The 57220-nt window shown below is 71.1% G+C and carries 50 protein-coding genes and 2 riboswitches (1 of these 52 only partly in view); of the genes, 24 read left to right on the top strand and 26 right to left on the bottom strand.

The annotated features are described in order from the left end of the window. From ACH442_RS23020 to ACH442_RS23005, 4 genes are all read right to left on the bottom strand, one after another. Nucleotides 1–1216, bottom strand: the 5' portion of a protein-coding gene (locus tag ACH442_RS23020) for a cellulase family glycosylhydrolase (protein WP_396340139.1). The gene continues 347 nt to the left of window position 1, outside the view; only the first 1216 of its 1563 coding nucleotides appear in the window; the start codon lies at nt 1214–1216; the stop codon falls past the left edge of the window. A gap of 147 nt (nt 1217–1363) precedes the next feature. Beyond that, the gene (locus ACH442_RS23015) at nt 1364–3133 is read right to left on the bottom strand and encodes a precorrin-2 C(20)-methyltransferase (RefSeq protein ID WP_396340138.1); all 1770 of its coding nucleotides are present in this window, start codon (nt 3131–3133) and stop codon (nt 1364–1366) included. Between the two features lie 24 nt (nt 3134–3157). Next, the gene (locus ACH442_RS23010; protein WP_396340137.1) at nt 3158–3781 is read right to left on the bottom strand and encodes a precorrin-8X methylmutase; all 624 of its coding nucleotides are present in this window, start codon (nt 3779–3781) and stop codon (nt 3158–3160) included. Further along, nucleotides 3771–5189, bottom strand: coding sequence for a precorrin-3B synthase (locus tag ACH442_RS23005; RefSeq protein ID WP_396340136.1), 1419 nt, complete (start codon nt 5187–5189; stop codon nt 3771–3773). The genes ACH442_RS23010 and ACH442_RS23005 overlap by 11 nt, the downstream gene beginning before the upstream one ends. Nucleotides 5190–5348: 159 nt before the next feature. Continuing rightward, nucleotides 5349–5482: riboswitch (cobalamin riboswitch) on the top strand. A 31-nt stretch (nt 5483–5513) separates the two neighbouring features. Between ACH442_RS23005 and cobN the strand changes: the two genes are divergently transcribed. Further along, nucleotides 5514–9050, top strand: coding sequence for a cobaltochelatase subunit CobN (cobN, locus tag ACH442_RS23000; protein WP_396340135.1), 3537 nt, complete (start codon nt 5514–5516; stop codon nt 9048–9050). 98 nt (nt 9051–9148) lie between these two features. Here the strand turns inward: cobN and cobF are convergent, their stop codons facing one another. The 3 genes from cobF to dinB all read right to left on the bottom strand — a co-directional run bounded on the left by cobF (nt 9149) and on the right by dinB (nt 11562). After that, a complete protein-coding gene (cobF, locus tag ACH442_RS22995) occupies nt 9149–9901 on the bottom strand; it encodes a precorrin-6A synthase (deacetylating) (RefSeq protein ID WP_396340134.1) in 753 nt (250 codons plus the stop codon). A 170-nt stretch (nt 9902–10071) separates the two neighbouring features. Continuing rightward, the gene (locus ACH442_RS22990) at nt 10072–10317 is read right to left on the bottom strand and encodes an RNA polymerase sigma factor (RefSeq protein ID WP_396340133.1); all 246 of its coding nucleotides are present in this window, start codon (nt 10315–10317) and stop codon (nt 10072–10074) included. A gap of 69 nt (nt 10318–10386) precedes the next feature. Next, complete coding sequence (gene dinB / locus ACH442_RS22985; protein ID WP_396340132.1) at nt 10387–11562, bottom strand: DNA polymerase IV; 1176 nt, start codon at nt 11560–11562, stop codon at nt 10387–10389. A 211-nt stretch (nt 11563–11773) separates the two neighbouring features. Here dinB and ACH442_RS22980 point away from each other — a divergent pair, with 211 nt between their 5' ends. After that, a complete protein-coding gene (locus ACH442_RS22980) occupies nt 11774–12178 on the top strand; it encodes an Hsp20/alpha crystallin family protein (RefSeq protein WP_396340131.1) in 405 nt (134 codons plus the stop codon). Nucleotides 12179–12269: 91 nt separating this feature from the next. Here ACH442_RS22980 and ACH442_RS22975 read toward each other — a convergent pair whose 3' ends face one another. Both ACH442_RS22975 and ACH442_RS22970 read right to left on the bottom strand, forming a co-directional pair. Beyond that, nucleotides 12270–12902 (bottom strand): carbohydrate-binding protein, encoded by a 633-nt coding sequence (locus ACH442_RS22975; protein ID WP_396340130.1) that lies wholly within the window; start codon nt 12900–12902, stop codon nt 12270–12272. A 13-nt stretch (nt 12903–12915) separates the two neighbouring features. Continuing rightward, nucleotides 12916–13797 carry a TIGR03619 family F420-dependent LLM class oxidoreductase gene (locus ACH442_RS22970; protein WP_396340129.1) on the bottom strand — a complete coding sequence of 294 codons (882 nt, stop codon included), beginning with the start codon at nt 13795–13797 and terminating at the stop codon, nt 12916–12918. A gap of 186 nt (nt 13798–13983) precedes the next feature. Here ACH442_RS22970 and ACH442_RS22965 point away from each other — a divergent pair, with 186 nt between their 5' ends. From ACH442_RS22965 to ACH442_RS22945, 5 genes are all read left to right on the top strand, one after another. Beyond that, nucleotides 13984–14418, top strand: coding sequence for a TIGR03618 family F420-dependent PPOX class oxidoreductase (locus tag ACH442_RS22965; protein ID WP_396340128.1), 435 nt, complete (start codon nt 13984–13986; stop codon nt 14416–14418). 244 nt (nt 14419–14662) lie between these two features. Beyond that, nucleotides 14663–15205, top strand: a complete 543-nt coding sequence (locus ACH442_RS22960; RefSeq protein WP_396340127.1) for a DUF2809 domain-containing protein — start codon at nt 14663–14665, stop codon at nt 15203–15205. Nucleotides 15206–15333: 128 nt separating this feature from the next. Continuing rightward, the gene (locus ACH442_RS22955) at nt 15334–16071 is read left to right on the top strand and encodes a TetR/AcrR family transcriptional regulator (protein ID WP_396340126.1); all 738 of its coding nucleotides are present in this window, start codon (nt 15334–15336) and stop codon (nt 16069–16071) included. A 106-nt stretch (nt 16072–16177) separates the two neighbouring features. Next, nucleotides 16178–16606 carry a hypothetical protein gene (locus tag ACH442_RS22950; protein WP_396340125.1) on the top strand — a complete coding sequence of 143 codons (429 nt, stop codon included), beginning with the start codon at nt 16178–16180 and terminating at the stop codon, nt 16604–16606. A 260-nt stretch (nt 16607–16866) separates the two neighbouring features. Beyond that, nucleotides 16867–17829, top strand: coding sequence for a DNA polymerase domain-containing protein (locus ACH442_RS22945; protein WP_396340124.1), 963 nt, complete (start codon nt 16867–16869; stop codon nt 17827–17829). An 11-nt stretch (nt 17830–17840) separates the two neighbouring features. Here ACH442_RS22945 and ACH442_RS22940 read toward each other — a convergent pair whose 3' ends face one another. After that, the gene (locus ACH442_RS22940) at nt 17841–18362 is read right to left on the bottom strand and encodes a hypothetical protein (RefSeq protein ID WP_396340123.1); all 522 of its coding nucleotides are present in this window, start codon (nt 18360–18362) and stop codon (nt 17841–17843) included. Between the two features lie 124 nt (nt 18363–18486). Here ACH442_RS22940 and ACH442_RS22935 point away from each other — a divergent pair, with 124 nt between their 5' ends. From ACH442_RS22935 to ACH442_RS22925, 3 genes are all read left to right on the top strand, one after another. Continuing rightward, nucleotides 18487–19536, top strand: a complete 1050-nt coding sequence (locus ACH442_RS22935) for a sensor histidine kinase (RefSeq protein ID WP_396340122.1) — start codon at nt 18487–18489, stop codon at nt 19534–19536. 59 nt (nt 19537–19595) lie between these two features. Then, on the top strand, nt 19596–20240 hold the full coding sequence (locus tag ACH442_RS22930; protein ID WP_396340121.1) for a response regulator: 645 nt from the start codon (nt 19596–19598) through the stop codon (nt 20238–20240). Nucleotides 20241–20373: 133 nt separating this feature from the next. Continuing rightward, the gene (locus tag ACH442_RS22925) at nt 20374–23103 is read left to right on the top strand and encodes a putative bifunctional diguanylate cyclase/phosphodiesterase (RefSeq protein ID WP_396340120.1); all 2730 of its coding nucleotides are present in this window, start codon (nt 20374–20376) and stop codon (nt 23101–23103) included. A 21-nt stretch (nt 23104–23124) separates the two neighbouring features. On the opposite strand, the gene ACH442_RS22920 is transcribed toward ACH442_RS22925, so the two are convergent. Genes ACH442_RS22920 through ACH442_RS22910 form a run of 3 tightly spaced genes read right to left on the bottom strand, consistent with a single transcriptional unit; the run spans nt 23125 to nt 26163 of the window. Then, nucleotides 23125–24372: an ABC transporter substrate-binding protein gene (locus ACH442_RS22920; protein WP_396340119.1), complete on the bottom strand. Its 1248-nt coding sequence runs from the start codon at nt 24370–24372 to the stop codon at nt 23125–23127. Between the two features lie 13 nt (nt 24373–24385). Next, a complete protein-coding gene (locus tag ACH442_RS22915) occupies nt 24386–25627 on the bottom strand; it encodes an MFS transporter (RefSeq protein WP_396340118.1) in 1242 nt (413 codons plus the stop codon). Continuing rightward, nucleotides 25627–26163 carry an ArsR/SmtB family transcription factor gene (locus ACH442_RS22910; RefSeq protein ID WP_396340117.1) on the bottom strand — a complete coding sequence of 179 codons (537 nt, stop codon included), beginning with the start codon at nt 26161–26163 and terminating at the stop codon, nt 25627–25629. The genes ACH442_RS22915 and ACH442_RS22910 overlap by 1 nt, the downstream gene beginning before the upstream one ends. 181 nt (nt 26164–26344) lie before the next feature. On the opposite strand from ACH442_RS22910, the gene ACH442_RS22905 reads away from it, so the two are divergent. Beyond that, on the top strand, nt 26345–27331 hold the full coding sequence (locus ACH442_RS22905; RefSeq protein ID WP_396340116.1) for an intradiol ring-cleavage dioxygenase: 987 nt from the start codon (nt 26345–26347) through the stop codon (nt 27329–27331). A gap of 94 nt (nt 27332–27425) precedes the next feature. Here the strand turns inward: ACH442_RS22905 and ACH442_RS22900 are convergent, their stop codons facing one another. After that, nucleotides 27426–27674, bottom strand: coding sequence for an SCO4226 family nickel-binding protein (locus ACH442_RS22900; protein WP_396340115.1), 249 nt, complete (start codon nt 27672–27674; stop codon nt 27426–27428). 117 nt (nt 27675–27791) lie between these two features. On the opposite strand from ACH442_RS22900, the gene ACH442_RS22895 reads away from it, so the two are divergent. Together ACH442_RS22895 and ACH442_RS22890 are read left to right on the top strand one after the other, a co-directional pair. Next, on the top strand, nt 27792–30521 hold the full coding sequence (locus ACH442_RS22895; protein WP_396340114.1) for an ATP-binding protein: 2730 nt from the start codon (nt 27792–27794) through the stop codon (nt 30519–30521). Nucleotides 30522–30585: 64 nt separating this feature from the next. Next, complete coding sequence (locus ACH442_RS22890; protein WP_396340113.1) at nt 30586–31383, top strand: hypothetical protein; 798 nt, start codon at nt 30586–30588, stop codon at nt 31381–31383. A gap of 56 nt (nt 31384–31439) precedes the next feature. Here ACH442_RS22890 and ACH442_RS22885 read toward each other — a convergent pair whose 3' ends face one another. Then, nucleotides 31440–32024: a TIGR03086 family metal-binding protein gene (locus tag ACH442_RS22885; protein ID WP_396340112.1), complete on the bottom strand. Its 585-nt coding sequence runs from the start codon at nt 32022–32024 to the stop codon at nt 31440–31442. 60 nt (nt 32025–32084) lie between these two features. On the opposite strand from ACH442_RS22885, the gene ACH442_RS22880 reads away from it, so the two are divergent. After that, nucleotides 32085–32495 carry a MarR family winged helix-turn-helix transcriptional regulator gene (locus ACH442_RS22880; protein WP_396340111.1) on the top strand — a complete coding sequence of 137 codons (411 nt, stop codon included), beginning with the start codon at nt 32085–32087 and terminating at the stop codon, nt 32493–32495. On the opposite strand, the gene rnhA is transcribed toward ACH442_RS22880, so the two are convergent. Then, the gene (gene rnhA / locus ACH442_RS22875; RefSeq protein ID WP_396340110.1) at nt 32475–32945 is read right to left on the bottom strand and encodes a ribonuclease HI; all 471 of its coding nucleotides are present in this window, start codon (nt 32943–32945) and stop codon (nt 32475–32477) included. The genes ACH442_RS22880 and rnhA overlap by 21 nt on opposite strands. A 250-nt stretch (nt 32946–33195) precedes the next feature. Between rnhA and ACH442_RS22870 the strand changes: the two genes are divergently transcribed. From ACH442_RS22870 to ACH442_RS22845, 6 genes are all read left to right on the top strand, one after another. After that, a complete protein-coding gene (locus tag ACH442_RS22870) occupies nt 33196–34116 on the top strand; it encodes an ABC transporter ATP-binding protein (RefSeq protein WP_396340109.1) in 921 nt (306 codons plus the stop codon). Then, nucleotides 34113–34874 carry an ABC transporter permease gene (locus tag ACH442_RS22865; protein WP_396340108.1) on the top strand — a complete coding sequence of 254 codons (762 nt, stop codon included), beginning with the start codon at nt 34113–34115 and terminating at the stop codon, nt 34872–34874. The genes ACH442_RS22870 and ACH442_RS22865 overlap by 4 nt, the downstream gene beginning before the upstream one ends. 253 nt (nt 34875–35127) lie before the next feature. Further along, nucleotides 35128–35964 (top strand): ABC transporter ATP-binding protein, encoded by an 837-nt coding sequence (locus ACH442_RS22860; protein WP_396340107.1) that lies wholly within the window; start codon nt 35128–35130, stop codon nt 35962–35964. Continuing rightward, nucleotides 35961–36755, top strand: coding sequence for an ABC transporter permease (locus ACH442_RS22855; RefSeq protein ID WP_396340106.1), 795 nt, complete (start codon nt 35961–35963; stop codon nt 36753–36755). Before ACH442_RS22860 ends, ACH442_RS22855 begins: the two co-directional genes overlap by 4 nt. Beyond that, nucleotides 36752–37888: a sensor histidine kinase gene (locus tag ACH442_RS22850; protein WP_396340105.1), complete on the top strand. Its 1137-nt coding sequence runs from the start codon at nt 36752–36754 to the stop codon at nt 37886–37888. Before ACH442_RS22855 ends, ACH442_RS22850 begins: the two co-directional genes overlap by 4 nt. Continuing rightward, nucleotides 37885–38502 carry a response regulator gene (locus tag ACH442_RS22845; protein ID WP_396340104.1) on the top strand — a complete coding sequence of 206 codons (618 nt, stop codon included), beginning with the start codon at nt 37885–37887 and terminating at the stop codon, nt 38500–38502. Before ACH442_RS22850 ends, ACH442_RS22845 begins: the two co-directional genes overlap by 4 nt. 229 nt (nt 38503–38731) lie before the next feature. On the opposite strand, the gene phoA is transcribed toward ACH442_RS22845, so the two are convergent. Next, nucleotides 38732–40078, bottom strand: a complete 1347-nt coding sequence (gene phoA, locus ACH442_RS22840; RefSeq protein WP_396340103.1) for an alkaline phosphatase — start codon at nt 40076–40078, stop codon at nt 38732–38734. 558 nt (nt 40079–40636) lie between these two features. Next, nucleotides 40637–40715, top strand: a riboswitch (cyclic di-GMP riboswitch). Nucleotides 40716–40811: 96 nt separating this feature from the next. Here phoA and ACH442_RS22835 point away from each other — a divergent pair. Next, on the top strand, nt 40812–44435 hold the full coding sequence (locus ACH442_RS22835) for a Calx-beta domain-containing protein (protein ID WP_396340102.1): 3624 nt from the start codon (nt 40812–40814) through the stop codon (nt 44433–44435). Between the two features lie 68 nt (nt 44436–44503). Here ACH442_RS22835 and ACH442_RS22830 read toward each other — a convergent pair whose 3' ends face one another. From ACH442_RS22830 to ACH442_RS22820, 3 genes are read right to left on the bottom strand one after another with little or no spacing between them, the layout of a single operon-like run. Continuing rightward, on the bottom strand, nt 44504–46480 hold the full coding sequence (locus tag ACH442_RS22830; protein ID WP_396340101.1) for an ABC transporter ATP-binding protein: 1977 nt from the start codon (nt 46478–46480) through the stop codon (nt 44504–44506). Then, nucleotides 46477–48213, bottom strand: coding sequence for an ABC transporter ATP-binding protein (locus ACH442_RS22825; protein ID WP_396340100.1), 1737 nt, complete (start codon nt 48211–48213; stop codon nt 46477–46479). The genes ACH442_RS22830 and ACH442_RS22825 overlap by 4 nt, the downstream gene beginning before the upstream one ends. Further along, nucleotides 48204–48824 carry a TetR/AcrR family transcriptional regulator gene (locus ACH442_RS22820; protein ID WP_396340099.1) on the bottom strand — a complete coding sequence of 207 codons (621 nt, stop codon included), beginning with the start codon at nt 48822–48824 and terminating at the stop codon, nt 48204–48206. The genes ACH442_RS22825 and ACH442_RS22820 overlap by 10 nt, the downstream gene beginning before the upstream one ends. A 97-nt stretch (nt 48825–48921) precedes the next feature. Between ACH442_RS22820 and ACH442_RS22815 the strand changes: the two genes are divergently transcribed. Further along, entirely contained in the window at nt 48922–50577 is a 1656-nt protein-coding gene (locus ACH442_RS22815) for a sulfatase-like hydrolase/transferase (RefSeq protein ID WP_396340098.1), read from the top strand. Nucleotides 50578–50975: 398 nt separating this feature from the next. Here the strand turns inward: ACH442_RS22815 and ACH442_RS22810 are convergent, their stop codons facing one another. Next, entirely contained in the window at nt 50976–51947 is a 972-nt protein-coding gene (locus ACH442_RS22810; RefSeq protein WP_396340097.1) for an Acg family FMN-binding oxidoreductase, read from the bottom strand. Between the two features lie 155 nt (nt 51948–52102). On the opposite strand from ACH442_RS22810, the gene ACH442_RS22805 reads away from it, so the two are divergent. Next, nucleotides 52103–52804 carry an adenosylcobinamide amidohydrolase gene (locus tag ACH442_RS22805; RefSeq protein WP_396340096.1) on the top strand — a complete coding sequence of 234 codons (702 nt, stop codon included), beginning with the start codon at nt 52103–52105 and terminating at the stop codon, nt 52802–52804. Here ACH442_RS22805 and ACH442_RS22800 read toward each other — a convergent pair. Next, a complete protein-coding gene (locus tag ACH442_RS22800) occupies nt 52764–53348 on the bottom strand; it encodes a DUF1684 domain-containing protein (protein ID WP_396340095.1) in 585 nt (194 codons plus the stop codon). The two genes, ACH442_RS22805 and ACH442_RS22800, sit on opposite strands and share 41 nt — an antisense overlap. A 154-nt stretch (nt 53349–53502) precedes the next feature. Here ACH442_RS22800 and ACH442_RS22795 point away from each other — a divergent pair, with 154 nt between their 5' ends. Continuing rightward, entirely contained in the window at nt 53503–54480 is a 978-nt protein-coding gene (locus ACH442_RS22795; RefSeq protein ID WP_396340094.1) for a class I SAM-dependent methyltransferase, read from the top strand. Nucleotides 54481–54556: 76 nt separating this feature from the next. Here ACH442_RS22795 and ACH442_RS22790 read toward each other — a convergent pair whose 3' ends face one another. The 4 genes from ACH442_RS22790 to ACH442_RS22775 are packed head-to-tail and all read right to left on the bottom strand — an operon-like array spanning nt 54557 to nt 56999. After that, the gene (locus ACH442_RS22790) at nt 54557–55003 is read right to left on the bottom strand and encodes a sensor histidine kinase (protein WP_396340093.1); all 447 of its coding nucleotides are present in this window, start codon (nt 55001–55003) and stop codon (nt 54557–54559) included. Further along, entirely contained in the window at nt 54961–55632 is a 672-nt protein-coding gene (locus tag ACH442_RS22785; protein WP_396340092.1) for a response regulator, read from the bottom strand. Before ACH442_RS22785 ends, ACH442_RS22790 begins: the two co-directional genes overlap by 43 nt. Before the next feature lie 45 nt (nt 55633–55677). Beyond that, nucleotides 55678–56874 (bottom strand): mannosyltransferase family protein, encoded by a 1197-nt coding sequence (locus ACH442_RS22780; RefSeq protein WP_396340091.1) that lies wholly within the window; start codon nt 56872–56874, stop codon nt 55678–55680. Continuing rightward, nucleotides 56871–56999 (bottom strand): hypothetical protein, encoded by a 129-nt coding sequence (locus ACH442_RS22775; protein WP_396340090.1) that lies wholly within the window; start codon nt 56997–56999, stop codon nt 56871–56873. Before ACH442_RS22775 ends, ACH442_RS22780 begins: the two co-directional genes overlap by 4 nt. Between the last annotated feature and the right edge of the window lie 221 nt (nt 57000–57220).

Genomic DNA, 57220 nt, shown 5'->3' with positions numbered 1-57220 from the left:
CGGTGTGCGCCATGCCGGTGACCCGGTCGGCGGCACCCAGCTCGGCCAGGTACGGACGCCACGGCGAGTTCGCCGCGCTCGCCTCGAAGCCCAGGTCCAGCACACTGTTGGTGAGAGCCTGACCGGCCCAGTACGCCCGTACCACGTCGGCCGCGGCCTTGGCCGAACCGTCCGCCCGGTACAGGCCGAACTTGTACTGCGCCGGGATCCTCGAGACCGCCGAGTTGCTCGGGATCGCGCCGCTGGCGAAGTCGGAGAGCGTCCACGGCGCGACCGAGCCGACCCCGGCGACCCGCGCCGCCGCGAACACCCGGGCCAGGTACGCGGCCTGATCGCCCTCGCTGCCGGAGGCGGTGCTCACCCCGGTCTCCCCGATCACGATCGGGAACGAGCCGGCCGCCGCCTGCGCCTTGCGGATCTCGGCGAGCGCCCGCTCCGAATTGCCGTAGAAGTGGAAGTCCAGGTAATCGAGCGGCGTCGCGTCGAGCACGGTGCGGATCCGCGCCAGCCCGTCCGGCCCGGTCGTCCCGGAGACCGACGCCGTCAACGGCATCGCCGGAACCGCCGACCGCAGCGCCGGGATGATCTTCTTGATCCAGGTCACGGCCCGGGAGTCGGTCGGGTCGAACTCGTTCTGCACCTCGACCGAGAGGACACGGGGATCATTCGCGTACGGCGTGAGCACCGCCTTCGCCCACGCCGCGCTGCCCGCCGTGTCGGTGTAGCCGGCCCACCAGTCGAACAGCGTCAGCTTCACGGTCAGGCCCTCGCCGTCCGCGATGCTGACGAACTTGCTCAGCTTGGCCGCGTAGTCGGCCTTCGGCGCCGGATAGCCGAACGCGGTCGGGAAGACGATCACCCGCACGTTGTCGGCGCCCAGCGCCTTCGCCTTGGTCAGATCGGCCTCGATCTTGAGGGGATCGAAGTTCGTCCACATCGCCGACCAGCCGGCGTTCGACGGGTAGTAGTTGATGGTCTTGGCGGCCTTCACCGCGGCCAGCCGGCCGTCGAGCGTCGCCGCGACCGCCTTCGTCGTGGTGGTGGCCGGCTTGGCGGTGGACTTCTCGACCGCCGGCTTCTTGACCGGTGCGGCCGTGACCGCCGGCTTCTTGACCGGTGCGGGCTTGGTCGCGGCCGAGACCGCCCCGGCCGGCGCGAGAACCGAAAAAAGGAGTGAAGAGGCAACGATGGCGGCACGTCGACCGACAGAAGACATTGGGAAGCCCCTCACGGCGTCAGCTTTCTGGTGACCCCTCCCATCGGCGCGACGACACGGTGACCTCAGGCAACCGTCGATGCAATGCGGTTGCCTCTCGGTGCGAAACGGGAGCGGGTGATCGATCTCCCGCTCCCCGGCCGATGGTCAGCCGTCGCTGTGCGCAACCTGTGCCTGCGGGTAATGCCGCGGCGTGTAGACGATGGTCTCGCCGTTGCCCCTGGTCACGGCCCTGGTCTGGGACGAGCCGACGATCAGCAGGCAACGCATGTCGACCGTCGCCGGATCCAGCTCGCCCAGCGTGGTGACCCGCACCGACTCCGCCGGACCGCCGACATCCCGCCCGACGATCACCGGGGTGGTCGCCGCCCGGTGCTCCAGCAGCACCTGCCGCGCCCGGACCAGCTGCTCCTTCCGGGTCTGCGAGGCCGGGTTGTAGATCGCCACGACCAGATCCGCGGCGGCGGCGCCGGCCAGGCGGGTCTCGATGATCGACCACGGCTTCAACCGGTCGGAGAGCGACATGATGCAGAAGTCGTGACCCAGCGGCGCGCCCGCCCGGCTCGCCACCGCCTGGGCCGCGGTCAGGCCCGGGACGATCCGGACCGGGACGTCCTTCCACTGCGGATCCTCGGCGACCTCCAGCACCGCGGCGGCCATCGCGAACACGCCCGGGTCACCGGAGGAGACCACCACCACCCGGTGCCCGCGCTTCGCGAGGTCCAGCGCGAACGCGGCCCGCTCGGCCTCGACCTTGTTGTCCGAGGCGTGCCGCACCTGGCGCGGGTCGACCGGCACCCGGTCCACGTAGGTCTTGTAGCCGACCAGATCATCGGCCTCGGTCAGCGCCTCCCGCGCCTCCGGGGTCAGCCAGCCGGCCGCACCCGGCCCCAGCCCGACCACGGTCACCGCGCCGATCCGTTCCCCGGCAGCTTCGCCGGTGTGGTCCTGCGCTGTCACCCCGGCTTGCCCCGCTTCGCCGGTGCGGTCCTGCGCTGTCACCCCGGCTTGCCCCGCTTCGCCGGTGCGGTCCTGCACTGTCACCCCGGCTTGCCCCGCTTCGCCGGTGCGGTCCTGCGCTGTCACCCGGGCTGCGCGCCTCGCTCCGGTCGCCTCGCCGGCGCGTTGCTCTGCGGCCGGCTCGGGAGTGTGCCCGTTCCCGGCCGGCTCCTCGACGAAAGCGGTCGCGGCCGGGCTCGGCAGCAGGGCCAGCGAGAAATACGGCACCGTCTCCGGGTCGATCTCGGACAACCGGCCGACCCGCTCGGCCACCATCGTGGCCCGCTCCACGTAGAACGCGTCGCCCAGCCGCCCCGACGCCTCCAACGCGTCCCGCACCCCGCCGAACGTCCGGCCCAGCTTCATCACCGCGGCCGAATCGGTGCCCGCCAGCCGGCGTGCCAACTCGTCCGGCGGCAGCGTGCCGGGCAGCACGGTGAGCACCTCGTCGCGCTCCATCAGCGGGCGGCCCAGCACCGCGGAGGCCGCGCTCACACTGGTCACACCCGGGACCACGGTCGTCTCGTAACGGTGCGCGAGCCGCTTGTGCATGTGCATGTAGGACCCGTAGAAGAACGGGTCACCCTCGGCCAGCACCACCACGTCACGTCCCGCGTCCAGGTGCGCGGCGAGCCGGGCCGCGGCCTGCTCGTAGAACTCGTCGATCGCGCCCTGGTAGCCGCCCGGGTGATCGGTGGTCCCGGTGGTCACCGGGTAGATCAGGGCCTCCTCGATCTGCCCCTCCCGCAGGTAGCCGGCGGCGATCGCCCGGGCGTTGCTGCGCCCGTGCCGCGCCGCGTGGTACGCCACCACGTCGGCGCCCTCGATCAGCCGCGCTGCCTTCACCGTGACCAGCTCCGGGTCGCCGGGCCCGAGCCCGACCCCGTAGAGCCGGCCGGCCACCACGTCGTTCGTCATCGTCCTAGATCCGCTTTCCGGGTTTCATTCGGTTTCCGAGGCCAGCGCGTTCACCGCGGCCGCGGTCATCGCGCTGCCGCCGCGCCGGCCGCGCACGATCAGATACTCCAGGCCGGACTCGGCGAGCGCCTCCTTGGACTCCGCCGCCCCGATGAAGCCGACCGGGATGCCGAGCACCGCGGCCGGCCGCGGTGCGCCCGCCTCGATCATCTCCAGCAGCCGGAACAGCGCGGTCGGCGCGTTCCCGATCGCCACGACCGCCCCACCCAGCCGGTCACCCCACAGGTCCATCGCGGCGGCGCTGCGGGTGTTGCCGATCCGCGCGGCGATCCCCGGCGCGCTCGGGTCCCGCAACGTGCAGATCACCTCGTTGTTCGCGGGCAGCCGCTTCCGGGTCACGCCGGACGCCACCATCTCCGCGTCGCAGAGAATCGGCGCGCCGTCGAGCAACGCCTTGCGCGCCGCGGTCACCACCCCTGGGCTGAACCGGACGTCTTGCACGAGGTCGACCATGCCGCAGGCGTGGATCATCCGCACCACCACGCGGGCCACGTCCTCCGGCAGCTCACTCAGGTCCGCCTCGGCCCGGATCGTGGCGAACGACCGCCGGTAGATCTCCGCGCCGTCGTGCTCGTACTCATACGCCATTCGGACCCCTCCTCGCCCCGGCCACCAGCTCCGCCAGCCCAACCGCACTCGCGCCGGCCGCACTCGCGCCGGCCGCACTCGCGCCGGCCGCACTCGCGCCGGCCGCACTCTCGTCGTCCGTGGCCGCGTCGTCCCGGCCCGCGTCGGCCCCGCCCGCACTCGCGTCGGCCCCGCCCGCGCCCACGGCGTCCTCCGGGTCGGCTCCGCAGCCGCTGAGCAGCGTGCCGTCCGCCGAGCGCCTGGTCACCGCATATCCGCCGGTGGTCGCCTCGGCTCGCACGTGCGGCCCGGCCGGGCTCCCGCAGGCCCGCTCGCACCCCACCCAGTGCACCGGCAGACCCGGCGCGAACCGGGTCGCCGCGGCCGCGTCCGCCCGCACGTCCGCCAGCGATCGCGCGCAGCCCGGCCGGCCCGCGCACGCGCTCACGCCGCTCCACCGCGAGGAGGCCGTCACCACCAGCCCGGCCGCGTCCATCCGCCCGATCCAGGCCCGGGCCGCGGTCTCGGCGAGATCGGGCACCACGATCCCACGCCACGGCGTGACGACCAGACGCTCCGCGTCCTCAAGAGCCTTCACCTGTACGCCCTCGAGCCGCCCCAGCGGCACCGACGCCCCCGCCGCGAACTGATCGCTTCCGGTCACGCCGTCGCCCAGAGCGTCGGGTGGGCGCATCGACACGACGCCGACGAGGTCGCCCGGCTCGACGACGTCGAGCACGGCCGTCGCCGGAACGCTCACCGGCACGACGCCGAGCGCCGCCGCGACCCGCCGCGAGACCCGTTCCGGTCCGTCGGGCAGCTCCCGCAGCCGCCAGGCGGACCCGCCGCCCGCCTGCACCCGCGCCGCCCGCTCGGCCAGGAACGCGTGCCCCGTCGCGACCAGCGACTCCACCACCCGCCCGGCGTCCACCCGCAGGCCGGTGTCGTGGCCGCCGAACCGCAGCGCGAACCGGCCCCCACCGGGCACGGCGGCGACATCCGCGGCGAGCGGCACGTGACCGATCGCGAACAGGAACTTGCCCGGCAGCGCGGCCAGCCCGGGGTCGGCGATGATCGCGGCGTCCAGCTCGGTCACCAGCCGGCGCAGGGGAGCGGCGGCCAGCGGCGGGGCGGCAATGTTCCGTACCGAATCGTGGGTTGACGACGGCAGCAGCCCGGCGGCGCGCAAGCGGGCCGCCAAGGTCTCCGTCTGCTCGGCTCTCAATGCTCTGAGCTGCAGGTTGGCCCGGGAGGTCAGCTCCAGCCGGCCGTCGCCGAACTCCTCGGCGAGCTCGCGCAGCGACCGCAGCTGAGCGCCGCTCAGCAGGCCCCCGGGCAGCCGGACCCGCGCCAGCAGCCCGTCGGCCGCGGGGTGGAGCCGCAGCGCGCCGGGGCAGGCGTCGGTGTCCGACTGACGAAGGCGAGTCACGGCCCGGATACTACGGGCGGCCTCCGACATGAACGCATCCTCGGGTCGGCAGCATCACAACTTCGTCAGCGGCGTCACACACCTCGTCAGCGGTGTCACAGGCCCCGCCCGGGCATCGAGACCCGGTCACGTCCGGGCGTCCAGTAGCGTGTGGCGGAACAAGTGAATTCGAGCGGCGACGCCGCGGAGGAAGCCGGTGCGAGTCCGGCGCGGTCCCGCCACTGTCACCGGGCTCAGCCGATTCTGGCGAGGCCCGGGAGCCAGGAACTCCCGTCGCCATGCCGATGACTACCCGGGGCGCGGACCCCGAGGGGGAGCGCACGCGTGTTTCTGCTGCTGTCGACGTCCGACACGGACCTGCTCAGCGCCCGGGCCAGCGGCTCGGCCTGGCGGCTCGGCAACCCGGCCCGCACCGGGGTCGAGGATCTGCCGGCCCTGCTGGACGGGGTCGAGCTGGTCGTGGTCCGCATCCTCGGCGGCCGCCGGGCCTGGGAGGAGGGCCTCGACGAGCTGCTCGGCGGCAGCCTGCCGGTGATCGTGCTGGGCGGCGAGATGCAGCCCGACGCCGACCTGATGAAGCTCTCCTCGGTCCCGGCCGGCATCGCCGCCGACGCGCACGTCTACCTCGCGCAGGGCGGCGGGGAGAATCTGGCCGCGCTGCACGACTTCCTCTCCGACACCGTGCTGCTGACCGGCAACGGTTTCGCGCCGCCGGTCGAGAGCCCGCAGTGGGGCATCCTGCCGCGCGAGCCGGCGCGGGAAACCGCACGGCCGACCGTCGCGGTCCTCTACTACCGGGCCCACCACATGGCCGGGAACACCGCGTTCGTCGAGGCGCTCTGCCAGGCGATCGAGGCGAAGGGCGCCCACCCGCTGCCGATCTTCACGTCCTCGCTGCGCACCGCCGCGCCCGAGCTGCTGGCCGAGCTGCGCAAGGCGGACGCGCTGGTGGTGACGGTTCTCGCGGCCGGCGGCACCCGCCCGGCGACGGTCAGCGCCGGCGGCGACGACGAGGCGTGGGATGTCGGGGTGCTGGCCGATCTGGACGTGCCGATCCTGCAGGGGCTCTGCCTGACCAGCTCGCGCGCGGCCTGGCAGGCGAGCGACGACGGCCTGTCCCCGCTGGACGCGGCGACCCAGGTGGCGATCCCCGAGTTCGACGGCCGGATCATCACGGTCCCGTTCTCGTTCAAGGAGATCGACCCGGACGGCCTCTCGGTCTACGTGGCCGATCCCGAGCGCGCGTCCCGGGTGGCCGGCATCGCGGTCGCGCACGCGCGACTGCGCCACATCCCGCCGGCCGAGCGCAAGATCGCGCTGATGTTGTCGGCCTACCCGACCAAGCACTCGCGGATCGGCAACGCGGTCGGCCTGGACACCCCGGCGTCGACGGTCGCGCTGCTCGCGGCGCTGGCCGACAAGGGCTACAAGATCGGGGACTTCGGTTCCTACGACGGCGACGGCCTGATCCATACGCTGATCGCCGCCGGTGGGCAGGACCCGGACTGGCTGACCGAGGAGCAGCTGTCCGGCAACCCGGTGCGCATTCCGGAATCCCGCTACAAGGCCTGGTTCGACACGCTGCCCGACGACTTCCGGGAGAGCGTCGAGCAGCACTGGGGGCCGCCGCCCGGTGCGCTCTACGTGGACAACGGTGACATCGTGCTCGCCGCCCTCCGCGACGAGAACGTCGTGGTGATGGTCCAGCCCCCGCGCGGTTTCGGCGCCAACCCGGTCGCCATCTACCACGACCCTGACCTGCCGCCGAGCCACCACTACCTGGCCGCTTACCGCTGGGTGGCCGACGAGTTCGGCGCGCACGCGGTGGTGCACGTCGGCAAGCACGGCAACCTCGAGTGGCTGCCCGGCAAGAACGTGGGCATGTCCGCCTCCGACGGCACCGACGCGGCGCTCGGCGACCTGCCGCTGATCTACCCGTTCCTGGTCAACGACCCGGGCGAGGGCACACAGGCCAAGCGCCGGGCGCACGCCACGCTGGTCGACCACCTGATCCCGCCGATGGCCCGGGCCGAGTCCTACGGCGACATCGCCCGTCTGGAGCAGTTGCTCGACGAGCACGCCAACATCGCCACGCTCGACCCGGCGAAGCTGCCGGCGATCCGCGCGCAGATCTGGACGCTGATCCAGGCGGCGAAGATGGACCACGATTTGGGCCTGTCGAACCGGCCCGACGACGAGCAGTTCGACGACTTCATCATGCACATCGACGGATGGCTGTGTGAGGTCAAGGACGTGCAGATCCGTGACGGCCTGCACGTGCTCGGCGCCGCGCCGACCGGTGAGGCCCGGATCAACCTGGTCCTCGCGATGCTGCGGGCCCGGCAGATGTGGGCCGGCCAGGTCGCCGCACTGCCCGGTCTGCGCGAGGCCCTGGGCCTGGCCGAGGACGCGTCGACGGCCGAGACCGACGCGGTCGAGGAGCAGGCCCGGGCGCTGGTCACCGCCATGGAAGAGGCCGGCTGGCCGACGGAGATTCCCCACCTGACAGACAATTCCGACGTACGTCGGGTGCTGGCGTTCGCCGCGAGTGAGATCGTCCCCCGGCTCGCCCGGACCACGGACGAGCTGACCAACGTGCTGCACGCCCTCGACGGCGGCTACGTGCCGGCCGGCCCGAGCGGCTCCCCGCTGCGCGGCCTGATCAACGTGCTCCCCACGGGCCGCAACTTCTACTCCGTCGATCCGAAGGCGATCCCCAGTTCCCTGGCGTGGGAGACCGGCCAGGCGATGGCCGACTCGCTGCTCGCCCGCTACCGCAAGGACTACGGCGACTGGCCGAAATCGGTCGGCCTCTCCGCGTGGGGGACCAGTGCGATGCGCACCGCCGGGGACGACATCGCCGAGGTGCTGGCCCTCATCGGCGTACGGCCGGTCTGGGATCCCGCCTCTCGGCGGGTCACCGGTCTGGAAGTGATCGGGCATGAGGAACTGGGCCGCCCCCGGATCGACGTGACCGTGCGCATCTCCGGCTTCTTCCGCGACGCGTTCCCGCACGTCGTGGCGCTGCTCGACGACGCGTTCCGGATGATCGCCGAGCTCGACGAGCCGGAGAACCACGTCCGCGAGCACGCGCTGCGCGACCAGGGTGAGCACGGCGACTGGCGGCGGGCCACCATGCGGATCTTCGGGTCGCGACCGGGGGCGTACGGGGCGGGGATCCTGCCGCTGATCGACAGCCGGAACTGGCGCGACGACGCCGACCTGGCCGAGGTCTACGCGGTCTGGGGCGGCTTCGCCTACGGCCGGGGCCTGGACGGGGTGCCGGCGCGGGGCGACATGGAGAACGCGTACAAGCGGATCGACATCGCCGCCAAGAACATCGACACCCGCGAGCACGACATCGCCGACTCCGACGACTACTTCCAGTACCACGGCGGCATGATCGCCACGGTGCGTGCGCTGACCGGGAAGGCGCCCGCGGCGTACATCGGTGACTCGACCAACCCGGACGCGACGCGGACCCGCAGCCTGACCGAGGAGACCGCGCGGATCTTCCGGGCCCGGGTGGTGAACCCGCGCTGGATCGCCGCGATGCGCCGGCACGGCTACAAGGGCGCGTTCGAGCTGGCCGCGACCGTCGACTACCTCTTCGGTTACGACGCGACCGCCGGGGTCGTCACCGACTGGATGTACGAGCAGCTCGCCACGACGTACGCGCTCGACGCCGAGAACCAGGAGTTCATGCGACAGTCGAACCCGTGGGCGCTGCACGGCATCACCGAGCGCCTGCTGGAAGCGGCCGAGCGCAAACTCTGGGACTCCCCGTCGCCGGACACCCTCGCCGCGCTCCAGCAGCTCTACCTGGAGACCGAGGGCGACCTCGAGGACGGCCCCGCCTAGGTTCTGTCCCGGGCCCAGCCGCGGCTCGCGCTCCCCGGCTGGTCCTCACCGTGGTCATTCCGCACGAATGACCACGGTGAGGACCAGCCCGGGGTGGGTCACTCGGGGTCGCGGCGCAGCAGATAGGTGTCCATGATCCAGCCGTGGCGCTCGCGGGCCTCGGTGCGCGTGCGGACGATCTCGTCGGCGACCTCCGCCACCCGGCCCGAAGCGAGCAGCTCGTCCTCGGTGCCGACGTAGGCGCCCCAGTAGATGTCGGCCTCCGGGAACTCCGTGAACGCCTGCTGCGCGTCGAGCATCACCACCACGTCGTCGACGCCCTCCGGCCAGCCCTCGGCGAGACGCCGCCCGGTCGTGATCTGGAACGGCCGGCCGACCCGGTTCAGCCCGACCCGGTGCTTCGCGGCGAGCGCGGAGACACTGCTGATGCCGGGGATCACCTCGTACGCGAAAGTGGTCTTTCCTCTGTCGAGGATCTCCTCCAGGATCGCGATCGTGGAGTCGTAGAGCGCCGGATCGCCCCAGACCAGGAAGGAGCCGGTCTCGTCGTCCTTGAGGTGCTCGCTGATCAGGTCCTCGATCACCTGCGAGCGGCGGGTGCGCCAGTCGGCGATCGTCCCGGTGTAGTCCGCCGGGGTGCGGTCACGGTCGGGGTCGCGGCCCTCGACGATCCGCTTGTGCGGATGGGAGTACGCCCGGATGATCCGTTCCCGCAGGTCGATCAGGCTCTGCTTGGTCTCGCCCTTGTCCAGCAGGAAGAACACGTTCGTCCGGCCGATCGCCTTGGCTGCCTGCAGGGTCAGATGGTCCGGGTCGCCAGCACCGATCCCGATCACGTAGATCTTCCGCACGCCCTGAGTCTGCCGCACCGCCTCCGGCCCCGATGGAGCGCCCCGATGGAGCGGCTCGCCCTCCCCCGTGGAAGGACGAACCGCTCGCAACGGGTGATCAGGGAACCTGCGGCCGTTTGACGTAGGTCCACTCGGCGCCGTCGGTGGAGACCCAGGCGCTTGATTCGTTGTTATTGGTCGGGATGACGAAGCCGCCCGGAACGGCGTGACCGTGGGCGCCGAGCGACGGCCCGGCCCGGGTGAACGTCCGGCCCTGGTCGGTGCTGCGGAACGTGCCGTGCGGCCACAGCTCGGGCGAACGCCTCCTGCACGACGTCCTGTGCCTCGGCGAAGTCGCCGGTCATGCCGTAGAGCTGGGCGACGAGACGGCCGGCCGAGGCCGCGTACAGGTCGCGAAGGTCGAGGTCGGGATCCACTGACTCTCCTGCCGGATGGGGGTCACCCGTACGACTCCCGGCGAGCGCGTCAGGTTACACACGGGATTTTCAGTCCGGAAGGATCGGGACGGACGGGTTCATCTCGCGGCCCAGCATGTCGGCGCGGCGCAGGGCGAGCGCGCCGAACCGGTCGCGGACCCGGTCGACGGCCGCGTCGAGCCCGTCCTCCCGCGGCGGGGTGAACGGCAACTCCAGCTGGACCGCGCCGTCGCCGTCGAGGTTGCTGACCGCGACGCCGACCAGGGTCAGGCCGCGCTGGTCGATCAGCGGGCGGGCCTCGCGCAGCAGCTCGACGGCGGTGCGCAGGACCGCGCCGGTCTGCATGGTCGCCTTGAGCAGGCTGCGGGAACGGGTCACCCGCTCGAAGTCGTCGAACCGCAGCCGCACCGTGATCGTCCGGCCGGCCCGGTGTGCCCCGCGCATCCGGTGGGTGACCCGGTCGACGAGCGCCGCCAGCACCGCCTCCACCTCGTCGAACGTGCGTTGCCCGCGACCCAGCGCGCACTGTGCCCCGATCGACCCGCGCCGCGCGCCGGTCGTCACCCGGCGCGGGTCGTGATGGTGCGCGAGCGCGTGCAGATGTCGCCCGGTGTGCGCGCCGAGCATCGCGACGAGCGCGGCCTCACCGACCCGGGCGACGTGACCGACGGTATGGATCTGCCGCTCGCGCAGCCGGGCCGCGGTCTTCGGCCCGACGCCCCACAGTTTCTCCACCGGCAGGGGGTGCAGGAACTCCAGCTCGGCGCCGGGCGGCACGACCAGCAAACCGTCCGGCTTGCCGGCCCCGCTGGCGACCTTGGCCAGGAACTTGGTGCGCGCGACCCCGACCGTGATCGGCAGCCCGACCTCGGCGCGCACCTGGGCTCGCAGCCGGCGGGCGATCTGTTCGGCCGTCCCGCTGATCCGCCGCAGCCCGTCCACCTCCAGGAACGCCTCGTCGATGGAGATCGGCTCGACGATCGGCGTGGTGTCCCGGAACACCGCGAAGACGGCTTTGCTGGCGGCCGAGTAGGCGCTCATCCGCGGCGGCACCACGACGGCGTGCGGGCAGAGTGCCCGGGCCTGGGCGAGGCCCATCGGGGTGCGCACGCCGAAGGCCTTCGCCTCATAGGACGCGGCGAGCACCACACCACCGCCGACCAGGACAGGCCGGCCGCGCAGCGCGGGGTCGTCGCGCTGCTCGACCGACGCGTAGAACGAGTCCAGGTCGGCGTGCAGGATCACGCCGCCGAGCTTAGTACAAATGTTCGAAAAAAGGGGCTACTCGGCGCGACGGTCTGTGGATGACCACCGGGCAGCAGCTGTTCATCCAGCGAAGATACGTCCGCGCGGGGTATCGGTGATCACACTGCGCACTTCTCGGGAATCGCCCCGCGGGCCTCCCGGTTCTCAGACTTGAGTCACCCACGCTCAAGTAAGGAACGAGGAACCACCCATGTTGCTCAGCACCCCGACCGTGCGCGACCTCGAGCGTCTCACCGCCCGGGTCTTCGAGAGCTCCAACCGCACCGCGGGCGCCCGGCTCGACGCCTACCGGGACAACGACACGTTCTTCATCGACATCGACCTGCCCGGCGTCGACACGGCCTCGATCGACATCACCGTCGACGGCAAGGTCCTGACCGTCCGGGCCGAGCGCACCCGCACCGGGCGCGAAGGTGTCCGCTACGTCGTCGCCGAACGTCCGGTCGGCGTGTTCAGCCGCCAGGTCCAGCTCTCCGACAAGCTCGACACCGACCGGCTGGAGGCGCACTACGACCAGGGCGTGCTCACGCTCAGCATCCCCGTCCTGGAGGAGCGCAAGCCCCGCAAGATCGAGATCGCGCCCGCCGCGGTCTAGCCGGTGGTCTCCGGGCCGCCGTGGTCCAGCCGGTGGTCTCCGGGCCGCCGTGGTCCATCCGGTGGGCTCCGGGTCGCGCCGCGGCTCAGACCTAGTGATCGAACTGGATCCAGTTCACGTTCATGAACTCGCTGTCGTCCGGGGCCGTGAACGTGACATAGACCGTGTGCGTACCGGTCACCGGCGTCAACGCCGCCACATCGGTACGCCAGGTCTGCCACCCACCGGTGTTGCTCACCGACAGCTCACCGACCGGATCGGCATCCAGGGTGTCCAGCCGGATCTGCACCCGGCCGGACACCCCGGCAGCCGACGCGACCCGGAACTTCGCCTTCGTCGCCGGCACGTCACCGAAGACGAAATTGTCGAACCGCAGATGGTCACCGCGGTTGATCCAGCCGACGTTCTGCCCGCCGCCCTCATCGCCGGTGTCCTGCGCCTGGATGCCGGCCAACTCGTTCGCCGACTCGGCCTGCAACACCTGATACTTCACCGGGGTCGGGGCAGGCGTGGTCGGCGTCGGCTCGGCCGGCACCGACGACGGCACCGAAGACGGCACAGCCCGCTGCTCGGCGGCCGCCGCGGGAGACTGCGAGGGCGTGTCCTGCCAGCGGCCCAGACCGTAGCCGACCAGCAGCAGGGCGAGACCGCCCGCACCGATCAAGGCCCGGTTACGGTTCGTCCAGCTGCGAGTGCGATAGACGGTCGGAGTTGGCTGATCCACCCGGCAAGGGTAATCAGCCCGGACCGGCCGGAGCCAGGGCCTCGATCATCTCGGTACCCAACCGGGCTGCGACCTGCGGATCCGCATCCTGGCCGCCGATCCGAGGATCCCAGTTCGGCTCGTAGAACAACTCGGTCGCGCCCGCGTCCGCGTACCGCCGGGCATCGGCACGGGCCCGCGCCCAGTCACCGGACTCGACCACGGCGCGGACCACGATCCGTACGTCATCGGGACTCCTCCCCGCCTCGGCCGCCGCCGCCCGGACCACCCGCGCGCCGCGCTCGACGTCGGCCGGACTCGCACGGCTGCTGCTCACCCAACCGGCGGCCAACCGGCCCGCCCGCCGCAACGCCACCTCCGCCGACCCGCCCAACAGGATCGGCGGGCCACCCGCCTGCGCCGGACGCGGCCGCATCCGGCTCGGCGGGACGCGATAGAACGTGCCGTCGAACTCGGCCACCTCGTCGGTGAACAGCGTGCGCAGCACGGCCAGGAACTCCTCCGTGCGACGGCCCCGCGGATGCGGATCGGAGCCGGTCGCCACGAACTCCGGCTCCGACCAGCCAGTGCCCAGACCCAGATCGAAACGGCCGCCGGTCAGCAGATCCAGCGTGCCCGCCTGCTTCGCCAGCAGAGCCGGTGACACATACGGCAGGTTGATCACCGAGACGCCCAGGCGGATCCGCGAGGTGGCCGCCCCGGCCCAGGTCAGGGCGACGATCGGGTCGAGCACACTCTGATAGCTCGGCGCCAGATCCTGATCGGCGCCGACCAGCAGGCGCTGGAACGCCCACAACCCGTGATAGCCGAGCTGCTCGGCGCGCTGCGCGATCGACGTGAGCGTTTCCGGGCGAGCCCACGCGCCCGACACCGGGCAACCGAAACTGATCAGCATGAGGTGCAGGGTAGGCGCTGCCCGGTGGACATGAGCGAGCGTCACCGTCGACGACGGACCCGGCCGTCGCCGTGCTCCGGCAGAGGGTGGCGACTGGTCGGGGCGTGACGGCACCGCTGTGCTTCCGTGGCGACTGGTCGGGGCGTGAACACACCGCTGTGCTTCCGTGACGGGTAGGTTCGGACCGTGACGACACTCGCCGATGCCTGGGAACTGAGCCGCAACGACACCGGCCTGGCCATCGTGTCCACCGCGCGGGCCGACCGAACCGTCCAGTCCAGCCTGGTCAACACCGGTCTGGTCGACGACCCGGAAGGCGCGGGCCAGGTGCTGGCGTTCGTGACCTACGGCCCGGTGAAACTGCGCAACCTGCGGGAACGCCCCGACCTCGCCGTGGCGTTCCGCAGCGGATGGCGCTACGCGACCGTCGAAGGGCGGGCGCAACTGGCCGGGCCGGACGACCCGCAACCGTGGCTCGACCCGGAGCGCCTCCGCCTGCTGCTCCGCGAGATCTTCGCCGCGGCCGGCGGTACGCACGACGACTGGGACGCCTACGACCACACCATGGTCGCCGAGCGCCGAACCGCCGTCCTGATCCGCCCAACCCGCATCTACCCATAACCCCACCCGGGCGGCGCCCACAGTCACCCGCCAATTCCCCAGCTCCACCCGCCGGAGATCCCGTCGCGTCCGCCCGGCCCGATGTGCAGCCGCCCGGCATGGATCCGAACCCGCGTGCGGGCTGCTGCCTTGCGCGCGCGGGCGCTGCTGCCTTGCGCGCGCTGCTGTGGCCGGGCGCGCGCCGCTGCCGGGCGAGGGTTTCCATAGCCCGGGCGTATGACGTGGCCCGGCTACGATGCCGCGCATGCGGTTACGGGGAATCGACATTCGCGCCCGGCTGTTCGCCCTCGCCGCTGCGGTCGGGTGCGTGTTGCTCGCGTTCGGAATCCGCCTCCTTACCGGCACACCGCTGGCCAGCACCGGTCTGGTCGAACAGGCAAGTGGGACCGCCCTTTATGCCACAGCCGTCTTCTGCGGCGTGATCTTCTTATGGCCGCGGCTGCCCGTCGGCCGGGTAGCGCTGATCGCCGCCGGTTATTGCTGGGCCGTCGAGTTCCTGCAGCTCACCTCCATCCCGGCGGACCTCTCGGCCCGCAGTGTCCTGGCCCGACTGGTGCTCGGAGTGAGCTTCGACCCCGCCGACCTGTTCTGGTACCTCGTCGGTGTCGCAGTGCCCACCGCGATCCTGGTGTGGCGCCGCACCCACTCGGCCGGTGCCGTCCCGGCTCACCGGGCTGATGCTGTCCAGGCTCACCGGACTGATGCTGTCCCGGCTCACCGGGCTGCTGCTGTCCCGGCTCACCCGGCTGATGCTGTTTCGCCGCCCGCTGCACCCGAGAGCGCCTGAGCCGGAACCCGCGGTTGACGGCGGGTTTCCGCGCCCGGTTCGAGATCCACACACGCTAATATCGTTGGAACGTGCTTCAAGATACCATCGAATTTCCATTGCTCCGCCAGAGATGATATCGTCGATTCATGGTTGACGTGGAGACCGGGGACGAGCGCGGGGCGATCCGCGCGATGCTCATCGAGGCTGCCAGCCGTCTGCTCCGTGATCAGGGGGCCAAGGCTGTTACTACGCGTGCGGTGGCGCAGGCGGCGGGCGTGCAGCCGCCAATGATCTACCGGCACTTCCACGACAAGGATGGCCTGCTCGACGCGCTGGCCGAGCACGTGATGGTGGAATATGTCCACGGCAAGTCCGGGGCGCCGGTCGGCGATCCGCTGGCCGAGCTCCGCGACGCGTGGGCTAGCCATGTCGAGTTCGGCCTGGCCAATCCAGATCTGTACCTGTTGATCAACACCCCGGGGCGGAAGTCGGCGGCCACCGATGCGGGGCAGGAAGTGCTGCGACGCCGGGTCCACCGCCTGGCCGAGGCGGGATTGCTGCGCGTCGACGAGAGCCGAGCGGTCGACATGATCCACGCCGCGGGCACGGGCGCGATCGTGGCACTGCTGGGGAAATCGGCTGCTGAGCGGGACCTCTCGCTGGCCGCGGTCATGTTCGACGCGGTGACCGCGGCGATCCTTCACGAGCGGCCGGTCACGCCGGCGTCCGATGTGCTCTCGCTTTCCGTCACGTTCGCCACGGTGATCGACAAGCTCGGCGCGCTGAGTGGTGCGGAGCGCGCGCTGATGACGGAGTGGCTCACCCGGGCCATCGGCGAGATGCAGGCTTCGGCGCCGCTGCGAGAGCGGAAGGAGGTGGAGTGACGGGCCATCGCCGGGCCTGGACGTGACCGAAGAGGATCAGGCCCAGGCGGTCCTGCGGCATCGTGACCTCGGCGAGCGGTTCGCGGGGAGACCCTAGGATTCTGGCGTGACATCGATGGCAGAGGCTGCCGAGTGGGGCCGGGGTCCGGTCGTGCGGCGAATGTCGGTGCTGCTCGGCGTGTGGGCGGTCGGGTCGATCGTGCTCTTCCTGCTGGGCATGCGGGACCTGTTCACCTTCGGGGACGCGGCTCCGGCGCATGCGGCGCGCGGTGGTGCGTTCCTGCTGGCTTGCGCGTTTCTGCTGATCGCGGCACCGGTGGCGGCGACGGTGATCGGGGCGCGCGGCGGGCAGAACGTCTACGCGGGGGTGTGCGCGGTGCTCGCGCTCGGGGGTCTGGTTCTCGGCGGCCTGCTCGCGGTGCGCGGGCTGCAGGAGACCGGGGCGATCACAAAACCGGCGGTGGTGGTGCCTACGCCGCGGACTTCACACTGCGTCGAGTTCAGCGGCGGCGACACCCGCTGTCCCGGTGGATGATGGACGGCATGGCCGAGGACCAGGACCGTCACAAGGCGCCGCGGAACCCGAGCGCGGGAAAGCGGGACGCCGCCGAGAAAGCTGCGCGCGATGTCGGCGCGGAGCAGGCCGAAGACATGCATGACGAGAAGGCGTCGCCGGCAGCTGGCGGGCGGAAGGCGTCGCCGGCAGGGAAGGCGTCGTCGGCGGGAAAGGCGTCGCCGGTAGCGGGCGAGCGGAGGGCGTCGCCGGACAGCGCCGGGTCGAAGGCGGCACGGAAAGTGGGTGCTGGGCAGGAAGAGCGGGACGGGGTGGCGCTGACCAATCTGGATCAGGAGCTGTTTCCCGGGGCGGGGGCCACCAAGCGGAACCTCGTCGACTACCTCGACGCCATGTCGGGGCGGCTCGTTCCGGTGCTTCAGGGGCGGCCGCTGTCGGTGATCCGGGTGCTGCGCGGGCAGGACCAGTTCATGCAGAAGAACCTGCCGAAGTACACGCCGGACTGGGTGCCGCGAACCTCGGTCTGGGCGGAGGCCTCACATCGTGAGGTGGTCTACGCGCTCGGGAACGACCGGCGGACGCTGCTGTGGTTCGGGAATCAGCGGGCCGTGGAGTATCACCCGGGGCTGGCGCTCGCCGAGGCGCCGCACCGGCAGACGCACCTGATCATGGATCTGGACCCGCCGGAGGGTGGCGGGTTCGCGCTCGCGGTCCGAGCGGCCCGGCTGGTGCGGGAGGCGCTTGCCGGCGCCGGGATGAGCGGGGCGGTCAAGACCAGCGGCTCCAAGGGGGTGCACGTCTTCGTGCCGCTGGCCGGCGGCCCGGCGCCCGAGGAGGTCGCCGCTGCTCAGCGAGCCGTTGCCGCGCGCGCCGAGCGGATCGATCCGGAGTTGGCGACCACCGCGTTCATTCGGGAGGACCGGCACGGGAAGGTCTTCCTCGACGCGACCCGCGCGGGTGGGGCGACCGTGGCGGCGGCCTACAGTCCGCGGATCCGGCCCGGGGTGCCGGTGTCGTTCCCGGTGGACTGGGACGATCTCGACGACGTGTCCCCGGCCGACTTCACCGTTCACACCGTGCCCGGGCTCGTGAAGGACGGCGACCCGTGGGCGGAGGCGATGCCCGCGGCGCAGGAACTGGATGCCGGGTTGATCGCCGAGGGGCACACCATTCCGGTGGCCCGGGTGCAGGCTATGCACGAGGGTAAGCGGCGGGCGAAGGCACGCCGGGCCGCGGAAAGCTGAACCGGCGGGGCTCAGGAGGCGAGGGCGCTCCAGAACGGGACGGTCGGCCGGACCCGCCGGTTCGCCGGCTCGCCGAGGCCGAACTCCCGGTTCAGCCAGTCCGACAGGTCAGCGCCGTAGCACAGCACATCCGTCTGGTAGATCGACAGCACCGGATGTCCCGGGATGGCGGCCGGCAGGTACCGGTGGGCGTAGAGCGGGATCATCCGCGGCGCGATCATCAGCCCGGCGCGGGCGGTCGACACCCGGTCGCCGAACGGGGCGCCCCACCCCTCGTACCAGAAATCGTTTTCGGCCACGTCGAAGAGAACGCCTTCGACCGGGGCGGTCAGTGCGGCCCGCAGCGCCGTCCGGTCGCGACCGCGCCAGTCGGGCCAGCCGATGCCGGTGGGCAGCCCTGCGGCGAGGAACTCGCGATGGTCAGGGGCGAATGTGAAGCCGAACTCGGCCTCGATGTCGGTGAGTTCGGAATCGGTCAGGCCGGGCGCGATCGGGAAGCGGCCGGAGGCGGCGAGCAGTTCCGCGGCGGTCACTCGATTACCTTAACCAGCGGGACCGTATACATCGAACGGTGCAGCTCGTACGCGGGAGGAGTCCATGCGGGTGACAGCGTACGTACGACGCGCCGGGCACCCTCCGGCTCCTAGCGTCTTGAGCATGAACTTCATCTATCTCGGGGCCGCCGCGACGCTCGTCGGAGTTCCGGCCGGGCTCGCCATGACCGACGCCAACTCACAGAATGTGATGACCGTCTCACTGGCCTTCTTTCTCGCCGGTCTGGTCCTCGCCGCCCGCCGCTGGCCGCGCACCGTGCTCATCATCTCCGTGCTGACCGTGGCCGCATGGCGGTCGGCCGCGCTCGTCGGCGCCGGCTGGGTGTGGCCGGCCACCGCCGCCGCCGTCCTCACCGTCCTCGCCGGTCACGTCCGCACCGCCGTGCTGACCAGTGCTGTCGTGTTGACCTACGGGCTCAGCTGGGACTATGCGACGACGCAGCACTCGACCGACTGGGTCTTCGCGCACCTCGGCGGCGAGACGCTGTGGGTGAGCGCGGCGCTCGCGGTGGCGATCGCCTGGCGGAACAACCAGGGCTGGCAGGAGCTCCAGCTGGGTCGCCGGCGGGCCGAGGAGCGCGTCGAGATCGCCCGTGACCTGCACGACGTCGTGTCCCACACGCTGGCCGTGGTCGGCGTGCACCTGAATGTGGCGCTGGACGCGTTCGACGACGACCCGGACGAGGCCCGCGCCTCGCTGCGGCTCGCCCAGCAGGTCCGCGGGCGGGCCATGAACGACCTGAAGTCCCTGGTCGGTGTGCTGCGTGAGGGCGAGCTGCCGAGCCTGGCCGGTCTGGAGCGGCTCTGCGACCAGGTCCGGGCCGCGGGGCTGCCGGTGACGTTGAACGAGTTCGGGGATGCGGTGGAGGTCCCGGCCCCGGTCGCGACCGCGGTCTTCCGGGTGGTGCAGGAGGCGCTGACCAACACGGTCCGGCATGCCGGGGCGACGCGGGCGACGGTCACTGTCCGGTACGCGCCGGACGGTGTGCTGGTCGACGTCCGGGACGACGGGCGCGGGGCCGATCAGGTCACTGACGGTCACGGGATCGCCGGGATGCGGGAGCGGGTGGCGGCGCTGGGCGGGGCGCTCACGGCGGGCCCGGGTGGGCAGGGTTTCGTCGTGTGCGCCAGCATTCCGCTCACCAACCCGTGAAGAACGATAAATCGGACAAGGCGCGAGGCCGCCGCCCCCCGAGTGCGAGAGGAGCTGACATGCCGATCACCGTCCTGCTGGCCGACGACCAGCAACTGGTCCGCGCCGGCTTCCGTAGCCTGCTCCGCCGCGCCCGCGACATCGAGGTCACCGGCGAGGCCGCCACCGGCGACGAGGCCGTCCGCACCGCCCGCACCCTGCGTCCGGACGTGATCCTGATGGACATCCGGATGCCCGGCACGGACGGCATCACCGCGACCCGGGCGATCCTGGACGAGAACCCGGCCACCCGGGTCGTCATCCTGACGACGTTCGAGACCGACGAGTACGTCTTCGCCGCTCTCGCCGCCGGTGCCAGCGGTTTCCTGACCAAGGAGGTCGACCCGGACGGCCTGCGCACCGCTGTCCGGGTGGTGGCGGCCGGCGACGCCCTGCTCTCGCCGAGCGTGACCCGGCGGGTGGTCGGCCAGTTCACCGGGCGTCCGGTTCGCTCCCCGGGCAACGATCGGCTCGCCGTCCTCACCGAGCGTGAACGGGAGGTGGTGAAACTGGTCGCCGGCGGCCTCTCCAACGACGAGATCGCCGCCCGGCTGGTGATCAGCCCGCTGACCGCGAAGACGCACATCACCCGTGCGATCACCAAGCTGAGCGTCCGCGACCGCGTCCAGCTGGTGATCCTCGCCTACGAGGACGGCCTCGTGTGAGGCCCGCGCGCAGAACAGCCAAGCTGCCGGGGGACGGAGTCGTGTAACCGCTTTGCACCCGCGCACTTCCTAAATCCACTACCCCGCCACCCGATGCTCGCTGGTGATCACAACCGAGGGCGGAGGCGTCGAGATGAGCATCGACAACGCGGAGGGACCGGTGGACATTCGTCCCTGGCTCCGGGTCTGCATCGCCGTCGCTTCGGTCCTCACCGTTCTCGCCGTGCTGATCGGCGGCGAAGTAGGCGGTCCTGACCTGGCCAACGACATCTCCACCTGGGCGTTGACCGTCCTCCCGATCGCGGCGGCCGGTGCCTGTCTGTGGCGCAGCCGGCGTTACTCGGGCCGGCACCGCTGGGGCTGGGCGGTTCTCGGCGCGGGTGTGCTGAGCTGGGGCGCCGGTCAGGCGTACACCTTGGCGCAGTACTACCCGCACGGCGGTGACCTGCCGGTCCCGTCCCCGGCCGACGCCGGGTACCTGGGCATGCTGCTGCTGATCCCGATCGGTCTGCTGATCCTGCCGAGCGCGTCGCAGCCGCTGGCCAACCGTGCGCGCAGCGTTCTCGACGGGCTGCTGCTCGCGACCGCGCTGGTGATCGTCAGCTGGGTGCTGGTGGTCGACCCGCGGATCGACACCAGTCACCAGAACGTGGGCTTCTACATCAAGCTGCTCTACCCGCTCGGCGACATCGTGATCGCCACCATGATCGGCTACATGCTGCCGCAGCGGCGGGCGCGGTTCCGCTGCTCGGCCGACCTGCTCCTCTTCGGGCTCGGGGTGGCGGGCTTCGCGATCTCGGACATCGGGTACTCGTACCTGGGAATGATCGACGACTACCGGCCGGGTTCGGTCGTGGACCTGGGCTGGATCATCGGTTTCGGTCTGGTCATCGTCGGCGCCGCCCGCCCGAAGGACGCCGAGCCGCTGCGGAACGAGTTCAGCTCCCGGGCGCGCATGGGCGGCGTGATGGCCCCGTACGTCGCGGTCGGCGCCGCCCTCGTCGTCAGCGCGATGTTCCACCTGGTGACCGGGCACAGCACGCCGTTCGTGGCGTGGAGCCGGTCGCTGCTGATCGCGCTGCTGATCGGGCGGCAGGTGCTCACGCTGCTGGAGAACCGGGACCTGACCCGTGGCCTGGAGTCCCGCGTCGAGGCCCGGACCGCCGAGCTGCACGCCCGGGAGCAGCAGTTCCACGCGCTGATCCGGCACAGTTCGGACGTCGTCACGGTGATCGACGCGAACGGCTCGGTGATCTTCCAGAGCGAGTCGATGCAGCGTGTCTTCGGCTACCCGGCCGAGGCGTTCCTGGGCCGGCACTACACCGAGCTGCTCGCCCCCGAGGTCGCGGGCCGGCTGGCGCAGGCGATGCGGCAGGTGGCGGTGCGGCCGTTCGCCTCGGCCACGCTCGAGGTCGTGCACACGCACCAGGACGGCCGGCTGCGCCCGTCCGAGATGATCATCACGAACCTGGTCGACGACCCGCACGTGGGCGGCTTCGTGCTGAACACCCGGGACATCAGCGAGCGCAAGGAGCTGCAGGAGCAGCTGATCCACGAGGCGTACCACGACTCGCTGACCCAGCTCGCCAACCGCGCGCTGTTCCGTGACAAGACCGCCGCCGCGCTGGCGCGGACCACCGGCCTGACCGTGCTGCACCTCGACCTGGACGGTTTCAAGCGGGTCAACGACAGCCTCGGTCACCTCGCCGGCGACCAGCTGCTGGTCGAGATCGCGGACCGGATCAAGGGCTGCGTGCGCTCCGAGGACGTGGTCGCCCGCTTCGGCGCCGACGAGTTCGCGGTGCTGATCGAGACCGCCTCGGCCGAGGAGGGCGAGTTCGTGGCCCGCCGCATCCTGGACGACCTGGAGCTGCCGGTCGAGGTCGGCGCGCGCAACATCCACGTGCGGGCGAGCATCGGCCTGGCCCAGGCGTCGCTGCTGGCCGAGGAGGACGAGGACCGCGCCGAGCAGCTGCTGCGCAACGCGGACCTGGCCATGCACCACGCCAAGGCGGCCGGTGGCAGCGCCTTCACCAGCTACCGCGCGCAGATGCGCGACGGCCTGATCGAGCGCCTGGAACTGGAGAACGACCTGCGGGCCGCGCTGGAGAACCAGGAACTGCGCCTGCACTACCAGCCCACCGTCGACCTGGACACCAGCGCGGTGGTCGGCTTCGAGGCGCTGGTCCGCTGGCCGCACCCGACCCGCGGCATGATCAACCCGCTCGATTTCATCCCGATCGCCGAGGCCACCGGCCTGATCGTGCCGCTCGGCCTCTGGGTCCTGCGCGAGGCCTGCCGTCAGGCGGTGGAGTGGAGCGAGGCGGCCGGCGGTCGTCCGCTGAAGATGTCGGTCAACGTCTCGGTCCGCCAGTTCGACCAGCCCGACTTCGCCGAGACGGTGGCGGCGGTGCTGGCCGAGACCGGCATGCCGGCCGACCGGCTCTGCCTGGAGATGACCGAGTCGGTGCTGATGACCGACACCGAGGCGAACCTGGAGCAGCTCGTCCGCCTCAAGGCGCTCGGTCTCACGCTCGCCATCGACGACTTCGGCACCGGTTACTCGTCGCTCGCCTACCTGCGCCGTTTCCCGGTCGACACGCTGAAGATCGACCGTTCGTTCGTCGAGCGCCTCGGCATGCTCGCCGGCGACACCGCCCTCACCGACACGATCGTGCGCCTCGGCAAGAGCCTGGGCATGTCCACGGTCGCCGAGGGCATCGAGGAGTTCGGCCAGCTCGCCGCCCTGCGGGAGATGGGCTGCGGCTTCGCCCAGGGCTACTACTTCTCCCGCCCGGTCCCGGCCGCCGAAGCCGGCCGCCTGTTCCTGGAGGGCGCCGAGCCGGTCGAGACCTCCGCCTGACCGTCGGACAACGCCCGGTGTTCAGGAGCGGATGAACCGGGTGGCGGCCTGGGCCAGCGCACCCTGCAACGTCTTCGGGTCGGGCGCGGTCGAGTACGCCCGCAGCGCCGCGTTGACCGCGCTCTGCCAGGCCTGCGAGCAGCCCGACCCGTGCGCGCACGACGGCACCTGCACGGCCGACTTCCAGTCGGTCATCGCGGACTGCTGGTACGGCGAGAAGCCGGTCGCGGGCACGTCGGTGCGGGCCGGGATCGACCCCTTGGCCTGGTTGAACACCTGCTGCCCGGCCGCCGAACCGACCGTTTTCAGCCAGCACTCGGTCCCACCGAGGTTGGCGGCTCCGGTCGACAGGGTGAACGAGTCGGCGAGCCACTGGAAGGTGTTGCCGTTGCCCGGGAACGTGAACCACCCGTACCCGGGGAAGCCCTTGGCCGTGAGGTCCGCGGCGGCCCAGTCGCCCATCAGCTGGTAGCCGGCCTTGCCGTCGATCAGGAGCCGTTCCGCCTGCGGCCAGTCGAGGGCGTCGCGGTCCAGGTTGCCGTAGCCGAGCAGGGTCACGAAGTCGCCGATCGCCTCGGCGACCGGCGCACTGGTCCAGTCGGTCGCGCCGGTGAAGAGGCCGGCGAACCGGTCCGCGCCCAGGTCGGTGATGAGCACCGCCTCCAGCAGCATCAGCTGCGTCCAGTCGCGGCCGAGCGCGAGCGGCGCCTCCACCCCGGCGGCCTTGAGCCGGGCCAGGTCCTCGATGAAGGCGTGCAGGTCCTCGGGCGGCGCGGTGATCCCGGCCGCGGCCAGCACCGCCGGGTTGGTCCAGACGACGTTGGCGCGGTGGATGTTGGCCGGCACCGAGTAGATCTTGCCGCGCACGGTGAGGTCGTCGATCAGCCCGGCCGGCAGCACGTCGCGCAGTCCCCAGTCGGCGTAGTACCCCGTGAGGTCCGCGACCTGACCGGCGTCGATGTAGTCGAGCAGCTCGGCGCCGGCGTGCGCCTGGAACGTGTCCGGCGGGTCGTGGCGGATCATCCGCTCGGTCAGCGCCTGTTTCGCGTTGACCCCGGCGCCGCCGGCCACCGCGCCGTTCTCGAAGCGCTGACCGCGACAGTCCGTCCCGAACTGGGTGATCAGCGCGTCCAGCCCGGCTTTCTCGCCGCCCTCGGCCCACCAGGTGAAGACCTCGACGGTGGCCGGTGGCGGCGTGTCGTCGTGGTCGGCGCCGCAGCCGGAGGCGGCCAGCAGCGCCACTGCGGCGAGAACGGCCACCATACGCATGCCGCCCAGAGTATTACCGAACGGTGGAAAGCGCCTTACCCGAAGGGAGATCCCGGCGCCCGCGGAACGGCCCGAGGACGATGATCAGACCGGCGAGCGCATAGGTCACGGTCATCACGACCATCGAGACCCGACTGCCGTACGCCGTGGCCAGCACCCCACCCAGCACCGCCCCCACGGGGATCGTGCCGTAGTTGACGAACTGCATCGCGGTCAGCACCCGCCCGAGCAACTCGGACGGCACGTACGCCTGCCGGAACCCGCCCGTGATCACGTTCCCGGCGACGATGAACGCCGCGACCAGGGCGCTCCCGGCCGCGAACACGATCAGTCCCGCGCCCGGCCCGGTGAACGGCAGCAGCAGCGACGCACACCCGGCCGCCGCCTTGACCGTCACCAGCACCCGGGCCGCTCCGAGACGACGTACCAGAAAAGGCACCGCGCTCGCAGCGGCGACCCCGCCCAGACCCGAGGCGGAGAGCAGCAGCCCGACCGTGCCGGTGCTGACGCCCACCTCGCGCACCAGGAACACCACGGTGATCGCGCCGTATCCGTTGAGCGCGAGGTTGCTGACCGCGCCGTGCACCATGATCGAGCGCAGGTAGCGGTCCCGTGCGAGCCAGCCCATGCCGGCCCGGATCTCGCGGGCGATGCCCTGCCGCGGCACGCGGGCGACCGTCCGCTCGGGGCGCCGGATCGCCAGCAGCCCGGCGAACGACACCGCGAAACTGGCCGCGTCGATGATCAGGCCGGTGACCGCGCCGGCCGCCGCGGCCAGGGCGCCGCCCAGCGCCGGGCCGGCGATCCGCGCGGCCGAGTCACTGCCGTTGGCCAGCGCGTTCGCCTGGATCAGCCGGTCCGCGTCGAACATCGCCGGCAGGTAGCCGGTGTACGCGATCTCGGAGAAGACCTCCGCGACGCCGGTCAGCAGCGCGACGACCAGCAGGTGGATGACGGTGAGGTGCCCGAGCCAGGCGGTCAGCGGGATGCTCGCGACCAGCAGCGCGCCGGCCGCGTCGCAGGCCAGCAGCACCGGCCGTTTCGGGACCCGGTCGACCCAGGCGCCGGCCGGCAGCCCGATCAGCAGCCAGGGCAGCCAGGCGGCGGCGGTGAGCAGGCTGACCGTGAGCGCGTCGGCGTCCAGTTCCTGTACGGCGATCAGCGGGGTGACCACGGTGGCGACCGCGCTGCCCAGCCGGCTGACGGTCAGGCCGCCCCAGAGTTTGGCGAAGTCGTGATCCCGCAGCAGGGACATCAGGGCCTCGCCGGGAATCCGCGGCCCAGCACGAACACCGGCTCGCGATCGTCGCGCTCGGGCCGCCCCCGGTACTTCGCGAGCAGCGCGTTGATCTCCGCGCCGAGCTCGGCCAGTTCGGCCGGGGAGAGTCGCATCCACGCGTCGGTGGCGAACGCGCTGGTGCCCCACGGCTCGCTGCGTGCGGCGGGACTGCCCACCCAGGAGTGGATCAGGTCGAGCTGCCGTTGCAGGCCGATCGCGTCGGCGGCGTCGGCGGCTTCGGGGGTGAAGTCGGCCGGGTTCCACGAGATGCGCGGGTCGGCCATCCGCCACCAGTGTTCCTTGCGGTTGCGGGCCAGGTCGGGCGCCTCCTCGATGAGCCCGGCCTCGGCGAGCACGCGCAGGTGATGGCTCACGTTGGCGACCGCCTGCCCGGTGGCGCGGGCCAGCGCGCTGGGCATCGACGGGCCGTCGACCCGCAGCGCGTCGAGCAGGCGGCGGCGCAGCGGATGGGCGACCGCCTTGAGCGCGGCCTCGTCCCTGATCTCGGTCATGCCCCCAGCATGGATGGTAAAGAGTTGTTGCGCAAGAACTCTTTACCAATGTCGGGAATTGTTGACGGAGTTGTCCACCGCGGGCTTATCCGGGGCATAGGCACATGACAGTGCCCGCACAAACATCGATGTTTCGCTGTTCAGCAACATCTCAGGCGTAACCGGAGGAAGGCGGCACACTGTGACGGAGCAGGAGCGGGACAACGCGGCCTACGTCCGCGAGGTCCACGACAAGGGCCTCGCATTCGACCTCGGCACGATGAACCGGCGGCGGATGCTGACCCTGATCGGCGGCGCCGGCGCGGCCGTCATGGTCACCGGCGCGCTGGTGGGCACATCCGGGCCGGCGGCGGCCGCCACGGTGGACGAGATCGAGTCGGAGACGGCCGGACCGTACCCGGCCGACGGCTCCAACGGCGTCGACGTGCGCACCGAGTCCGGCATCGTGCGCAGTGACATCCGGTCGTCGTTCGGCACCTCGACGACCGTGGCCGAGGGCGTCCCGCTGGAGTTCTCGATCACCGTGGTCGACCTGGACGGCGCGCCGATCAGCGGCGCGGCGGTCTACGCCTGGCACTGCGACCGGGACGGGAACTACTCGCTCTACTCCACCGGGATCACCGGCGAGAACTACCTGCGGGGCATCCAGGAGACCGACACGACCGGCACGGTCACCTTCACCAGCATCTTCCCGGCCTGTTACTCCGGTCGCTGGCCGCACATCCACTTCGAGGTCTACTCGTCACTGGCCAACGCGACCAGCGGGGACGGGCCGATCATCAAGACGTCGCAGATCGCGATCCCCGAGGAGATCGCCGACCTGGTGTACGCGACCGACGGCTACAGCAAGAGCGTCACCAACCTGAGCCAGATCAGCCTGGCCACGGACAACGTGTTCGGGGACGACTCGGCGGCCCGGGAACTGGCGACCGTCACCGGCAGTGTCACCGCCGGGTTCACCGCGTCGCTGACCGCGGCCGTCGATCCGAGCGGCACCGAGGAGAGCGGTGGCACCCCGCCGTCCGGAGCGCCGTCGGGTGCCCCGCCGTCGGGCGTGCCGTCCGCGTCCGCGACGGCAACCGCGAGCGCGACGACGACGGCCGCTTCCACGCCGCGCCAGCAGCAGCAGAAGAAGACCCGGCACTGGTGGAACCCGTTCAGCTGGTGACCCGGGCCGGGGTGCTCACGACGTACCGGATGATGGTCTTGACGATCGGGACGCGGGCCGGCCCCCAAGCGAACCCGCGCCCCGATCAACCCACTCAGACCTCGGTCGTCAGCTCGAAGACCTGGGTGGTGGGGTGGCCGGCGCGCTCGTGCACGCGCATCACGGCCTCCTTGCTCGGACCGGTGCTGAGGCAGAACACCTTGCCGGCCTCCGGGTCGAGCCAGGCGTGCTCGAAGTGCACGCCCTCCTCGCCCTCGATCTTGAGGTCGGCGTCGTGCGCCGCGTTCAGCTGCTCGGCGGTGACGCCGAAGAATCCGTCGTGGACGTCCATGAACTTCGCCATCGCATTTCCCCTCGCGGTACTGCCTGGTGCCTGACCAGTACAGCTTGCGGCCGGTGGCGCCGTCGGACATCGGTCATAACACCTAGGAAGCCGGAGTGCGGCTCCTAAAGTTCCGCTGTGACGCTCAGCAGTCCGGTCCTGATCGGACGCACCGACCTGCTCACCCTCGCCGACCGGCGGCTGACCGAAGCCGCCCAGGGGCGCGGCGAGTTGCTGCTGCTCGCCGGGGAGGCCGGCATCGGCAAGACCCGCCTGCTCCGGGAGATCGCCCGGCGAGCCACAGGCTTCACGGTGGTCGGCGCGGCCGCCGCCCCGGGCGACGCCGAAGTGGCCGCGGGCCTGCTCACCGACCTCGGCGCCGGGCTGCGGCGGGACCCGGTGACCGCGACGACCGGCGACCGGATCCTGGCCCGGCTGCGCGAGGGGGCGGACGGCGACCCGGACCGGCACCGGCGGCTGCTGGTCGCCGACCTGACCGAGATGATCGAGCGGGTCGCCGTGAGCCCGCGTCCGATCCTGATCACGTGTGAAGACCTGCACTGGGCCGACGACCTGACCTTGGACGTGCTCGCGCGCCTCGCGCTGCGAGCCCGCACGCTGCCGATCCTGCTGATCGGGACATACCGCAGCGACGAGCTGTACCCGCGGGTCCCGATGCGGATGTGGCGGACCCGCCTGCTCACCCAGCGTCACGCCGAGGAGATCCGGCTGCCGCGGCTCGGGCGCGACGACACCGCCGCGCTGGCCGCCGCGATCACCGGGGCGGTCCCGGCGCGGATCGCCGCGGTGTTCGACCGCAGCGACGGCATTCCGCTGCACGTCGAGGAGTTCCTGGCCGCGCCCGACGGGGTGCCGGACACCCTGGCCGACGCGGTGCTGCTGCGCGCCGAGCAACTCGGCCCGCAGGCCCGCGAACTGGCCGGGGCCGCCTCGGTTCTCGGGCGATCGTTCGACCTGGACCTGCTGGTGGCGATCACCGGACTCACACCGGCCCGCATCGACGCGGCGTTGCGGGAACTCGGCGAGCGGTTCTTCCTGCAGCCGCGCGGGGACGGGCTCGCCTACGACTTCCGGCACGCGCTGATCCGGGACGCGCTCTACACCGACCTCGATCCGCTGCGTCGCCGTGAGCTGCACGCGAAGGCGGCCGAGGCCGCCGCGGCGGCGGGCTTCGCGGCCGCGTTCATCAGCGACCAGTTCGAGCGGGCCCAAAGATCGAAAGAGGCTTTCCCGTACGCCGTGAGCGCGGCCACCGAAGCCGTCGCGCTCTCCGCGCACCAGGAGGCGGCCGACCTCTACCGGCGGGCGCTGCGCACCGCGGATCCCGGGTCCGACCGGGCGTCCCTGCTGGCCGCACTCGCCGCCGCACTCGCCGCGATCGACGACAACCTCGGGGCCGACCGGGCGTACTCGCAGGCCTACCACCTGCTGCTGGCGGCGGACCCGGACGCGGCGGCGGCCCTGCTGCCGGGGTGGGTCGCGGTGCGGCACCAGCTCGGGGACGGCCTCGACCAGCGGGTCGCCCAGCTGCGCGCCGGGATCCCCCTCGCCCGTGGGGTCACGCTCGCGCGGCTGCACGCGGCGCTGGCGGCGGCGTACATGCTGGACCGGCGGCTGACCGACGCGCTGACCCACGGCTTCGAGGCCCGGCGGCTCCACGGCGATACCCCCGACCTCGACCTGGACGCCACGGTCGGATCCGTGCTGCTCTTCCTCGGACGCCTGGACGAAGGCGGTGACCTGCTGGAGAACGTGATCGCGCGAGCCACGGCGGCGAACCTGGAACGGGAGGCCGCCCGGGCGTACCGGATGCTCGGCTCGTCGATGTCCGTCCTCGTCGAATACGAGCGGGCGCACCGCTGGCTGACCGACGGCATCGCCTACGCCGAACGGGTCGAACGGTTCAACGACCGGCACTACATGGCCGCGCACCTGGCCCACGTCCGATGGGCGACCGGCGACGTCGCCGGAGCGGCGGCCCAGGCGCGGACCGCACTCGCCGACGGGCGGGGCGGGATCACGACGCGGATCACGGCATTGCACGTACTGGGATATTCCGCTCTGGTCAGTGACCCGGAAGCGGCCAGAGCCGCCCTGACCGAGGCCGCTGAGCTCGGCGGGGCCATGCGTGAACTGCAGCGCGTTTCGCCGGCCTGGTGGGGGCTGGCCGAGCTGGCACTGCTCGCCGGGGACGCCGACGCGGCGATCACCCGGTGCGAACAGGGCTGGGCGGCGTCGGCCGAGGTCAAAGACGCTTCCTATCTTTTCCCGTACGTCGTGACAGGCGCCCGTGCCTACCTCACCGGTCGAGGACCGACCCCGGCGCGGGAATGGGTCACCCGCGTCTCCGAGTTGCTGCGCGAGCGGGCCATCCCCGGCACCCTGGGCGCCCTCGACCATGCCTGGGGGCTGATCCACCTCGCCGAAGGGCAGACCGGGAAAGCGCGCCCGCTGCTGGCCGCGGCAGCGTCCTTCTGGACCGCCCGGCGGCGCTTCTGGGAAGGCACCGCGGTCCGGCTCGACCAGGCCCGATGCGCCCACCGGTCGCGGCGGCCGGGCGAAGCGGCGGCGTTCGTGGCGGCGGCCCGGGACGCCTTCGGAGCGCTGCCCGCGGCCTGGCTCGCCGGGACACCCGCCGGCGCGGCCGTGTCCTCACCGCTCACCTCGCGGGAGATGGAGGTGGCCCGGCTCGTCGCCGCCGGGCGGACCGACCGGGAGATCGCGGGGGAGCTGGTCATCTCGCCGCGGACGGTCGCGGCGCACGTCGAACACATCCGTACGAAGCTGGGCGTGGGGCGGCGGACGCAGATCGCCGGGTGGCTCGCAACGGTTGAGCCTTCGAGCTAATTCCATCGGGGTAATTCAAACGGGCCATAGCTCACGGTCTATCCACCTCGGCACAATCTGCGGCATGAGCGCACCGGGTAACTCCGTCATCCTGCTCGCCCTGCTCAGCCTCTTCCTGGGCTGCGCCGGGTACGCGCTGGGCCGGCTGCACGAGCGGCGGATGAGCGGGGAGGAGCGGGAAGAGGCGTACCGCGACGGGTACGACCATGCCGCGCGCAGCGTGTTCAGCCTCGCCGCGCGGGTCGCCGGGCCACGGCGGCGCGGGGCCGTGCGGGCCTCGGCGATGGTCGGCGACACCGGGGAGGCCCCGCCTCGGACGGGTGAACCGGACCCGTCCGAGGAACCCCCGATCGTGGACGCCTCCGAGCCGGAGCCGCCGGCTGTTGCCCCGGTACCGCCGGCTGTCGGCCCTGCGCCGCCGGCTGTTGCCCCGGTACCGCCGGCTGTCGGCCCGGCGCTGCCGGCTGTCGGCCCGGTACCGCCGGTCGTCGCCCCGGCACCGCCGGCCGTGGGGTTCCCGGCGCCGCCGCCGCACGCGGTTCCCGGGATTCCGGTGCCGGCCGCGCAGGGCGGGGTGCACTACTCGTCGCTGCGGGACCCGCACTGGTCCGGGCAGACCGCACCGATCCCGCCGGCCCCGCCGGCCCCGCCGGCCCCGCCGGTGGCGCCCACCCAACCGGTTGTGCCGGTGCCGCGGGCGCGGCACGCGGCGGAACCCGAGCGGGTGGGGCGGCACACCGTCCCCGACGAATTGGTGCAGGCCGCGACCTACAAGCTGGCCGCGGATCGGGTGGCGCGGGCCAAGGTGCGGCCGCCCGAGGACCCGGCCGACCCTCCGGTGCCGCGCCCGCGGGGGCACTGAGGCCGGCTCAGGGCTGACGGCCCAGCAGCGGGAGGATCTCCCGGCAGCGGGGCGGCTCAGGGCTGACGGCCCAGCAGCAGGAGGATCTCCCGCAGTGGGCCGGTGCCGGGCGGGACCGGACGGGCCGGGGCGAAGGCCGCGCCCGGGATCAGCCGCGACTCGCCGCCGGGAACGGCGCGGGCGATCGGGAGGGCGGTGGCCACCACCTCGTCGGGCAGCTCGAACGGGAGCGACAGCGCCGCGGCGACGTCCCAGCCGTGCACCACGTAGTCGACCAGGTGGAACAAGAGCGCCAGCCGCGCCGGGAAGGTCCGCTCGGTGCTCAGCTCCGGCAGGTCCACCTCACGATCCAGGGCGCCCGGAGCGGCGAACGCCTCGACGACGACGGCGGCGGCTTCGGCGTACCTCTCCCGGAAGTCCTTCCCGGGTCTGGCCGGCTCCCAGACGGCCGGGTCACGGCCGTGGCCCCGGACGGCGGCGGCGAAGCCCCGGTGCTGGGCGGTCAGGTGCGCGAGCAGGTCCGCGAGGTCCCAGCCGGCGCACGGGGTCGGGCGGTTCAGGTCGGCGGCGGTGACTCGATCGACGAGCGCGACCGTGGCCCGGACCGCGGTCCGGTGGACATCCCCGGTAATCGTATGCATGTGCTTATCATCTGCTCCTGCATATGATTGGTCAAGGGGGCGCCATGGCAGGCTGCTCGGATGACCAGGGATGATCTCGGCGCGCTGGCGGCCCGGTTCGGACGGCGGCTGATCGCCATGGAGCAGCCGATTCTGGCCCGGCACGGGGTGTCGATGTGGGCCTACGTCGTGCTGAACGGGCTCGCCCGCGGCGAGGTGCGGACCCAGGCGGCGCTCGCCACGAGCATCGGCGCGGACAAGACCCGCCTCATCCCGATCCTCGACGACCTGCAGGACCGTGGGTTGATCTCCCGCGAGCCGGACCCCGGCGACCGGCGGGTGCGGCTGCTCGGGCTCACCGACCAGGGTCGCGAACTGCACCGGGCCGTGCAGGCGGAGATCAGGGACGCCGAGGCGGGACTGCTGGCCGGCGTGCCCGCGGGCGACCGGGAGGCGTTCCTGCGGACGTTGTCAGCGCTGGCCGGCGGCTGACAGCGCCTCCTGCAGGCCGCGGGCGGCCAAGCGGTCGGCGCGCTCGTTCTCCGGGTGCCCGGCGTGCCCCTTCACCCAGTGCCAGCGAACCTCGTGCCGGCGCACCGCCTCGTCGAGCCGCTGCCAGAGGTCCACGTTCTTGACCGGCTGACGGGCCGAGGTCTGCCAGCCGTTCGCCCGCCAGCGCGGGATCCACTTGGTGATCCCGTCCCGCACGTAGACGCTGTCGGTGTAGATGTCGACGGTCAGCGGCGCCCGGTTCAACGTCTCCAGCGCCCGGATCGGGGCCATCAGCTCCATCCGGTTGTTGGTCGTCGAGGTGGCCTCGCCGCCGCACAGATCCTTCTCGGAGCTGCCCCAGCGCAGGACCGCGCCCCAGCCGCCGGGCCCCGGATTCGGCGCACAGGCCCCGTCGGTGTAGATCTCGACGACGCGGCTCGGCTCACCCATGCCGCGAACCCTACCGAAACCGCCGGCCCGCGGACCGGGGGCAACCGGCCGAAAGTACGGGGAGGGGGTTCTCCGGTAGGGGGCGGTGGCGCTCCGGGCGGAGAAGACTCGGTGGCGGACGTCGAGGAGGTGAGCACGATGACGAGTGAGGGAAGCCATCCGCGGGGCTGCCCCGGGCGGGCCCCCGCACACCCCGCCGTATCGTGGCCGGAGGCGGATCGGATGGGCGGAGCTCATGGTGGGTGGCGACGTGGCCGCGGTTGAGGTACGAGACGTCGTGGTGCGTTACGGCGACACCACAGCCGTCAAAGGGGTGTCGCTGTGCGCCCCGCGCGGGCGGGTGCTCGCCCTGCTCGGGCACAACGGCGCCGGCAAGACCAGCCTGCTCCAGGTCTGTGAGGGGTTCCGCGAGCCGGATTCCGGCACGGCCCGCATCCTCGGCATGGACCCGGTCGCCGAGCACGACGCGCTGATGCCGCGCCTGGGCATCATGCTGCAGTCCGGTGGCGTCTACCCGTGGGCCGCCGCGGGGGAGATCCTGCGCCTGTTCGCCTCGTTCGCCGCGAACCCGCTCGACACCGACATGCTGCTCGACCGGCTCGGCCTGCGGAAGGTGGAGAAGACCCGGTTCCGGCGCCTCTCCGGTGGCGAGCAGCAGCGCCTGAGCCTCGCGGTCGCCCTGGTCGGCCGCCCCGAGCTGGTCTTCCTGGACGAGCCGACCGCCGGCATGGACACCGAGGCCCGGCACACCACCTGGCAGCTGATCGAGGAGCTGCGCGCCGACGGCGTCTCCGTGCTGCTCACCACACACCTGCTCGACGAGGCCGAGCGTCTGGCCGACGACGTGGTGATCATGCGGTCCGGCGAGGTGGCGGCGACCGGCACGCCGGCCGAGCTGACCGCGGCGGCCGGCATCGACCTGCTCGAGGTCCGCGCCGACCCGGGGCTGGACCTGGCCGCGCTCAAGGCCCGGCACGAGGTCACCGAGACCTCCCCGGGGGAATATGCGATCACCGGCGCCCTGGACACGCACGCCCTGGCCGACGTGCTGGCCTGGTTCGCCTCCGCGGATGCGCACGTCACCGCGGTGAGCAGCCGCCGCCGCACCCTCGAGGACGTCTACCTTTCCCTGACCCGCCAGCACAGCACTGCCGTAGGAGCCACCAAATGAGCGCCGGAACCTTCGCCCCGGCACCCGGGCGCGCGCCGATGCGCACCGTCATCGGCAAGCAGATCCGGATGGAGCTGCTGCTCACCGCGCGCCGCGGCGAGGCCGTGGTGCTGGCCATGGGCGTTCCGCTGCTGGTCCTGCTCGGCGCCGGCCTGACCCACGTGACGAACCTGCCGACCGACGACCGGCTGGGTTTCGTCGTCCCAGGCGTGCTCGCGCTGACCGTGATGTCGACCGCGTTCACCGGCCAGGCCATCACCACGGGTTACGAGCGGAGCTACGGCGTCCTCAAACGCCTCGGCGCCTCCCCGCTGACCCGGCCCGGGCTGCTGCTCGCCAAGACCACGGCGATCCTGGTCCAGATCGTGTTCCAGGTGCTGTTCCTGGGGCTGGTCGGCGTGCTCGTCGGGTGGCGTCCGCAGTTCGGTGACATCCTGCCCGCGGCCGGGGTGACCGTGCTCGCCGCGGCGGGCTACAGCGGGCTGGCCCTACTGCTGGCCAGCGTGCTGAAGCCGGAGACGACGACCGGCGCGGCCACCCTCATCTACGTGCTGATGCTCTCGGTCGGCGGGATCATGTTCGCCGCGCCGGATCTGGGCACGGCCGGCTGGTTCCTGCTGCCGCTGGCCGCGCACGCGCAGGCGCTGCGGGACACGCTGATGAACGGGACGAGCATTCCACTGTCGATCTGGCTGGCCCTCGGCACATGGGCGGTCGTCTGGCTGGGCATCGCCGCCCGCAAGTTCCGCTGGGAGTGACACCCGGCCGCTGAGTTACACGGCAGCCACTGAGTTACACGGCAGCCACTGAGTTACACGGCGGCCACCGAGCGACACGGCGGCCGAGCGACACGCAGCCGCTGAGTGACATGTGGGCGCTGACTGACATGTGGCCGCTGGGCGACGGTGTAACACGCGGCCGTGGCCGTGCGGTGTCCACCGATCGGTGGACAACCGGTGACGGTCGCGCGGTCGTCCCGCCCCGCCCGGCCCGGGCGGCACGATTCCCGGTATGGAAGCCATCGAGGTAACCGCACTTCGCAAGACATACAGGAACAAGGAAGCGGTAAGCGGGATCGACCTGACCGTCGCCCGCGGGGAGATCTTCGCGCTGCTCGGGCCGAACGGCGCGGGCAAGACCACGAGCGTCGAGATCCTGGAAGGACACCGGCGGCGTGACGGCGGGGACGTCCGGGTGCTCGGCGAGGACCCGGGTGCGGCCGGGCAGGCCTGGCGCTCCCGGATCGGGATCGTGCTGCAGGACGCCGACGACGCGGCCGACCTGACCGTGGCCGAGATGGTCCGGCACGTCGGCGGGTTCTACCCCGAGCCGCGGGCAGTGGACGAGGTCGTCGAGCTGGTCGGGCTGACCGCCAAACGGAACGCCAAGATCCGCACGCTCTCCGGCGGCCAGCGGCGCCGGGTCGACGTGGCGCTCGGCATCGTCGGGCGGCCCGAGCTGCTCTTCCTGGACGAGCCGACGACCGGGTTCGACCCGGAGGCGCGGCGCCAGTTCTGGGACCTGATCCGGGCCCTGGCCGGCGAGGGCACCACGATCCTGCTGACCACGCACTACCTGGACGAGGCCGAGGCGCTCGCCGACCGGCTCGCGGTGCTGGCCGACGGGCGGATCGTGGCCGAGGGCACCCCGGCGACGCTCGGCGGGCGGGCCGCGGCCGGCTCCAAGGTCTCCTGGCAGGAGAACGGGCACACCCGTACCGAGCAGCCGGCCGACCCGAGCGAACTGATCCGCAAACTCGCCACGGACGGCACCGACCTGCGGACCCTGACCGTCACCCGGCCCACCCTCGAAGACGTGTACCTGACCCTGATCGGAGCGCAGCGATGACCGCCACCACGACCATGAGTGTGAGCCGCGGCCGGATCGAGGTGCTGCAGTTCTTCCGGGACCGCACGGCGCTGGTCTTCACGTTCCTGTTCCCGGCGATGCTCCTGCTGCTGTTCGGGACGATCTTCGGGGACTCCTACGACCAGACCGGGGTCAGCGCGGCCCAGGTCTATGCGGCCAGCATGCTCGCCTACGGCGTTCTGACCACCGGTTTCGTGACGATGGGCTCGGGGCTGGCGATGGACCGTGAGGACGGCACGCTCAAACGCCTCCGCGGGACGCCGTTGCCTGTCACGTCGTACCTGATGGGGAAGTTGATCCTGGTCCTGACCTTGAGCATCGCCGAGGCGGCCCTGCTCATCGCGGTCGGCACGCTCGTCTTCGACAACCCGTTGCCGGACGCGAGCCACTGGCTCACCTTCGCCTGGCTGATGATCCTCTCGGTGATCGCCTGCTCGCTGCTCGGCGTCGCGGTCAGCGCGATCGTCCGGCACGCCCGCAGCGCCGGCGCGATCCTGAACGTGCCGGTGGTGGCGTTGCAGTTCATCTCCGGGATCTTCATCCACCCGATCACCCAGCTGCCGTCGTGGCTGATCACCGTGGCGTCGTTCTTCCCTGTCAAGTGGATGGGCCAGGGCTTCCGGTACGTCTTCCTCCCGGACAGCATGAAATCGATGGAAGCCGCCGGGTCCTGGGAGCTCGGCCGGACGGCGTTGGTGCTCGGCGCGTGGTGTGTGATCGGATTGGTGCTGTGCCTGGCGACCTTCCGATGGAGCGAAAAGGACCGATGACCGACTCGGCCGCCGTCCACGTTTCGTATTCGCGCTGGTGGGACGTCTACTTCTTCGCGATCGCGACGGCCAACGCGGTCGCGGTCCTCTCCTCCGACCAGACGCCGGTGCTCGAGTGGATCGCGATCGGCGCGATCGGCGCGATGATCGTCCTGCACGCCACGATCGGCTGGCGGGAGGCCCGTGGCTCGGACGGTCCGCTTTCGGTCACTGTGCTGGCCGTGCAGGTCACGCTCTTCGTGGTGGCCGCGTCGGTCGTGCCGCTGGCCTCCTGGCTGCTGTTCGCGGTCATCCCGCTGATCTTCCAGCTCGCCCCGACACGTGTCGCGATCGGTGCGGTCGTGCTGGTCACGATGGTTCCGACGGCGGTCGACCTGGTGAGCGGGCAGGGTGACTGGAAACACGACCTGGTGATCTCGGCGATCTCCGCGGCGGCCGGGATCTGGCTCGGGCTGTGGATCATCCGGGTGGTCCAGCAGAGCACCGAACGCGCGAATCTGATCGCCGAGCTCGAGGCCAGCCGCGCCGAGGTGGCCCGGCTCTCCCACGAGGCCGGCGTCACCGCCGAGCGCACCCGCCTCGCCGGCGAGATCCACGACACCCTGGCGCAGGGCTTCACCAGCATCATCACGCTGATCCAGGCGTCCGACCCGGCGCTGCGCGACGAACGCCTGGCGCTCGCGGTCCGCACCGCGAAGGAGAACCTGGCCGAGAGCCGCGCCATCATCGCTGCCCTCTCACCCTCCGCTCTGGCTTCGGGACTTCTCGATTCGGTACGCCGCCAAGCGTCCCGCTTCACCGAGGAAACCGGTGTCGCGGCCGGGTTCCGGGTCACCGGTGACCCGCGTGACCTGCCGACGCCCGTCGAGGTGGTGCTGCTCCGGGCGACCCAGGAGGCGCTGACGAACGTGCGCCGGCACGCTCACGCGAACGAGGTGGCGGTGCTGCTCGCGTATTCTCCGGCGTCGGTGCGGGTGGTCGTGCGCGACGACGGGTGCGGGTTCGACCCGGCCGGGCCGGGTGGGTTCGGGCTGTCCGGCATGCGCCAGCGGGCCGAGCAGGTGGGCGGCACGCTGACCGTGCGCAGCGACCCGGAGACCGGCACCACGATCGAACTGGAGGTCCCCTCGTGATCCGGATCCTGCTCGTCGACGACCATCCGGTGGTACGGATGGGGTTGCGCGGCATGCTCGACGCCGAACCCGACCTGACCGTGATCGGCGAGGCGTCCGACGGAGCCGAGGGCACCGAGATCGCCCTGCGGGAACGGCCCGACATCGTGCTGATGGACCTGCGCATGCCCGGTGGTGACGGGGTGGAGGCGACCGGGCGGATCCTGGCCGCGGCCCGGGACGTCAAGGTGATGGTCCTGACCACCTACGAGTCGGACCGTGACATCCTGCGCGCGATCGAAGCCGGCGCCAGTGGCTACCTGCTCAAGGACGCGTCCCCGGCCGAACTGGCCGACGCCGTACGAGCCGCCGCCCGCGGCGAGACGGTGCTCGCCCCCAGCGTGGCGTCCACACTGGTCCGGCAGGTGCGCAGCCCCGCCCCGCCGGCGTTGTCCGCACGCGAGACCGAGGTGCTGCGGCTCGTGGCGGCGGGGCTGACCAACGCGGAGATCGGCAAGCGCCTGTTCATCTCGGAGGCGACCGTGAAAACCCACCTCCTGCGCGTGTTCAACAAGCTGGACGTCGCCGACCGCACCGCCGCCGTCACCACCGCCATGCGCCACGAACTCCTCTGACCGCCCCGGTCGGCGAGGCCGGCGTCGGGGTTTTCTGCTCTGACCGTGCCCACCCACGGAGGTCGCCCTGGCGGGTTTCGCGTTCTGGGCCGGCCACGGCCCTGCGAGGCCCGCAAGGGTCCCCGCGGGAGCGACGGTCCGGACCACAGCGGAGATGGGCAATGAAGAATTTGATCGTCGAATGACGTGAGGGCCGGGACAGGCCCGGCCCTCACGCGGTGCGGTGGCGTCAGCGGATGCCGAGGGCGCGGCGCATCGTGTAGAAGAGGTCGGTCTGGTTGGTGACGCCGAGGACGTTGGCGGCCTGCGGGCCACCGGCGGCGATGCGGACCTCGGTGCCGGTGTGCTGCTGCGAGCCGGTGATCTCGGAGGTGGCGTAGCTGATCGTCATGGTGGCGTTGTCGTGCGTGATCAGCGTGGCGGTGTAGCCGAGCGTGGCGGCCTCGACGATCTGGCTGGTGTGGCCGTGGTCGGCGGTGACGACGACCAGCGTGTCGCGGTGGGTGCGCTGGTAGTCGAGGGCCTTCTTGACCGCGGCGTCGAAGGCGACGGTCTCACCGATCTGGCCGCACGGGTTCGCGGCGTGATCCTGCTTGTCGATCGAGGCGCCCTCGATCTGCAGGAAGAAGCCCTTCTTGGAGTGCTTGGACTGCTGGTCCAGAACGTCGAGGGCCTTGGTGGCCATGTCGACCAGGTGCGGCTGGGCGGCGGTGCGGGCGGTGTTGGTCGCGCACTTGGCCGGGGCGGTGCCGGTCTTGGTCGGGGTCGGGCCGACCCACTCGAGGTCCATGTTGTTCGGGGCGAACGCGCCCAGGATCGGCGCCTTCCCGGAGGCCTTGGCCAGCCCGGCGGCGTCGGTGACGACCTGGTAGCCGGCCGCCTTCGCCTGATCGGTCACGGTCTTGCCCTTGAAGCCGCCGGCCTGGACGGTCTGGTCGAAGAAGACCTTGCCGCCGCCGAGCAGGACGTCCGGGCGGGTCTGCACGAGCTGCTCGGCGATCGAACCGGTGCCGCCGTTGACCTTGTCGTTGACGGCGCACGCGCTCATCGACTGCGGCCCCTTGCAGCCACGGTCGACGACGTGCGAGCCGAGCACAGCCGGGGTCGCGTCCTGCAGCTCGGCGGTGGTCACGTCACCGGTCCGGTAACCGGCCTTCTTCGCCAGCTCCAGGATCGTCGGCATCGGCTTGCCGTCGGGCAGCACCGAGATCGCGCCGTTGTACGTCTTGTGGCCGGTCGCCCAGCCGGTGCCGGACGCGGCCGAGTCGGTCACGTACTCGGGCAGTGCCGGGTTCGCCTTCTGCACCGCGTAGGTGGTGTACGCCCCGGTCAGCGGCAGCGTGTCCATCGCCAGGCGGCCGTTCGCGCCGACCTGGTAGTTGCGGGCGATGGTGATCTCGCTGTCGCCCATGCCGTCCCCGATCAGCAGGATGACGTTGCGCGCGGTGCCGCCCTGAATGGCGTGCTCGGCGGCCCGGGTCTTGTCCGGGTGCGAGTCACCGGCCATGGCCATGGAAGGGACGGCCACGATCGCGACGGCGGCGGCGGCGAGCGCTGCCCGGCCTCGGATATGCATAGTTGCCTACTCCCTGATGTGTTGACTTTCCCGCAACACGGCATCAGGTGAGGGCTGACGGCAAGTGTCCCGCAGGTTCTCAGCCGGTCAACAGGAACTGACGGATCATCGATGGGCACAGGAAACCGCGAATAGCCGGATATGTCCTTACCAGGACCGCCATACTCAATGCCAGGTGGCGCGTAACCGCAGCTCAACGCGCTTATCCGGGTTCGCTCTCGACCTCACGCCCGTGGCCGGTGATCGGACGGGAGCGCCTGCGGGACCGAGTTCCGTCGCCGCTGCGGGCCAGGCTCGTCGGCGACTGGACCGATCCGCCGGTGTCCGGCCCCGGCTTGTCGCCCGGCTCCCGCCCGGGCCTTCCGCTTCCCGCCCGTCGAGGTGGCGCGAGGCGCCTTTCCGTCGTGAAGGTTCTTGCGCCCGAAATACGCGTTCCGCCGAAAACAATCCGATATGCCGGTTAAATTACGGGTGGCTCCGCCTCACCAGGACCTTCGGTCCGGTGTTTGCGCTGCTGAGGGCCGGGTCAACCGGCGCCCCGACCGCCCCAAGGTGCGGTACCCGAACAGGCAACCTCGTCGGGTGACGAGGACGCAAAGCCAGGGACCTCCCCGCTGGAGGTTGCCCAGCCGCCGAAGGAGACAGGAAGAGAATGCGTCATCGACCCATCCAAGCGGCGCCGCACGAGCGAGTGCCGTTCACATTCTGGGGACGTAAACGAATCCGGCAAGTTATGACGTCTGTCGCGGTGTCGGCGGTGGCCCTGGTCCCCGCGACGTTCATCGCGTCACCGGCCCTCGCCGCCCCCATCACAGGCCTCAGCATCAGCTCTCCCGTCGTCAACGAAGGGGGAACGGCCAGCTTCACGGTGACCTATGCCGGCCCGGGTCCGTCGAGCACCATCACCTTCACCACGAACGGCGTCACGGCGACTACCGGAACCGACTTCACCACCTTGCCGACTGTCCCGGGCGGCTCCGGCACTAATAACGCTGACTACGCTTTCTCTGGTTCCGGCTCCATCGTGGTGACCGTCCCTACGGTTGCGGACACCGCGGGCGAGGGCTACGAGACATTCCAGCTGGTCGCCACGGCCGGGTCCGACTCGACCACCGCGACGGCGACGATCGTCGATCCGAAGGCCAGCAATATCACCGTTGCTCCCGCCGGTGTCTGGGAAGGGGGAACCGCCAGCTTCGCGGTGACCTATACCGGGACCACGTCGTCGGGGGCGGTGAACTTCGGTACGGCTGGGCATGCCGAGAACTTGAGCCGCACGGCGGTCAAGGGAACGGACTTCAGCGCGACGCCGAGTGTCGCCAGCTACACCTTCCCCGGCACGGCCGCCGGTGGGACCAACACCATCATGGTGACGGTCGACACGACTGCTGACGGTGACGCCGACGAGACGTTTGAGCTGTACGCCGCGGGTCCGGCCGGCATGGCGACCGGGACTGGGACGATCTGGCAGACCGACGCGACCAATGACATCGTCCTGGGCGGCGCGACGACGGTCGCGGAGACAGCGGCCGGCGGGACCCAGAAGGCGGTGACGATCACCGCGACCTCGACGAACCCGGAGCCGCACGACGTCACCATTCCGATCCAGACGGCCGACTACGCGGGCGACAACTACGCCGGGAACATGGCGACCTCCGAAGGCGGCGTGAACCGGGACTACACCGCGCTGGGAGCCGACGCGGCGATCACCATCCCGGCGAACGCGACGTCCGGTACGGCGACCGTGATGCTCTGGGATGACAACTCGGATGAGACGGACACCCAGTACTTCCTCGTCAAGAAGGACGCCGGCCGCCCGACGCTCGGCGGCGCGGTCGTCTCCGCCCAGAGTTCGGTGAAGATCGGCATCAAGGACGACGACGCCACGCCGGTCGCCACCATCGGTGACGCGGGCTCGGTCGTCGAGGGCAACCGCCTGATCTTCCCGCTGTCGGTGACCAACCCGTCGGAGAAGGGCGTCACGCTCAACTACCTGACGACCGGCGACACCCAGAACGGGGCCGTCGGCGCGGCCACCGTGACGGCGAGCGACAACCACGGGTCGACCGACACGACCGATGTTGTCGCGCCGGCCACGGCGCAGCCGGTGATGATCGCGAAGTACGCCACCACCACCAACCTGTCGCTGGTGACCACGACGAACCCGAGTCCGGGCGGCGTGCCCACGTTCGAGGGTCCGGAGGGCGTCAAGGTCACGATCAGTGAGCCGGTCAGCGGCGCGACTTCCACGCTCGGCACCAAGGCCACCGCCACCGGCACGGTCACCGACACCGGCTCGGGCAAGGCGCTGACGTACTCCAACACCTCGATGGGTGCGGGCGACGTGGCCGGCCGGACCTACCCCGAGGGCAACACCGGTCAGGCCGACAAGAAGATCTACGTCCGGTTCTCCACCACCTCGCCGCTGCCGGCCACGCTGAACTACAGCTTCGCCGACGGGACCGCGAAGAACGGCACGGACTTCATCGGCAAGAGCGGCACGGTCACGGTGCCGGCCGACTCGACCAAGGACGTGACCATCCCGGTCACCATCATCGGAGACACGAACGCCGAGCCCGACGAGACGTTCAAGCTCGTCGTGACCAGTTCGTCCGGTGTGGTCGACGATGCCTCGCTCGGTGAGCAGACCTTCACCATCCACGACGACGACCTGCCGCCGACCTGGACCACCTCGGACATCAAGGTGCAGGAGGGCGACTCCGGTACGACCCTTGCCCGGGTTCCGGTCAAGCTCAGCGGGCCCGCTGCGGTCGACGTCTCGTTCGACGCCAGCTTCACGCCGTCCGGCAGCGCCGGTACCGGTGGTACGTTGGAGCTGGGTCTGAACGACTTCAGCACACCGACGGCCACCACCGCGACGATCAAGGCCGGCGATACCGTCGGTTACTTCGACGTCCCGATCAACGGCGACACGGTCTACGAGCACGACGAGACGTTCAACGTCACCTTGGCCCCCACCTCGGGCAGCGCTGCCAACGTGACCACCTCGTTGGACACGACGCAGAGCGTCGCGAAGGTGACCGTCGCCAACGACGACGCGATGCCGAAGCTCACCTTCGCGCTGGGCACGGCCACCGAGGGTGGTTCGATCCCGGTGACCGGCACCATCGTCGGCACCTCGCAGTACCGCTACCACATCGGCTTCAGTGTCGGCGGGGGCGCCTCCAACCCGGCCACCCTGAACGCCGACTACACGGTTCCGGACAGCGTGGCCACCACGGACATCAACGTCGCGCCGGGCGAGTCGGGCGCGCTCAACAAGGCCGGCAACTTCGCCGCGGCTGCGGGTGGATACACGCCGCCGGTCATCACCGTGCTCGACGACGCGATCAACGAGCCGACCGAGACGATCGACATCACGGCCAGCGAGATCTCCAGCCCGCCGAGCGGCTTCGCGCCGTCGTCGGGAACTGCCAAGATCGCGGACGACCCGACGGACACGCCGCCGGCGGTGACCATCAACGACGTCATGGCCAACGAGAAGGACGGGTGGGCCGAGGTCCCGGTCACGCTTGCCTTCACCGGCAGCGCGACCTCGACGGTCCAGAACGTGACGATCCCGTACTACACCGCGGACGGCACGGCCAAGGTCGGCAAGGACTACCAGCTGACCAAGGGCGTCCTGACCATCCCGCCGGGCACGATGACCGGGACCATCAAGGTTCCGCTGATCAACGACCGTGACATGGAGCCCGACGAGGTCTTCTCGGTCCGGCTCGGCGCAGTCGGCCCGCAGGGTGCCAGCGTGATCAGTGGGGACGCCACCGTCACGATCAAGTCGGACGACATGACGCCTCCGGTGGTGCCGTCGCTGATGGTGACCGGCCCGGCGGCCGGCTCCGGCTCGGTCGTCCTCTCCGGCAAGGCGGCTCCGGGCGCCGAGGTCTGGCTGTTCGGCGCGGCGCTGCCCGAGACCGACAAGAAGGACCTGAAGAAGCTCGGTTCGGTCAAGGCCGGCCCCGACGGCATGTACCGCTTCACGCGGTCGGTCAGCACGGGTTGGGCGTTCTACGCCGCGACCGACGCCGGCACCACGTCGGTCCGGACGGTCAAGCTGACCCAGGCTCCGTCGCTGGCGGTGTCCACGACCAAGGGCAAGCTCGTCGCCATGGTGGGTGGTAACCCGAAGGCTGCCGGCCAGACGGTCACCATCCAGCGCAAGAGTGGCAGCAAGTGGGTGACGGTCGCGTCCGGCAAGACGACCTCCAGCGGCTACAAGGGCACCTGGAGCTTCAAGTCGGGTACGAAGCTGACGCTGCGCGCCCTGGTCTCCGGCAACACCGGCATGGGCATCAACGCCGGCTACTCGGCCACGAAGACCATCACCATCAAGTAAGCATCATCTGACCCGAAGAAGACGGGGGCGGCCGTGAGGCCGCCCCCGTCGCCTTGTCCCGGAGGAGGTCAGTCCACTTCGGCGACGGCCTGGGCGAACTGCGCCGAGTACAACCGCGCATACGCCCCGTCCGCCTCGATCAGCTGATCGTGCGTCCCTTGTTCCACGATGGTCCCGTTCTCCATGACGAGGATCAGGTCCGCGTCGCGGATGGTGGAGAGCCGGTGGGCGATGACGAAGCTGGTCCGCCCGGTCCGCAGCGTGTTCATGGCCCGCTGGATCAGCACTTCGGTCCGGGTGTCGACGGAGCTGGTGGCTTCGTCGAGGATCAGGATGCTGGGCTCGGCCAGGAACGCCCGCGCGATGGTGATCAGCTGTTTCTGACCGGCGCTGACGTTCGACCCCTCCTCGTCGATCTTGGTGTCGTAGCCTTCGGCGAGCATCCGCACGAACCCGTCGACGTGTGCGGCTTCGGCGGCGCGGACCACTGCCTCCTGGTCGTGGGAATCCGCCCCGTACGCCAGGTTCTCCGCGATCGTCCCCCCGAACAGCCACGTGTCCTGGAGCACCATCCCGATCTGTTCCCGCAGCTGTTCCCGGGGCATCGACGCGATGTCGACGCCGTCGAGCGTGATCCGCCCACCGGTCACGTCGTAGAACCGCATCAGCAGGTTGACCAGCGTCGTCTTGCCGGCGCCGGTGGGTCCGACGATGGCGACGGTCTGTCCGGGTTCGACGGTGAGCGACAGGTTCTCGATCAGCGGCTTGTCCGGCGTGTAGCGGAACGACACGTTCTCGAACGCGACGCGCCCTTCGACCCGGGGGAGGTCGACCGGTGCCGGGTCCGGGGTCTGCTCGGGCGCGTCGAGCAGCGCGAACACCCGCTCGGCCGAGGCCACCCCGGACTGCACCAGGTTCGCCATGCTGGCCACCTGGGTCAGTGGCTGGCTGAACTGCCGCGAGTACTGGATGAACGCCTGCACGTCGCCGAGAGACAGGGTGCCGGACGCCACCCGCAGGCCACCGACGACCGCGACCAGCACGTAGTTCACGTTGCTGATGAACATCATGGCCGGCTGGATCAGGCCGGAGATGAACTGTGCGCGGAAGCTGGACGCGAACAGCTTGTCGTTGTGCTCCCGGAAGGTTTCTGAGGCCTCGCCTTGCCGGCCGAACACCTTGACCAGCGAGTGCCCGGTGAACATCTCCTCGATGTGCCCGTTGAGCTGGCCGGTCGTCTTCCACTGGGCGACGAACTGCGGCTGCGCCCGTTTGCCGATGGCCTTGGTCAGGAAGAACGAGACCGGAATGGTGACCAGGGCGATCAACGCGAGGAGCGGAGAGATCCAGAACATCATTCCCAGTACGCCCACAACCGTCAGCAGTGCGGTGATGAGCTGGGCGAACGTCTGCTGCAGGGTCTGCGCGATGTTGTCGGTGTCGTTGGTGGCCCGGCTCAGCACCTCGCCGCGCGCCTGCTTGTCGAAGTACGACAGCGGCAGCCGGGACAGCTTCGCCTCCACCTGGTTGCGCAGGTCGAAGACGGCGGTCTGCACGACCCGCGCGGTGATCCGGCCCTGGAGCACGCCGAACACCCAGGCGAACAGGTAGACGACGACCACCCCGGCCAGCACGTGCATCAGCCGGTCGAAGTCGATGCCCTGGCCGGGGATCACGTCGTTCATCCCGGAGAGCAGGTCGGCCGTCTTCGTGTCGCCGTGCTGGCGCAGCAGTTCGACGGCCTGTTCCTTGGTGGTGCCGGGCGGCAGCGACGCACCCAGTTTCTTGCCGACGACACCGTCGAAGATGACGTCGGTGGCGTGACCGAGCAGCCGCGGGCCGAGCACGGACAGGAAGACCGACGCTATGCCGAAGATCAGCACCAGCCCGACCAGCGCCCGTTGCGGTTTGAGCATGCCGAGCAGCCGCTTGGTGGAACCCTTGAAGTCCTGCAGTTTCTCCGGCGGGCCGCCGGCTCCCATCATCATCCGGGCGGCCGGCGGGCCGCCCATGGGCCGCGCGGGCGGCCGGTTGGGCGCGGTCATGCGGCGGCCTCCTGCTCCGTGAGCTGAGAAAGAACAATTTCCCGGTACGTCGGATTGCCGTCCATGAGCTCCTCATGAGTGCCCGTGCCGACGACCTTGCCGTCGTCGAGCACGACGATCCGGTCGGCGTCCCGGATCGTGCTGACCCGCTGGGCCACGATCACCACGGTCGCGTCCGCGATGTACTCGGTGAGGGCGGCCCGCAGTGCCGCGTCGGTGGCGTAGTCCAGCGCCGAGAACGAGTCGTCGAACAGGTAGATCTCGGGCCGGTGCACCAGCGTGCGGGCGATGGCCAGCCGCTGCCGCTGACCGCCGGAGACGTTCGTCCCGCCCTGCGCGATCGGGGCGTCGAGCTGCCCCTCCATCGCCTCGACGAAGCCCTTGGCCTGGGCGATCTCCAGGGCTTCCCAGAGCTCGTCGTCGGTGGCGTCCGGGTTGCCGTAGCGCAGGTTGGTCGCGACCGTGCCGGTGAACAGGTACGGCCGCTGCGGCACGATCCCGACCAGCCGGGACAACAGATCCAGGTCGAGCCGGCGGACGTCCACGCCGTCGACCAGCACTTCGCCCTCGCTCACGTCGAAGAGCCGGGGGATCAGGTTGAGCAGGGTGGTCTTGCCGCTGCCGGTGGACCCGATGATCGCCGTCACCTCCCGGGGCCGGGCGACAAGACGTACATCGGAAAGCACCGCGGCCTCAGCCCCGGGATAGCGGAAGCTGACCGCCTTGAGTTCCAACTCGCCGTGCCTGGTCACCTCGGTGATCGGCGCCGCAGGCGGCGTCACCGAGGTGTCGGTCCCGGTCACTTCCTGGATGCGCTCGGCACAGACCTCGGCCCGCGGGATCATGATGAACATGAAGGTGGCCATCATGATCGACATCAGGATCTGCATCAGGTAGCTGAGGAACGCGGTCAGCGCGCCGACCTGCATGTGGCCGCTGTCGATCCGGTGCCCGCCGAACCAGAGCACGGCGATGCTGGACAGGTTCACGATCAGCATCACGGTCGGGAACATCAGCGCCATGATCTTGCCGGCCTTCAGCGAGACCTGGGTCAGGTCGTCGTTGGCGACCTCGTAGCGCGCCTGCTCCCGCTCGTCGCGGACGAACGCCCGGATCACCCGGATGCCGGTGATCTGCTCGCGCATCACCTGGTTGACCCGGTCCAGTTTGACCTGCAGGCTGCGGAAGAGCGGGCGCATCCGGGTGATGATCAGCGCGACCACGCCGATCAGGATCGGGATGATCACCAGCAGCAGCGAGGAGAGCGGCACGTCCTGCCGCAGCGCCAGCACGATGCCGCCGACGCACATGATCGGCGCCGAGACCATCAGCGTGAACGTGAGCAGCACCAGCATCTGGATCTGCTGCACGTCGTTGGTGGTCCGGGTGATCAGCGACGGCGCGCCGAACTGACCGACCTCGCGGGCCGAGAACGTCTGCACGCGGTCGAAGATCGACTCGCGCACGTCCCGGCCGACCGCCATGGCCGTCCGCGCGCCGAAGTACACCGCCACGATCTGCGCCGCGATCTGCAGCACGGTGATGCCGAGCATCCAGCCGCCGACCCGCATCACGTAGCCGGTGTCGCCGGTGATGACGCCCTTGTCGATGATGTCGGCGTTCAACGTCGGTAGGTAGAGCGTCGCGAGCGTCTGCAGGAACTGGAAGAGCACGATCAGGCCGATCGTGTTCCAGTACGGCCGCAGGTGCACGCGAAGCAGTTTCATGAGCACTTCGCTTGCTCCCCCGAATCGGATGTCAGGATGCCGTCGAGCAGCAGCGACGCGAGCTCCGCGCCACTGAACTGCTCGCTGTCGCCGAACGGCCCGAACGTGTTCGCGCCGCAGTAGAGCAGGAGCAGGCGGGCCGCCTTGGCCGGCGAGACCCGCAGCCGGGCCGCGTCCGGCTCGAGCACCGCGGTCACCGCGGTCATCAGCTGCCCGCGCGTGGAGGTCATCCGCTCGCGGGCCTCCGGGCTGCTCTCGCCGGTGATGATCAGGCGGCGGGCGGAGTGCATCAGGCTCGCGTTCTCGGCGAACCGGGAGTGCACGATCTCGGCCGCCCGCAGCAGCCGGCTCCGCAGGTCGTCGGCGGGGTCGATGGCGGCCAGCGCGTCGAGCGTCGGCTGCGGGTCGAGCGCCTTGACCACCGAGCAGACCACCAGCTCGTTCTTGTTCTGGAAGACGCCGAAGATGGTGCCCTCGGCGACCCCGGCGGCGTGCGCGATCTGCCGGGTGCTCACCTCGACACCGTGCTCGTGCAGCAGCGGGATGGTCGCCGCGATCAACGCGGCCCGCCGCTCATCCGGCGCGAGGGCCGGTTGTCGTCTGCGTCTGTTCTCCACGGCGCACAGCCTAATGAGCGAGCACTCACTCATCCACTGACTTTTGTCATGGGGCCCGCGTCGAACCGGAAACCGGATGGGGGCGTATCAAGATGATGTGAGCCAACCAAGCAAGCCGCACCGCCGGGTCATCCGCCAGGTGACCACGGGTTTCGCCGCAGTCCTCGTCTTCCTCGCGCTGATCCTGCCGGACCAGATCACCCGGCTGCCCCCGGGCAACCACTGGTACACCGCACTCGCGCGGATTCCCGCCGAGGGCCTGATCGCCGGCGCGGTTCTGCTGGTCACACCGCGGAAGTGGCGCGGCTGGCTCGCCGCCGGCCTCGGCCTGCTGCTCGGTGCGCTCACCGTGGTCAAGCTCGTCGACATCGGCTTCTTCTGGGTGCTGGCCCGCCGGTTCGACCCGGTCCTGGACTGGACGCTCTTCGACGACGGTTACCACTTCCTCGGCGACTCGATCGGCAAGGCCGGCGCGGCCGGTGTCGCGGCCGGGGTGATCCTGCTCGCCGTCCTGCTCATCGCCGGCATGACCTGGGCGATGACGCGCCTGACCACGGTCGCCGTCGGCCACCGCCGCCTCGCGTGGAGCGGGCTCGGCACCGCCGCGGCGGCCTGGGCCGCGCTCTTCTTCGCCGGCACGCAGCTGATCGGCGGCATCCCGGTCGCCTCGCACGCCGCCGCCGACCTCGCCCAGGACACGGCGCTGGCACTGCCCAAGGACCTTGCCGACAAGCGCAAGTTCACACAAGAAGTACTCGACGACGCATACCGGGACCGCCCGGCTGATCAGTTGCTCACCGCGCTACGCGGCAAGGACGTCGTCGTCTCGTTCATCGAGAGCTACGGCCGGGACGCGGTGGAGAACCCGGCGTTCAACGGCTCGGTGCTGACCGCCCTCGCCGACGGTGATCAGAAGCTGGCCAAGGTCGGGTTCGCCGCCCGCAGCGGCTTCCTCACCTCGTCCACGGCCGGCGGCGGCAGCTGGCTGGCCCACTCGACGTTCCTGTCCGGGATGTGGGTCAACAACGAGTCGCGGTACCGCAGCCTGATGGCAACCGACCGGCTGACGCTGACCAGGACGTTCAAGACCGCCGGATACCGCACGGTCGGGGTCGAGCCGGGCGTCATCTACGCCTGGCCGGAGGGTCAGTTCTACGGCTACGACCAGGTCTACGACAAGGCCGCGCTCAACTACCACGGCCCGCAGTTCAGCTGGTCCCCGATGCCCGATCAGTACGCCTTGTCGCAATTCCAGAAGTTCGAGTACAGCAAGCCCGGCCGTGGCCCGCTCCTCGCCGAGATCACCCTGACCTCCAGCCACACCCCGTGGGCGCCGGTGCCGACCAGGCTCGACTGGGACCAGCTCGGCGACGGCAGCGTCTACGGCCCGCAGGCCAGGACCACCGACCCGAAGACGGTCTGGAAGGACGACTCGAAGATCAGGACCGAATATGCCCGCTCGATCGCCTACTCGGTCGACAGCCTGATCAGCTGGGCCACCACCTACGGTGACGACAACCTGGTCATGGTCTTCCTCGGCGACCATCAGCCCGCCTCGGTCGTCGTCGGCCAGAACGCCACCCACGACGTCCCGATCACCATCGTCGCCAAGGACCCCAAGGTCTTCGACCGCATCGCGTCATGGGGCTGGACCAGCAGCGTCAAGCCCGCCCCGAACGCCCCGGTCTGGCCGATGAACACCTTCCGTGACCGCTTCCTGACTGCCTTCGGCCCCGAGGGCGACCCCCACTGACCGTTTCCGATCCTCGGGAAGACGTTTCCTCTCCGCCCCGAACCGGCCGGCCACGCGGGCAGCGTGACCGGCCGGTTCGTCTCACATCAAGATCAAATTCTTCAGGTCCCGTCTCCGCTGTGGTCCGGACCGTCGCTCCCGCGGGGACCCTTGCGGGCCTCGCAGGGCCGTGGCCGGCCCTGAACGCGAGGCCCACAAGGGCGACGTCCGTGGGTGGTCGCGGTCAGGGCAACAGACCCGTCCACGGCTCCCGCCCCGGCACCGGTCCCGTCGCCGCCGCTCCCCGAGCGGCCGGAGCGGGTCGCGGCTGGGGCTGGTGTGCCGGTGACCGCGCGTGGGGCGCTCGCGAGGCCGGCTGGGTCGGACGGCTGTGCCCCAGCCGGCGGGCGCCGCCGGCGTCAGTCGGTGACGGTGATGATCTGGGTGGCGGGGAGGCGCGGGGTGTGCGGGGGAGCGGCCTGCGCCGCATCCTGCAGCCCGAACCGGATCGCCAGGTACGGCACGCCCGTCCCGCCGAGCATCCGGGTCAGCGCCTCCCGCGTGAACGGCACCTCGACCGGCCCGCTGAACGGCAGCACACTCACCGCGTGCTCGGTGGCCGCCAGCCACAGCCGGCTCAGCGACTCCCCGGCCCGCAGCCAGTCCGGCGCGGCGTCCCCGGTGCCGTACAGAACCGCGTACGTCGCGAAACGGTCGTGCCCACCGCCGGCCGGAACCGTCCCGGGCGTCTGGAAGTCACGTTCGGCGACGGTGGTCAGCGGCACTTCCTCGGGCAGCGCGGACGACGGGATGCCGGTGCCGTCCGGCCGTTCGCCGCCGACCCAGCCCGCCAGCTCGGCCCGGGCCCGGTCGTCGGCCGCTTCCGCCGACTGTGCCCGCTCCACCGCGACGGCCAGGTCGAGCACCTGGTCCCGGCGCAGCAGGTGCAGCCGCGCGCCGAACTGCTCGGCCGCTTTCACCAGTTCGTCGAGCACCGTCTCGGGGACCGTCTCGTCCCGGACCGTCCGCCGGTCGGTGCGCCGCACCTGGAGCATCTGCAGGTGGCGGGTCGCTTCCGGCTCGGCCGCCCGGCGGTCCCCGGCGGTGATCACCGCGAGCGGCTCGTCCGGCGTCAGCGACCCGGACCGTTCGACGGTGTAGCCCCACCCTTCGGCGTCGAGCGCGACCTGCGCGTGGTGCAGCGCCGCGCCGCAGCTGACGAGCAACATCCGGGCGTCCGGGTCCTGCGCCTGCAGCTGTCGCTCGCCGACCGCGAACAGTTCCAGCCGATCACCGCGGACCACCCACCGCCACGGCTGCGTGTTGTGGATCGACGGGGCGAATCGAGCCGCGTCCGCCGCTTGCGCCAGTGCCTGCTTGACCTCGCTCATAGGTCAATCGTTACCACCAGGACCGGGCCCGGCTAAGGCCAAAGGTCCCAACTCGTGGCGTTGTCCGCTACCGGCGTGACCCGGATGACCGGATCCGATCGGTGACCGGCGGCAGAATTCTCAGGGCCGACCCTTCGATCCGAGAGCGGGTGCCCATGTTCGCCGAACCATCGCTGACCCACCGCCGGGAGGACGGCGCGGAGGCGCCGCTGCTGCTGTGGCGCTTCCCGGAGCCGGTGCTGGCGGCGTCCACCGCGGTCCTGGGCGGTGGCGTCGGCCCGCGCGAGTGGCTGATCAACGCGAGTGTGCCGATGTCCTACGCCCGTCCTGACCCGGCGGCGCACCTGACCGAGCTGGCCGGTCGGCTCCACCTCACCGGCCTCGGGATCGGCCTGCTCACCGGGGTGGACGTGCACGACGTGGTGTCGGCCAGCGAGGACGGGGTGCACGTCTACGCCACGGTCGGCCTGGGTGCCCCGATCCGCGCCGCCGAACCGGGCGTGACCGGTTTCGCCCACCACCCCGGCACGATCAACATCGTCGTCTGGATCCCCCAGCACCTCTCCGCCGGCGCTTTGATCAACACGGTCGCGACCGCTACGGAGGCGAAGGTGCAGGCCCTGGCCGAGCTGGGCCTGACCGCCACCGGCACGGCGACCGACGCGATCTGCGTCCTCTGCCCGGCCACGGGCGAACCGGCGGCCTACGGCGGTCCCCGCTCCCACTGGGGCGCCCCGATGTCCCGGGCCGTCTTCACCGCCGTCCGTTCCGGCGGCGCCACCAACCTCGCCACCGGCCGATCCTGGTCCGCCCGGATCAGTGGTACGTCTTCTCCCCGGCCTCCAGCGCAGCCGTGATCCGGTTCTCCGGTGGGGCGAGCGGGCACGCCCACCGCGGGTCGTACGCGCAGCTGGGGTTGTAGAGGTAGTTGAAGTCCAGACGCACCCGCGCCGAGCCCAGCCATGCGACGCCCCGCCCGTGGGTGCCCTTGACCGTGTCGGTCAGGTAGCGGCCACCCCCGTACGTCGAGGAGCCGCACGTCCCGTCGCGGACCGGCAGGAACAGGCCGCCGCCGTAGGCCGCGATCCACCAGAGCGTGAGCTCGCCGAACGGCGTCTCCAGGATCCCCGCCCGGGTGTACCGCACCACCCCGTCGGGCCCGCCGGTGTCGATCGTCAGCTCGCCCTCGGCCGGGCGCACCGGCACGTCGACGATCGCCGCCTCGTTCGCGGGGTAGTACCGCAGGCCGGTGAACCCGGGCCGCTCCTCGACCGGGATCGGCGACTGCGCGTGGCTCGCGAAGAGCGCGTCCCGCCGCGCGCGGAAATCCGACAGATCAGCCGCTTCCAGGTAGTTACGCGCGACCGCGGCCCGAAAATCAGCCAGTTCCAGTGACTCCATCCCGCAAACGCTAGCCCGAGGTCCCACCGCAACCAGAAGCGCATTTCTCCCGCCATCGACCCGAAGGGGCGAGATGCCGCCGAGCCGAAGGCGAGGCCATCAGGCACAGCGCATCATTAGACACAACTCACACCTGGGCTGCATCCTGGGTGGCGTGCCGGAACGGATTAGCGAAGTCACCGCCCTGCTGGCCGAGGTCCTGGCCCCGCGTGCGCCGCTCACCGTGATCGTCGACGGCGGTGGCCCGGGCGCGGCCGCCGACTTCGCGGCCCGGCTCGCGGCCGCTTTCCCGCCGAGTTCCCGGGCGTGGAGCATCGACGCGGTGCTGGGGCTGACCGGCCCGGCCCCGGGCGGGTTCGACTCGGCGCTCAACGTGCTGGAGCCGGCCACCGATCAGATCCTGGTCTATCTGCGCGGCGGCCCGCGGAACCGGTTCACCGCCGGTGACGGCGAGCGGCGGGCTCAGGTGGTGATCGATCACCGGGATCCGGGCTGGCCGGTGATCCGGCACGTGCACCCGTCGCTGGCCGACCCGGATCGGTGGTATCTGTCGGAGAGCCGCGCGTTCTTCACCGCTCGTGCCGCGAACTGGGACCGCACGTTCGGGGACGACCTTCCCGCGTACGCCAAGGCGGTGCGCGAGGCCGGCGTGCGTCCCGGCGACACGGTTCTCGACGTCGGCTGCGGCACCGGCCGGGCCCTGCCGGCGCTGGCCGGGGCGACCGGGCCGTCCGGGCGGGTGATCGGTCTCGACTGCACCCCGGACATGCTGGCCGAGGCGTGCCGGGCGGGGCGGAACGGCGCGGCGACCCTGGTCGTCGGCGACGCGCGCCGGCTGCCGATCGGGGCGGCCACGGTCGACGTGATCTTCGCGGCCGGCCTGATCAATCACCTGCCCGATCCTGTCGCGGGGCTGACCGAGCTGGCCCGGGTGACCCGTGCCGGCGGGACCCTGGCGATGTTCCACCCGGTGGGGCGGGCGGCGCTCGCGACCCGGCACGGGCGGACCCTGCGACCCGACGAGGCGCTCGGTGAGGGCCGCTTGGCGCCACTGCTCGCCGACACCGGGTGGATGCTGACCTCGTACGAGGACGGGGATGATCGTTTCCTGGCTCTCGCGAGGCGCCTTTAGCGACGCCACGGCCGGTGGTGGCCGCCACGACCTACCGGGACGCCGGCCGTGATCGATGGGGTCACCCCGAGCGCGGCTACCGTTCCCGGGTGCGGCCGGCCTTGACGGTGTCGCTGCTCGTGGGCAAGTCGACGGTCACGCTCAAGCCGCCGTCGAGCAGCGAGACCGCGGCGATCGTGCCGCCGTGAGCCCGCACGATCGAGCGGGCGATCGTCAGGCCCAGGCCGCTGCCGCCGCTGTGATCGATGCGTCCGGTGGCGAGCCGGGTGAACGGCTCGAACAGCCTGCCCACCTCGGGCGGCGGGATCACCGGGCCGGTGTTCTCCACGGTCAGTGCGACGCCGGACGTACCGACCCGGACACCGACCGTACCGCCGGGCCGGTTGTACTTGACGGCGTTGTGCACCAGATTGCGGACGAGGCGCTCCAGCAGCACGCCGTCACCGACGACCTCGTAGGGGCCGGCGTCGACACTGAGCTTCACGTCGGCGTCGGCGGCGAACCGGGCATGTGCCTCGACCACGCCGGCGGTGATCCGGTCGAGGCTCTGCGTTTGCGCCGCAGCGTCGAGACGGTCACCCGGACGACGTTGGTGAACGGGTCGGCGTGCTCGTCCCAGACCTGCTCGAGCAGGTCCTCGGTGGTGACTGCCTGCCCCTGGGCGCGCATCAGCGTGTGCAGCACGCCGAACTCCTTGTGTGTCAGCGCGAGTGGCCGGCCGTCCCGGGTCGCCGAGCGGGTCGCCACGTCCAGCACGATGCCGTCGCGTTCCAGGACCGGCGGCAGCGCCGGGGCCGTGCGCCGGGCCAGCGCATGCACCCGGGCGACCAGTTCGGCGAAGGCGAACGGCTTGGTCAGGTAGTCGTCCGCGCCGAGACCGAGCCCTTCGACGCGGTCGTAGATGCCGCAGGCCGCGGTGAGCAGCAGCACCCGGGGGCCGCTGCCGTGCGCGAGGATCCAGCGGCAGACGTCGTCGCCGGTGCCGCCGGGCATGTCCCGGTCGAGCACCGCGACGTCGTACCGGTTGACCTGGATCTTCTCGATGGCCTGCCCACCCTCGTAGGCGACGTCGACCGCCATGGCCGCCCGCCGCAGGCCGACGGCGATCGTGTCAGCCAGCAGCCGCTCGTCGTCCGCCACCAGAACTCGCACGCGGGTCATGCTGCCAGGCCCGAGGTAAGGCGCGGATAAGGATGGTCAGGCGACCAGGAAGGAACCGGACATGAACACCACCAGGAGGACGGCGTGCAGAGACGCGCCGATCACCAGAACCACCCGGTCGACCACCTGATTGGCGCCTATCCGGCCCAGCACCAGGAAGATCGCCACGGCCTCCATCGCGTACCGCGCGGCCGACTGCATGGAGCGCCCGGCGACCTCGGTCGACATCAGCATGATCAGGCCGACCCCGCCCTGGACGACCAGGTACATCTGATCCCGGCGGAGCCGGAACGGGCCTCGCACGCACAGGATCAACAGCACCACCGCGACCAATACCGTTCCGGCGTCCAGCATCGCCGCGAGCGCGCCCTTGTCGAGCAGCCCATGCCCGGCGATCTGCCGTACCGAGGTCACCCACGCCATGCCCGGGAAGGTGTACCGCCGCCCCCACTGGTCCTGGGCGATGCTGAACTGCAGCGGGCTACCCAGGTCAACCAGGCAGTAGAGGCTGTAGCCGACGAGCCCGAGCGGCACCACCGTCAGCGCCAGCACATCCGGCCGGACCCGGTGCGGCCGCCACCCGACCTGGCGCAGGTACTCGACCGCCAGCGGGATGACCAGCAGGACACCGAACAACCGGGTGGCCGACGACAACGCACCCAGCATCCCCGCCAGCCACCAGTTCTCGCGGCGTGCGGCATACAAGGAGCCCACGATCAGCAGCAGGAAAAGTGACTCGTTGTATCCGATGAACAGGAAGAACCCCGTCGGGAAGACCGCCAGGTACCAGGCGGCGCGCCGGGCGATCCCGGCACCCAGCTCGAGCTCGGCGAGCCGGTACAGCAGAGCCAGGGCGCCGAATGCGGCCGCGTTGGCCAGCACCAGGGCGCTGACCACGCCGTCGCCGGGCAGAATCGGGTTCACGACGTGGATCAGCATCGGGAACAGCGGGAAGAAGGCCGGGTATCCCGGCCCCAGGTGGTAGCCGCTCGCCGCGATGGTCACGTAGTGCATCGCGTCCCAGCCGTTCCAGCCGAGAGCGATCGACCACAGATCGGGCGCCGGGCCACGACCCCGAAAGGTCAACCAGGCGAGCGCGCCGACCATGAGGTGAACCCCCAGCGAGGTCGACCACACCGCGAGAGCCGCCAGCATCGCCGGCCGCCACGGACGGCCGGGCGCCGCCGGCCGCGGGGCGCTGAGCCCGGCGACGGGGCCGGGAGAGACGATCACGACGGCACCCCGGCCCGGCCGAGTCCGTCGAGCACGGGTCGCATCCGCCCCGCGAACGGCAGCACCTCCCTCGGGTCGAAGACCGGCACCACCACTGACGACTCCGGCATGGCCTCGACGCTCATCTGCTGCATCCCTTGGTGACGTTCACGGGAACACACGTTGATCAGCCGGGCATAAGGCCTGGATAAAAGCGGACAGTGGGGCACGGACCAGGGTGTCGCGGCCCCCCCCCCCCCCGGGGGGGCCCCCCCCGGGGGCGCCGGGGCCCCCCCCCCCCCCCCCCCCGGCCCCCCGGGCCCCCGCCCCCCCCCCCCCCCCCGCCGGGTACGGCCCCGAACTGCCC

Source organism: Actinoplanes sp. NPDC020271 (assembly GCF_044388125.1).
In the GTDB taxonomy this organism is placed as follows: Bacteria; Actinomycetota; Actinomycetes; order Mycobacteriales; family Micromonosporaceae; genus Actinoplanes.
The sequence above is the reverse complement of the archived record's forward strand: the minus strand, read 5'-3'. Positions and strand labels throughout refer to the sequence as shown.

What these genes read in the sequence shown, in the direction of transcription:
- ACH442_RS23015 (WP_396340138.1), bottom strand. Translation starts at nt 3,133, where the DNA reads ATGACGAACGACGTGGTGGCCGGCCGGCTCTACGGGGTCGGGCTCGGG.
- ACH442_RS23010 (WP_396340137.1), bottom strand. Translation starts at nt 3,781, where the DNA reads ATGGCGTATGAGTACGAGCACGACGGCGCGGAGATCTACCGGCGGTCG.
- ACH442_RS22980 (WP_396340131.1), top strand. Translation starts at nt 11,774, where the DNA reads ATGTTGCTCAGCACCCCGACCGTGCGCGACCTCGAGCGTCTCACCGCC.
- ACH442_RS22970 (WP_396340129.1), bottom strand. Translation starts at nt 13,797, where the DNA reads ATGCTGATCAGTTTCGGTTGCCCGGTGTCGGGCGCGTGGGCTCGCCCG.
- ACH442_RS22960 (WP_396340127.1), top strand. Translation starts at nt 14,663, where the DNA reads ATGCGGTTACGGGGAATCGACATTCGCGCCCGGCTGTTCGCCCTCGCC.
- ACH442_RS22955 (WP_396340126.1), top strand. Translation starts at nt 15,334, where the DNA reads ATGGTTGACGTGGAGACCGGGGACGAGCGCGGGGCGATCCGCGCGATG.
- ACH442_RS22935 (WP_396340122.1), top strand. Translation starts at nt 18,487, where the DNA reads ATGAACTTCATCTATCTCGGGGCCGCCGCGACGCTCGTCGGAGTTCCG.
- ACH442_RS22930 (WP_396340121.1), top strand. Translation starts at nt 19,596, where the DNA reads ATGCCGATCACCGTCCTGCTGGCCGACGACCAGCAACTGGTCCGCGCC.
- ACH442_RS22925 (WP_396340120.1), top strand. Translation starts at nt 20,374, where the DNA reads ATGAGCATCGACAACGCGGAGGGACCGGTGGACATTCGTCCCTGGCTC.
- ACH442_RS22920 (WP_396340119.1), bottom strand. Translation starts at nt 24,372, where the DNA reads ATGCGTATGGTGGCCGTTCTCGCCGCAGTGGCGCTGCTGGCCGCCTCC.
- ACH442_RS22915 (WP_396340118.1), bottom strand. Translation starts at nt 25,627, where the DNA reads ATGTCCCTGCTGCGGGATCACGACTTCGCCAAACTCTGGGGCGGCCTG.
- ACH442_RS22910 (WP_396340117.1), bottom strand. Translation starts at nt 26,163, where the DNA reads ATGACCGAGATCAGGGACGAGGCCGCGCTCAAGGCGGTCGCCCATCCG.
- ACH442_RS22900 (WP_396340115.1), bottom strand. Translation starts at nt 27,674, where the DNA reads ATGGCGAAGTTCATGGACGTCCACGACGGATTCTTCGGCGTCACCGCC.
- ACH442_RS22890 (WP_396340113.1), top strand. Translation starts at nt 30,586, where the DNA reads ATGAGCGCACCGGGTAACTCCGTCATCCTGCTCGCCCTGCTCAGCCTC.
- ACH442_RS22885 (WP_396340112.1), bottom strand. Translation starts at nt 32,024, where the DNA reads ATGCATACGATTACCGGGGATGTCCACCGGACCGCGGTCCGGGCCACG.
- ACH442_RS22880 (WP_396340111.1), top strand. Translation starts at nt 32,085, where the DNA reads ATGACCAGGGATGATCTCGGCGCGCTGGCGGCCCGGTTCGGACGGCGG.
- rnhA (WP_396340110.1), bottom strand. Translation starts at nt 32,945, where the DNA reads ATGGGTGAGCCGAGCCGCGTCGTCGAGATCTACACCGACGGGGCCTGT.
- ACH442_RS22865 (WP_396340108.1), top strand. Translation starts at nt 34,113, where the DNA reads ATGAGCGCCGGAACCTTCGCCCCGGCACCCGGGCGCGCGCCGATGCGC.
- ACH442_RS22860 (WP_396340107.1), top strand. Translation starts at nt 35,128, where the DNA reads ATGGAAGCCATCGAGGTAACCGCACTTCGCAAGACATACAGGAACAAG.
- ACH442_RS22855 (WP_396340106.1), top strand. Translation starts at nt 35,961, where the DNA reads ATGACCGCCACCACGACCATGAGTGTGAGCCGCGGCCGGATCGAGGTG.
- ACH442_RS22850 (WP_396340105.1), top strand. Translation starts at nt 36,752, where the DNA reads ATGACCGACTCGGCCGCCGTCCACGTTTCGTATTCGCGCTGGTGGGAC.
- phoA (WP_396340103.1), bottom strand. Translation starts at nt 40,078, where the DNA reads ATGCATATCCGAGGCCGGGCAGCGCTCGCCGCCGCCGCCGTCGCGATC.
- ACH442_RS22835 (WP_396340102.1), top strand. Translation starts at nt 40,812, where the DNA reads ATGACGTCTGTCGCGGTGTCGGCGGTGGCCCTGGTCCCCGCGACGTTC.
- ACH442_RS22830 (WP_396340101.1), bottom strand. Translation starts at nt 46,480, where the DNA reads ATGACCGCGCCCAACCGGCCGCCCGCGCGGCCCATGGGCGGCCCGCCG.
- ACH442_RS22810 (WP_396340097.1), bottom strand. Translation starts at nt 51,947, where the DNA reads ATGAGCGAGGTCAAGCAGGCACTGGCGCAAGCGGCGGACGCGGCTCGA.
- ACH442_RS22805 (WP_396340096.1), top strand. Translation starts at nt 52,103, where the DNA reads ATGTTCGCCGAACCATCGCTGACCCACCGCCGGGAGGACGGCGCGGAG.
- ACH442_RS22800 (WP_396340095.1), bottom strand. Translation starts at nt 53,348, where the DNA reads ATGGAGTCACTGGAACTGGCTGATTTTCGGGCCGCGGTCGCGCGTAAC.
- ACH442_RS22775 (WP_396340090.1), bottom strand. Translation starts at nt 56,999, where the DNA reads ATGAGCGTCGAGGCCATGCCGGAGTCGTCAGTGGTGGTGCCGGTCTTC.